The organism is Streptomyces sp. NRRL S-87 (assembly GCF_000719335.1).
Taxonomy (GTDB): Bacteria; Actinomycetota; Actinomycetes; order Streptomycetales; family Streptomycetaceae; genus Streptomyces.
In genome coordinates this window covers 57672-103279 of the sequence record NZ_JOGB01000022.1, presented here as the reverse complement: position 1 = coordinate 103279, position 45608 = coordinate 57672, and the positions used below count along the sequence as shown (strand labels likewise).

The 45608-nt window shown below is 72.6% G+C and carries 35 protein-coding genes (1 of these 35 only partly in view); 17 read left to right on the top strand and 18 right to left on the bottom strand.

Features of this window, described 5'->3' with window-relative positions; all coding sequences use genetic code 11:
- Positions 1–153: 153 nt before the first annotated feature.
- The gene (locus tag IF43_RS0116595; protein WP_051795438.1) at positions 154–1173 is read right to left on the bottom strand and encodes a DUF5937 family protein; all 1020 of its coding nucleotides are present in this window, start codon (positions 1171–1173) and stop codon (positions 154–156) included.
- A gap of 70 nt (positions 1174–1243) precedes the next feature.
- On the opposite strand from IF43_RS0116595, the gene IF43_RS0116590 reads away from it, so the two are divergent.
- The 4 genes from IF43_RS0116590 (at position 1244) to IF43_RS0116575 (ending at position 5217) form a co-directional block, all read left to right on the top strand.
- Positions 1244–2503 (top strand): MFS transporter, encoded by a 1260-nt coding sequence (locus IF43_RS0116590; RefSeq protein ID WP_234332204.1) that lies wholly within the window; start codon positions 1244–1246, stop codon positions 2501–2503.
- 20 nt (positions 2504–2523) lie between these two features.
- Complete coding sequence (locus tag IF43_RS0116585; protein ID WP_030200593.1) at positions 2524–3033, top strand: MarR family winged helix-turn-helix transcriptional regulator; 510 nt, start codon at positions 2524–2526, stop codon at positions 3031–3033.
- A 53-nt stretch (positions 3034–3086) separates the two neighbouring features.
- Positions 3087–3419, top strand: a complete 333-nt coding sequence (locus IF43_RS0116580) for a DUF3817 domain-containing protein (protein ID WP_030200590.1) — start codon at positions 3087–3089, stop codon at positions 3417–3419.
- 97 nt (positions 3420–3516) lie between these two features.
- The gene (locus IF43_RS0116575) at positions 3517–5217 is read left to right on the top strand and encodes a methylmalonyl-CoA mutase (RefSeq protein WP_030200588.1); all 1701 of its coding nucleotides are present in this window, start codon (positions 3517–3519) and stop codon (positions 5215–5217) included.
- Between the two features lie 178 nt (positions 5218–5395).
- Here the strand turns inward: IF43_RS0116575 and IF43_RS0116570 are convergent, their stop codons facing one another.
- A complete protein-coding gene (locus tag IF43_RS0116570; RefSeq protein ID WP_234332203.1) occupies positions 5396–6187 on the bottom strand; it encodes a TetR/AcrR family transcriptional regulator in 792 nt (263 codons plus the stop codon).
- Between the two features lie 287 nt (positions 6188–6474).
- On the opposite strand from IF43_RS0116570, the gene IF43_RS43495 reads away from it, so the two are divergent.
- From IF43_RS43495 to IF43_RS0116545, 5 genes are all read left to right on the top strand, one after another.
- Complete coding sequence (locus tag IF43_RS43495) at positions 6475–7449, top strand: tetratricopeptide repeat protein (RefSeq protein ID WP_030200585.1); 975 nt, start codon at positions 6475–6477, stop codon at positions 7447–7449.
- Positions 7450–8037: 588 nt separating this feature from the next.
- Positions 8038–8667: a DUF6230 family protein gene (locus IF43_RS0116560; protein WP_030200570.1), complete on the top strand. Its 630-nt coding sequence runs from the start codon at positions 8038–8040 to the stop codon at positions 8665–8667.
- A 146-nt stretch (positions 8668–8813) separates the two neighbouring features.
- On the top strand, positions 8814–9431 hold the full coding sequence (locus tag IF43_RS0116555) for a DUF6114 domain-containing protein (RefSeq protein ID WP_030200567.1): 618 nt from the start codon (positions 8814–8816) through the stop codon (positions 9429–9431).
- The gene (locus tag IF43_RS0116550) at positions 9421–10701 is read left to right on the top strand and encodes a hypothetical protein (protein ID WP_030200566.1); all 1281 of its coding nucleotides are present in this window, start codon (positions 9421–9423) and stop codon (positions 10699–10701) included. The genes IF43_RS0116555 and IF43_RS0116550 overlap by 11 nt, the downstream gene beginning before the upstream one ends.
- 126 nt (positions 10702–10827) lie before the next feature.
- On the top strand, positions 10828–11187 hold the full coding sequence (locus IF43_RS0116545) for a DUF6086 family protein (RefSeq protein WP_030200562.1): 360 nt from the start codon (positions 10828–10830) through the stop codon (positions 11185–11187).
- Between the two features lie 168 nt (positions 11188–11355).
- Here IF43_RS0116545 and pyk read toward each other — a convergent pair whose 3' ends face one another.
- The 3 genes from pyk to pta form a co-directional block, all read right to left on the bottom strand.
- The gene (gene pyk, locus IF43_RS0116540) at positions 11356–12786 is read right to left on the bottom strand and encodes a pyruvate kinase (protein ID WP_030200558.1); all 1431 of its coding nucleotides are present in this window, start codon (positions 12784–12786) and stop codon (positions 11356–11358) included.
- A gap of 63 nt (positions 12787–12849) precedes the next feature.
- Positions 12850–14052 carry an acetate kinase gene (locus tag IF43_RS0116535; RefSeq protein WP_030200555.1) on the bottom strand — a complete coding sequence of 401 codons (1203 nt, stop codon included), beginning with the start codon at positions 14050–14052 and terminating at the stop codon, positions 12850–12852.
- Positions 14053–14098: 46 nt separating this feature from the next.
- Positions 14099–16213 carry a phosphate acetyltransferase gene (gene pta / locus IF43_RS0116530; RefSeq protein WP_030200554.1) on the bottom strand — a complete coding sequence of 705 codons (2115 nt, stop codon included), beginning with the start codon at positions 16211–16213 and terminating at the stop codon, positions 14099–14101.
- A 261-nt stretch (positions 16214–16474) separates the two neighbouring features.
- Here pta and IF43_RS0116525 point away from each other — a divergent pair, with 261 nt between their 5' ends.
- Positions 16475–17500, top strand: a complete 1026-nt coding sequence (locus tag IF43_RS0116525; protein WP_030200551.1) for an ATP-dependent 6-phosphofructokinase — start codon at positions 16475–16477, stop codon at positions 17498–17500.
- A 33-nt stretch (positions 17501–17533) separates the two neighbouring features.
- On the opposite strand, the gene IF43_RS0116520 is transcribed toward IF43_RS0116525, so the two are convergent.
- The 4 genes from IF43_RS0116520 to IF43_RS0116505 form a co-directional block, all read right to left on the bottom strand.
- Positions 17534–18226, bottom strand: a complete 693-nt coding sequence (locus tag IF43_RS0116520) for a helix-turn-helix transcriptional regulator (RefSeq protein ID WP_030200550.1) — start codon at positions 18224–18226, stop codon at positions 17534–17536.
- 278 nt (positions 18227–18504) lie between these two features.
- Positions 18505–20061: a hypothetical protein gene (locus tag IF43_RS38075; RefSeq protein ID WP_051795434.1), complete on the bottom strand. Its 1557-nt coding sequence runs from the start codon at positions 20059–20061 to the stop codon at positions 18505–18507.
- Between the two features lie 202 nt (positions 20062–20263).
- Positions 20264–21166, bottom strand: coding sequence for an NAD-dependent epimerase/dehydratase family protein (locus IF43_RS0116510; RefSeq protein WP_030200546.1), 903 nt, complete (start codon positions 21164–21166; stop codon positions 20264–20266).
- A 35-nt stretch (positions 21167–21201) separates the two neighbouring features.
- On the bottom strand, positions 21202–21783 hold the full coding sequence (locus IF43_RS0116505) for an MBL fold metallo-hydrolase (RefSeq protein WP_037888822.1): 582 nt from the start codon (positions 21781–21783) through the stop codon (positions 21202–21204).
- A gap of 91 nt (positions 21784–21874) precedes the next feature.
- On the opposite strand from IF43_RS0116505, the gene IF43_RS0116500 reads away from it, so the two are divergent.
- From IF43_RS0116500 to trxA, 3 genes are read left to right on the top strand one after another with little or no spacing between them, the layout of a single operon-like run.
- The gene (locus tag IF43_RS0116500; RefSeq protein WP_234332202.1) at positions 21875–22930 is read left to right on the top strand and encodes a GlxA family transcriptional regulator; all 1056 of its coding nucleotides are present in this window, start codon (positions 21875–21877) and stop codon (positions 22928–22930) included.
- A gap of 29 nt (positions 22931–22959) precedes the next feature.
- On the top strand, positions 22960–23379 hold the full coding sequence (locus tag IF43_RS0116495) for a MerR family transcriptional regulator (protein ID WP_030200536.1): 420 nt from the start codon (positions 22960–22962) through the stop codon (positions 23377–23379).
- An 11-nt stretch (positions 23380–23390) separates the two neighbouring features.
- A complete protein-coding gene (gene trxA / locus IF43_RS0116490; protein ID WP_030200534.1) occupies positions 23391–23729 on the top strand; it encodes a thioredoxin in 339 nt (112 codons plus the stop codon).
- 22 nt (positions 23730–23751) lie between these two features.
- Here the strand turns inward: trxA and glgB are convergent, their stop codons facing one another.
- The 4 genes from glgB to IF43_RS0116470 all read right to left on the bottom strand — a co-directional run bounded on the left by glgB (position 23752) and on the right by IF43_RS0116470 (position 31649).
- Positions 23752–26190 (bottom strand): 1,4-alpha-glucan branching enzyme, encoded by a 2439-nt coding sequence (gene glgB / locus IF43_RS0116485; RefSeq protein ID WP_107048502.1) that lies wholly within the window; start codon positions 26188–26190, stop codon positions 23752–23754.
- A 41-nt stretch (positions 26191–26231) separates the two neighbouring features.
- The gene (locus tag IF43_RS0116480) at positions 26232–27737 is read right to left on the bottom strand and encodes a hypothetical protein (RefSeq protein WP_063753343.1); all 1506 of its coding nucleotides are present in this window, start codon (positions 27735–27737) and stop codon (positions 26232–26234) included.
- A 184-nt stretch (positions 27738–27921) separates the two neighbouring features.
- The gene (treS, locus tag IF43_RS0116475; protein WP_030200525.1) at positions 27922–29640 is read right to left on the bottom strand and encodes a maltose alpha-D-glucosyltransferase; all 1719 of its coding nucleotides are present in this window, start codon (positions 29638–29640) and stop codon (positions 27922–27924) included.
- Positions 29637–31649, bottom strand: coding sequence for an alpha-1,4-glucan--maltose-1-phosphate maltosyltransferase (locus tag IF43_RS0116470; RefSeq protein WP_030200523.1), 2013 nt, complete (start codon positions 31647–31649; stop codon positions 29637–29639). The genes treS and IF43_RS0116470 overlap by 4 nt, the downstream gene beginning before the upstream one ends.
- Positions 31650–32512: 863 nt before the next feature.
- Between IF43_RS0116470 and glgP the strand changes: the two genes are divergently transcribed.
- Complete coding sequence (gene glgP / locus IF43_RS0116465; protein WP_030200521.1) at positions 32513–35173, top strand: alpha-glucan family phosphorylase; 2661 nt, start codon at positions 32513–32515, stop codon at positions 35171–35173.
- Positions 35174–35416: 243 nt separating this feature from the next.
- On the opposite strand, the gene IF43_RS0116460 is transcribed toward glgP, so the two are convergent.
- Positions 35417–36826 (bottom strand): hypothetical protein, encoded by a 1410-nt coding sequence (locus IF43_RS0116460; RefSeq protein WP_037888838.1) that lies wholly within the window; start codon positions 36824–36826, stop codon positions 35417–35419.
- A gap of 262 nt (positions 36827–37088) precedes the next feature.
- Between IF43_RS0116460 and IF43_RS0116455 the strand changes: the two genes are divergently transcribed.
- A complete protein-coding gene (locus tag IF43_RS0116455) occupies positions 37089–37628 on the top strand; it encodes a WcaF family extracellular polysaccharide biosynthesis acetyltransferase (RefSeq protein ID WP_030200517.1) in 540 nt (179 codons plus the stop codon).
- 10 nt (positions 37629–37638) lie between these two features.
- Positions 37639–38760: a glycosyltransferase gene (locus tag IF43_RS0116450; RefSeq protein WP_030200514.1), complete on the top strand. Its 1122-nt coding sequence runs from the start codon at positions 37639–37641 to the stop codon at positions 38758–38760.
- A 131-nt stretch (positions 38761–38891) separates the two neighbouring features.
- Here IF43_RS0116450 and IF43_RS0116445 read toward each other — a convergent pair whose 3' ends face one another.
- The 3 genes from IF43_RS0116445 to gmd form a co-directional block, all read right to left on the bottom strand.
- Complete coding sequence (locus IF43_RS0116445) at positions 38892–39560, bottom strand: hypothetical protein (RefSeq protein WP_030200512.1); 669 nt, start codon at positions 39558–39560, stop codon at positions 38892–38894.
- A 108-nt stretch (positions 39561–39668) separates the two neighbouring features.
- Entirely contained in the window at positions 39669–42458 is a 2790-nt protein-coding gene (locus IF43_RS0116440) for a DNRLRE domain-containing protein (RefSeq protein ID WP_030200509.1), read from the bottom strand.
- A gap of 235 nt (positions 42459–42693) precedes the next feature.
- Entirely contained in the window at positions 42694–43707 is a 1014-nt protein-coding gene (gmd, locus tag IF43_RS0116435) for a GDP-mannose 4,6-dehydratase (RefSeq protein ID WP_030200507.1), read from the bottom strand.
- Between the two features lie 95 nt (positions 43708–43802).
- Here gmd and IF43_RS0116430 point away from each other — a divergent pair, with 95 nt between their 5' ends.
- Positions 43803–44744: a GDP-L-fucose synthase gene (locus IF43_RS0116430; RefSeq protein ID WP_030200505.1), complete on the top strand. Its 942-nt coding sequence runs from the start codon at positions 43803–43805 to the stop codon at positions 44742–44744.
- Between the two features lie 104 nt (positions 44745–44848).
- Here the strand turns inward: IF43_RS0116430 and IF43_RS0116425 are convergent, their stop codons facing one another.
- Positions 44849–45608, bottom strand: partial view of a sugar transferase gene (locus IF43_RS0116425; RefSeq protein WP_030200502.1) — the 3' portion only. 713 nt of this gene lie beyond the right edge of the window; 760 of the gene's 1473 nt are visible here — the last part of the coding sequence; its start codon lies beyond the right edge, outside the window; it ends in the stop codon at positions 44849–44851.

The following is a 45608-nucleotide window of genomic DNA, read 5'->3' as shown; positions in this document are numbered from 1 at the left end:
GCCCCAAAGCCCCAGGGGTGGGCCTGCCGCAGGGCCTGCAGGCCATGACGGGTCAAGAGGCGAGGGGACCCACACACCACGGGACGGCCCCACGAAGCGGGCCCACACACCACGGACGTGCCCCACGAAGCGAGAGTCCACCGCCCCGGCTGGTCAGGGCTGTCCGATCGTCCCGGTCGCCCCGATCGTCCCGGTTGCCCCGGTCGCCAGGGTGATGCCGAGCGGCGTGCGCTCGTACAGCACCCGGTGGCCGTGCCGGTGCGCGAGCAGCAGTCCGGCCCCGCGCAGCGCGGACAGGTGCTCCGAGACGGTGGACGGGGCGAGTCCGAGGCGCCGGGCCAGGTCGGTGGTGGCCGCCGGCTCCTCCAGCGCGCACAGCACGTCCGCCCGGGCCCGGCCCAGCAGCCGGGCGAGCGCTGCGGGCGTACGGGCGGCGGGTCCGCCCCACAGCCCGGCGATGCCCCGCGCCGGGTAGACCACGGTGGGCTGCCAGGGCGGGTCGAACCCGCTGACCACCTCCGGCCAGCCGAACGCACTCGGCATCAGGACCAGCCCCTGGCCGTCGAGTTCGCGCACGTGCTGCCCGGGGCGGTCGATGACCAGCGTGCCGTCCCGCCAGGTCAGCGTCGGGTGCAGGCCGTTGAAGAGGGCCTCCAGGCCGCCCTCCGCCAACCGCCGCGAGTGGAAGACCAGGTCCGCCTCCAGCAGCGCCCGCAGCCGGGGCCAGTGCGGCTCCACCAGCACCCGCCAGGCCGCCTCGGTGAGGTCGGCGAGCTCCCGTACCGCGCGCGCCGGATCGGCCAGCATCGCCCGGCCGAGCGGGCTCCCGTACGCCCCCGGCGTGTCCCGCAGGGCGCGCCCGATCTCCGCCCGGGCCGTGGCCGGGTCGGTCGCCCGCACCGCCGCCATCTCCTCCTCGAAGCCGGTCGCCGGACCGAGCGGCGGCGGGCCGAGGAAGTCGGGGGTGTAGCCGCGCACCGGCATCAGCAGCCACAGCGGGCGCAGGTCCAGCTCCGCCGCGGCCGCCCTGATGCCGCGCAACCACGGCAGGTGGTAGCCGTGCCGGCCGGGGCGCTGCAGCGTGCGGACGGCCTCCTGGGTCTCCCAGCGGGGGGAGAGGGCGAACCGGCAGCGCAGCAGGTCGCCCTCGCCGAAGCGGAGTTCGAAGGGCATGGCACCGCCTCTGATTCGGGTGGGCCCGAATCTATACCGGGCGGCCCCCGGCCCCGCCAGGGTGGGCGGCATGACCACCGCCGTCCCCCGGGCGGGGGGCGCCGGCTACCGCGCCGCCTTCGCCGTGCGCGAGTTCCGGCCCGTGTTCGCCGCCCACCTCGTCTCCGTCATCGGCCTCGTCGTCGCGGAGCTCGCCCTCACCGTCCTCGTCTACCGCCTCACCGGCTCGCCCCTGATGAGCGCGCTCACGTTCGCGCTCGGCTTCCTGCCGTACGTCCTCGGCGGCACCCTGCTCGCCGGCCTCGCCGACCGCCACCCCGCCCGACGCGTCCTGGTCGCCTGCGACCTGGTGTGCGCCGCCTGCGCCGCCGCCATGGTGCTGCCGGGCGCCCCGGTGGCCGCCCTCCTCGTGCTGCGCTGCGCGATGGCCTTCGTCGCCCCCCTCTTCCAGGGCACCCGCAACGCCTCCCTCGCCGACATCCTCGGCTCCGGCCCGGTGTTCGTGCTGGGCCGCTCGCTGCTGCGCGTGGTCGCCCAGAGCGCGCAGCTGGTCGGCTTCGGGCTGGGCGGGCTGCTGCTCACCGTCCTCGCCCCGCGCGCGGCGCTCGCCCTCACCGCCGCCGCCTTCCTCGGCTCGGCCGCACTGCTGCGCTTCGGGACCCGCGACAGGCCCGCCCGGGCCGCCGGGGACCGCACCTCGCCGCTGGCGGGGGCGCGGGCGGTGCTGGGGGACCGGCGGCTGCGGGCGCTCACCCTGATGTTCTGGGTGCCGTCCTTCTTCCTGATCGCCGCCGAGGCGCTGATGGTCCCGTACGCCGAGCGCGTCGGGGCCGGCACGGTGGCGCTCGGGCTGCTGATGTGCGCGATGCCGGTGGGGGCCGTCGCGGGGGAGCTGTGGGCCGGTTCCGCGCTCGGCCCGGCCGCCCGCTCCAGGATCGCCCGGCCGCTCGCGGCCGTCAGCCTGCTGCCGCTGCTCGCGTACGCCGGCCGGCCGGGGGTGCCGGTGCTGCTTGGCGTACTGCTCGTGGCCGGCCTGGCGCACGCGTACACCCTGGGACTGGACCAGTGGTACGTGGCCGCCGTCCCGGAGGACCTGCGGGGACGGGCCATGACCCTGCTGAGCAGCGGGCTGATGACCCTCCAGGGGGCCGGCATGGCGGTGGCCGGGCTGGCGGCGGAGTACCTGCCGGTGCACGCGGTGGTGGCCGGCGCGGGGGCACTCGGCACGCTGAGCGTGCTGGTCCTGCTCGGGGAGCTGCGCCGCACGGGGGCGGACGCCGCCACCCGGGAGCGCGGACCAAAGGGCGAGACGGGGCTGACCACCATATGACCGGCCGGTAAGGTCGGAGCGTGCCCAAGCCGCTCAGCCTCCCCTTCGACCCCATCGCCCGCGCCGACGAACTGTGGCAGCGCCGCTGGGGCCCGGTGCCCTCGATGGCCGCCATCACCTCGATCATGCGGGCCCACCAGATCCTGCTCGGCGAGGTGGACTCGGTCGTCAAGCCGTACGGGCTGACCTTCGCCCGCTACGAGGCGCTGGTGCTGCTGACCTTCTCGAAGTCGGGCGAGCTGCCGATGTCGAAGATCGGCGAGCGTCTGATGGTGCACCCGACCTCGGTCACCAACACCGTCGACCGGCTGGTGAGGTCCGGGCTGGTCGCCAAGCGCCCCAACCCGAACGACGGCCGCGGCACCCTCGCCTCCATCACCGACAAGGGCCGCGAGGTCGTCGAGGCAGCCACCCGGGACCTGATGGCGATGGACTTCGGCATGGGCGCCTACGACGCCGAGGAGTGCGCGGAGATCTTCGCGATGCTGCGTCCGCTGCGGATCTCCTCCGGCGACTTCGAGGAGAAGTAGCCCGCGGCGCCCCCCGTCAAGATCGCACCATTCGGGCGGTTACGCTCGAGGGCATGAAAAAGAGCGTGCTGACCAGGTACCGGGTGATGGCCTTCGCCACCGCCGTCATGCTGCTGGTGCTGTGCACCTGCATGATCTTCAAGTACGGCTTCGACAAGGGCGCGGACCTGACCTTCGTGGTCTCCCAGATCCACGGCGTCCTGTTCATGATCTACCTGGTCTTCGCCTTCGACCTCAGCTCCAAGGCCAAGTGGCCGTTCGGCAAGATGCTGTGGGTCATGGTCAGCGGCACCATCCCGCTGGCCGCCTTCTTCGTCGAGCGCAAGGTCCGCGAGGAGGTCGAGCCGCTGGTGCTCGACGCCGTCCCCGCGCCCGCGAAGGCCTGAGTCCTGCCCCCGTACGGGGGAAGCGTCCGGACCCCCGGGGATGTCCCCGGGGGTTTGCCATCGACATTTAGTAGGACGTCCTAGTAAATTCGAAGGCATGGACGCTGACGCCATCGAGCAGGGCCGCCACCGCTGGCAGGCCCGTTACGACAAGGCCCGCAAGCGGGACGCCGACTTCACGACCCTCTCCGGCGATTCCGTCGAGCCCGTGTACGGGCCGCGGCCCGGCGACACGTACGAGGGCTTCGACCGCATCGGCTGGCCGGGGGAGTACCCCTTCACCCGCGGCCTGCACCCCACCGGCTACCGCGGCCGCACGTGGACCATCCGCCAGTTCGCCGGCTTCGGCAACGCCGAGCAGACGAACGAGCGGTACAAGATGATCCTCGCCGCGGGCGGCGGCGGCCTCTCGGTCGCCTTCGACATGCCCACCCTCATGGGCCGCGACTCGGACGACCCGCGCTCCCTGGGCGAGGTCGGCCACTGCGGCGTGGCCATCGACTCGGCCGCCGACATGGAGGTCCTCTTCAAGGACATCCCGCTCGGCGACGTCACGACGTCGATGACCATCTCCGGCCCCGCCGTCCCCGCCTTCTGCATGTACCTGGTCGCCGCCGAGCGCCAGGGTGTCGACCCGGGCGTGCTCAACGGCACGCTCCAGACCGACATCTTCAAGGAGTACATCGCGCAGAAGGAGTGGATCTTCGGACCGGAGCCCCACCTGCGCCTCATCGGCGACCTCATGGAGTACTGCGCCGAGGGCATCCCGGCGTACAAGCCCCTGTCGGTCTCCGGCTACCACATCCGCGAGGCCGGGGCCACGGCCGCGCAGGAGCTCGCGTACACGCTCGCCGACGGCTTCGGCTACGTCGAGCTCGGCCTGTCCCGCGGCCTGGACGTCAACGTCTTCGCGCCCGGCCTGTCCTTCTTCTTCGACGCGCACGTGGACTTCTTCGAGGAGATCGCGAAGTTCCGCGCAGCCCGCCGCATCTGGGCCCGCTGGATGAAGGAGGTGTACGGCGCCACCTCCGAGAAGGCCCAGTGGCTGCGCTTCCACACCCAGACCGCCGGCGTCTCCCTCACCGCCCAGCAGCCGTACAACAACGTGGTCCGCACCGCCGTCGAGGCGCTCGCGGCCGTGCTCGGCGGCACCAACTCGCTGCACACCAACGCCCTCGACGAGACCCTCGCGCTGCCCAGCGAGCAGGCCGCCGAGATCGCCCTGCGCACGCAGCAGGTGCTGATGGAGGAGACCGGCGTCGCCAACGTGGCCGACCCGCTGGGCGGCTCCTGGTACGTCGAGCAGCTCACCGACCGCATCGAGGCGGACGCGGAGAAGATCTTCGAACAGATCAAGGAGCGCGGCCTGCGCGCCCACCCGGACGGCAAGCACCCGATCGGGCCGATCACCTCCGGCATCCTGCGCGGCATCGAGGACGGCTGGTTCACCGGCGAGATCGCCGAGTCGGCCTTCCAGTACCAGCGCTCGCTGGAGAAGGGCGACAAGCGGGTCGTCGGCGTCAACTGCCACGACGGCTCCGTCACCGGCGACCTCGAGATCCTGCGGGTCAGCCACGAGGTCGAGTGGGAGCAGGTGCGTCTGCTCGGCGAGCGCAAGGAGCGCCGCGACGACGCGAAGGTCAAGTCCTCGCTGGAGGCCATGCTGACGGCCGCGCGCGACGGATCGAACATGATCCCCGCGATGCTGGACGCCGTCCGCGCGGAGGCCACGCTCGGCGAGATCTGCAACGTGCTCCGCGACGAGTGGGGCACGTACACGGAGCCGGCCGGCTTCTGAGCCGCGGCACCCGGACCCGCGGGCCACTGGCCGCCCGCGAAGCGCCGAAGGGCGCGGCCCTCTGCCCTGGGGTCGCGCCCTTCGGCGTACCCGGGGACCCGCACACCACGGGACGGCCCCACGAAGCGGGAGCCCACCCCGACACCGATGCGCCGGCGCGGCCCCGGCCCTCGGGACGCTACGAGGCCGCGCCCTTCAGTCCGTGCATCAGCAGGGTGGTGAACATGGCCACCCACGTCCCGTCGACCGGCTCGGCGCTGACCAGCGCCCGGTGCACCACGGTGCCGGCGATCACGTCGAAGATCAGGTCGGTGGTGCCGCCCGCGAGGGTGTCGTCCTCCTCGGCGGGGAGCTCCCCGCGCGCCTGGGCCCGCTGCCTGCCCAGCACCACCAGGTGCTTCTGGCGGTCCACGATCGCCGACCGGATCCGGTCGCGCAGCGCGGCGTCCCGGGTGGACTCGGCGACCACGGCCATCAGGGCGGTCTTCGCCTCCGGGCGGTGCAGCAGCTCCGCGAACTGCAGCACCACGTACTCGATGTCGGCCTCCAGCGAGCCGCGGTCGGGCAGCTCCAGCGCGTCGAAGAGCTCGGCCACGGCGTCCACGACCAGCTCGTTCTTACCCGCCCAGCGCCGGTAGAGGGTGGTCTTGGCGACCCCCGCGCGGGCCGAGACGTCGCCCATGGTCAGCTTCGACCAGCCCAGCTCGACCAGCGCGTCCCGGGTGGCCGCGAGGATCGCGGCGTCCGCGGCCGCACTGCGGGGCCGGCCGGTACGCCCCGACGCCTTGCCGGAGCCGGAGCCGGAGCCGGCCGCGGACCCGGAGCCGGCCGCGGACCCGGGGCCGGAGCTTGCCGCGGGGCCCGACCCGGGCGCGGCGCCCGCCCCGGAGCCGGAACCGGAACCGGCGCCCGAGCCGGAGCTCCGCCCGGAGTCGCGGGCGGGTTCGGAAGCGGAACAGCGGATGCGCATCCCGCGACGATACCCGTCAGTAGGAAAACTGCCGTGACCCACATCACGGGGCGCCGCGCCCCGGTTCCAGTTACGCTACGACTCGTAGCGTAAGAGCGACAGCCACTGGCGCCAGGTGGGGACCCGGCGCCGCATACGTTCACCGGCCCGTGCAGACGGGCCACCGACCCGCACGTCCGGGTCGCCGGCCCCCGCCCGGGGGCCGGAATCAGGGCACGCGAAGGCGTGCCGGGGGTGTTTTCAGCCGGTCTTTTCGCGGCCGCGCGCACAGGGGGGAGGATGTACGCATGCAGCCCAGAAACATGTCCATGAGCGGCGTGGTCGACCTCGCCGCTGTGAAGGCGGCCGGCGAGGCCAAGGCCAAGGCCGAGCAGGCGCGCGCGGAGGCCGCCCGGCACGGCGGCGCCGCCGCGGTTTCCCCTTCCGCCCTGGTCATCGACGTCGACGAGGCCGGCTTCGAGCGCGACGTCATCCAGCGGTCCACCGAGGTCCCGGTCGTCATCGACTTCTGGGCCGAGTGGTGCGAGCCCTGCAAGCAGCTCGGCCCGCTGCTGGAGCGCCTGACGCTGGAGGCCAACGGGCGCTTCGTCCTGGCCAAGGTCGACGTCGACGCCAACCAGATGCTGATGCAGCAGTTCGGGATCCAGGGCATTCCGGCCGTGTTCGCCGTCGTGGCGGGCCAGGCCCTCCCGCTGTTCCAGGGCGCCGCCCCCGAGCAGCAGATCCGCGAGACCCTGGCCCAGCTGGTGCAGGTCGCCGAGCAGCGCTTCGGGCTCACCGGCCTGACGGTGGACGCGGACGCGGACCCCCGCGCGGGCGTCCCCGCCGCGGCGCCGGCCGCCGGTCCGTACGACGCCCTGCTGGACGCCGCCGTCGCCGCGCTGGACGCGGGCGACCTGGCCGGCGCGGTCCAGGCGTACAAGAACGTCCTCGCGGACGACCCGACGCACCCCGAGGCCAAGCTCGGTCTCGCACAGGCCGAACTGCTCGCCCGCGTGCGGGACATGGACCCGCAGGCCGTGCGCCAGGCGGCGGCCGCGAGCCCGAAGGACCCGGCGGCGCAGATCGCCGCGGCCGACCTGGACCTCGCGGGCGGCCATGTCGAGGATGCTTTCGGCCGACTTGTGGACACCGTGCGCGTCACCGCGGGCGACGACCGCGACGCGGTGCGGGTGCGCCTTCTGGAGCTGTTCGAGGTCGTCGGGGCCGAGGATCCGCGGGTGGCGAAGGCCCGTACGGCGCTGGCCCGCGTGCTCTTCTGAGCTGCCGCGGACGTTCCGCTTCGCCCTCCGGGGGTGCCGGCGATTTGTTGACACGGAGATAAACAGCGGCCGCACTTTACCAAAACTTGGTAATTGCGGCCGCTGTTACTCGCAGTAAATCGAACCCCGGAATCTGCCCGGTTTGTCGTTCCATATCACCTTCTGTCGTGACGGTCGGAGACACCGAGCGTCGTCGCTCGATGCCGGCCTGTCGCGTCGTGGTTATCGGGCCGTTACTAGCCAGTAACGAACCCCCTTGTGCCCCGGCCGTGAATGCACCACGATCGGCCACGCTCGGTCCATCCCCGAAGCCCTCCACACCGGGGGTGCCGGAGACGGGTCCCCACCGAGTGGGCCTGCGCACCGTCGCCGGCTCTCTGGACAGGGGGGTCTCTGCCGCCGGCAGGGCCTGTCCTCCCGGCCGCGCGGACACGCGGCCAGTGGTTGTCGCTCGGGGGTGAGGCCGGTGATTCGGACACGTATGCGTGTTTCGGTTACTTGCGCTCCTCCGAGGACGTAGCACTTCTCCCATCCCAGGCCGGGCTCGACCCGGACCGGAGATGTACGTCCGAGAAGGAGGAACGGAAAATGAATTCCCAGGTTCGTGGTGGGACCAGATGGAAGCGCTTCGCGCTCGTCATGGTGCCCAGCATCGCCGCCACCGCCGCGGTCGGTGTGGGTCTGGCGCAGGGCGCGCTCGCCGCGTCGTTCAGCGTCTCCGGCCAGGACTTCAAGGTCTCGGCCGACCAGCTGGTCGGTGACGACCTCATCCAGTACGGCGGCGTGGCCAGCGGTCACGACCTCAAGGGCAACGAGGCGCACCACCCGGTGACGATCTCGGGCTTCAGCCGTGCCGAGATCACCAACATGTGCCAGTCGCTGGTCACCCCGGTGCCCGGCCTCGGCAACATCACCCTCCAGCTCCACACGGGTAACAAGGGCACCCCCGCGGTCGCCAAGAACATCTACCTCGACGTCGCCGAGCTCGACGCCGACGCGGAGTTCACCAACCTGGACATCGGTGTCGCCGTCGGCGACCCGAGCCACAAGACGAAGCCCCAGTCGGGCACCGTCGCCAGCCCGTACGCGTTCTCGCAGCGCGCCGAGAAGGCCGTTCTGAAGAACGTCGAGCAGAAGGCGTGGGCGACCACGGCCGGCACCTTCAGCCTGCCGAACCTGAGCCTGCGTCTGCTCGCGGGCGACAAGCCCTGCTACTAGGCCTGACCACCTAGCGGACACCGGGCCCTTACCAGCCCGGCGGTCCGAGCGCTTGGGGGACGGGCGGGCGGCGCCTGCCGCTCCGCCCGCCCGTCCCGGCACTTCACGTAGTTCTCCGTACCACCGTTTCCAGGGAGCTGTTGTCCATGAACGCCGAGGCCCCGGTTTCCCCCCAGGACATGCACTGGCTCAAGCGTGGTCGGCTCACGTTCCGTCAGTGGCGGGGCACCAGGCCCTACTGGGCGGGTCTGTTCACCCTGCTCGGCGGCGTCCCGATCCTCTACTTCCCGTACGCGGACGTCCGCCTCGGGAACGTCACCATCGCCATGGCGACCACCGCCGGCTCCGGTTCGCTGATCATCGGCTTCCTGCTCATCACGCTGGGCCTCTGCCTCTGGTTCCAGCAGACCATGCGGGTCTTCGCCGGTGTGGCCGCGATCCTGCTGGCCCTGATCTCGCTCCCGGTATCCAATTTCGGCGGCTTCTTCCTGGGCTTCTTCCCCGCGCTGATCGGCGGTGCGCTGGCACTGTCCTGGGCTCCCGGGAAGGCGGAGGACGAGGCCGAGGACGGCGAGGACGGCATGGCCGAGGTGGGCGAGCAGCCGGAGCACGTCCCCGGTCCCCGCACGGAAACGGACCCGCAGGGCTTCCCGTACGAGCAGCAGCACGCGGACCACACCGCGTACGAGCAGCCGTTCGCGCAGGGGCCCGCCGCGACCGAGACGACTGCCCACGCCAACGGCGGGAGGAACAGTGCGGGGTGACGAGACGCAGCGGGCCATCGCGCCCGATGCGCAGTCCCGTGAGAGGAAGGGCCCGCGCCACGCGGCGCCGAGGAAGTCCCTGCTCACCAAGCTCCAGATACCCGTCGGCAAGACGATGGCCCTGGCCGCGATGCCCACCGCCGTCTTCGTCGGCATGGGGATGGCGCCCAAGCTGGCACTCGCCGACGACAAGGACATACCCTTCGCGCCCGGCCCGTGCGTGACGCGCTCGGACGAGCCGCCGCAGGAGTCGCCCTCGCCGAAGGCGACCGACATGCCGAGCAAGCCGAAGGACGAGAGCCCCTCGCCGAAGGCTTCGCCCTCCGCCTCCCCGTCCGCCTCTCCCGGGGCGACGAAGGAGCCCGAGCCCGAGACCTCGCCCTCGGCGGATCCGTCCTCGACGGCCGGCCCGCAGAAGGACGAGGGCCCGGCCGACACCCGGACGGCGACCCCGGACCCGTTGGACCCGCTGGGCGTGGGCGACAAGCTCAACGACCTGCTCGGCGACCTGACGAAGAAGCCCGGCGAGGAGAAGCCCGGCGAGGAGAAGCCCGGCGAGGAGAAGCCGGACGAGAAGACGCCGGCCACGGACGGGAAGCCCGCCGCGGACACCGGTCCCTCGAAGGTGGACTCCAAGACCGCGGAGGCGATCCGCGAGGCCGCCAAGCGCAGCGGCGCCAAGGTCGAGGACCTCTCGGACGACGTGAAGAAGACGGCCGAGGAGCCGAAGGACGAGACCGGCACGAAGGCCTCCGACGACGACTACGGCAAGGACAAGGACGGCAAGCAGCCGTTCCCCTGCCCGACCCACGACGCCAAGGCCCTGGCCGCGGCGGAGATGGAGGACGGCGTCCCGCTCCTGCCCGACGAGCCCTGGTACCTGGACAGCTCGCTGCTGACCCTCTCCGGCCTGGACTACCACGGCATCGTCGAGGTCAAGACGGCCGGCGGCAAGATCAAGAAGGTCCTCAAGTTCACCGCGTCCTCGGTGGACATCAAGGACCTCTACCAGCGCGTCGGCAAGTCCGGCACCGTCGCCCACCTCAAGGCCCGTGGCGGTTCGACCTCCACGATCCGGGGCGGCACGGTGACGATGTACACCGAGGAGCTCAAGGGCAACCTGTTCGGCCTGATCCCGATCACCTTCAGCCCGGACACCCCGCCCCCGCTGAACGTGCCGTTCGCCTTCTTCACCAACGCCAAGGTGACCCAGGCGGGCCAGTTCGGCGGCACGCTGACCGTCCCCGGCCTCCACAGCTGGATGGAGTAGCCCGCGACGCGGCACGCACCCGACGGCAGGGCGCCCTCCCCCTGGGGAGCGGCGCCCTGCCGTCGTCGTCGGGCGCCCGTGCGGGCCCCCTGACGCGGGCGGTCTTCGGTGCGAGGATGACCGGCCATGAGCTACCTGTTCGAGATAGACGACGACCCCGTCTTCGGGGCGTCCAACCGCGTGGCCGTGCTCTTCGTCGACATGCTGGAGGCGGCGGGGAAGGCCGTGCGGCGGCCCACGGGGCTGGAGGCCCTCGCCGGGGGCTGGTTCCGGATCGACCCCGACGCCTTCGGCGAGTTCGTCCAGGAGCTGCCGGCCGTGCGCGCCAGGAGCTCGCACCAGTTCCTGTGGCTGCTCCTCGACGGCGTCCTGCCCCTCGCCGTCACCCTCCTGGAGCGCAGCGGCCGCACCGTCGTGCCCGGTACGGACGAGGAGGGCGCCTACCTGGACGGCGTGCGCGAGCTGGGAGTGCCGCTGCCGGGCTGACGCGGGCCACGGCGCGCCCGGGCCCGGCCCCCCCGGGACGCGCTCCGGGCCCGCGCCCGCGACGCATGCCGCCCGGGACGCACCCCGCCCGGCACGCACCGAGGGCGGCACCCCCGGTCAGGGGTGCCGCCCTCGGTGGCTGTGCGGCAGCGGGTGGCGCGGCGGGCGTCAGGCCTGCTGCGCGGCGCCCAGGTGGTGGACCCGGACCATGTTGGTGGTGCCGGGGACGCCGGGGGGCGAGCCGGCCGTGATGACCATGGTGTCGCCGGCGGCGTAGCGGCCCAGCTTGAGGAGCTCGGCGTCCACGAGGTCGACCATGGCGTCCGTGTTGTCGACGTACGGCACGACGTACGACTCCACGCCCCAGCTCAGGGCGAGCTGGTTGCGGGTGCCCTCGTCGGTGGTGAAGGCCAGGATCGGCTGGGTGACGCGGTAGCGCGACAGCCGGCGGGCGGTGTCACCGGACTTGGTGAAGGCGACCAGGGCCTTGCCGTCGAGGAAGTCGGCGATCTCGCAGGCCGCGCGGGCGACGGAGCCGCCCTGGGTGCGCGGCTTCTTGCCCGGGACCAGCGGCTGCAGGCCCTTGGACAGGAGCTCCTCCTCGGCCGCCATGACGATCTTCGACATCGTCTTGACGGTCTCGATCGGGTACGCGCCCACCGAGGACTCGGCGGAGAGCATGACCGCGTCGGCGCCGTCGAGGATGGCGTTGGCGACGTCGGAGGCCTCGGCGCGGGTCGGCCGGGAGTTGGTGATCATCGACTCCATCATCTGGGTCGCGACGATCACCGGCTTGGCGTTGCGGCGGCACATCTCGATGAGCCGCTTCTGGACCATCGGGACCTGCTCGAGCGGGTACTCGACGGCGAGGTCGCCACGGGCCACCATGACCGCGTCGAAGGCCGCGACGACGTCGGCCATGTTCTCGACGGCCTGCGGCTTCTCGACCTTGGCGATGACCGGGACCCGGCGGCCCACCTCGTCCATCACCTTGTGCACGTCCTGGACGTCGTTGGCGTCGCGGACGAAGGACAGGGCGACCATGTCGCAGCCCATGCGGAGGGCGAAGCGCAGGTCGTCGACGTCCTTCTCGGACAGGGCCGGGACGTTCACGGCCGCGCCGGGCAGGTTGATGCCCTTGTGGTCCGAGATGACGCCGCCCTCGACGACGATGGTCCTGACCCGCGGGCCGTCGACCTCGATGACCCGCAGCTCGACGTTGCCGTCGTTGATCAGGACCGGGTCGCCGGCCGACACGTCACCGGGCAGGCCCTTGTACGTGGTGCCGCAGATGGACTTGTCGCCGGGGACGTCGTCGGTGGTGATGGTGAACTCGTCACCGCGCACCAGCTCGACGGGGCCCTCGGCGAAGGTCTCCAGACGGATCTTCGGTCCCTGGAGGTCGGCGAGGACGCCGACCGCCCGGCCGGTCTCCGCGGCGGCCTGCCGGACGCGGTCGTACCGCTCCTGGTGCTCTGCCTGGGAACCGTGGCTGAAATTGAATCGGGCCACGTTCATACCGGCCTCGATGAGAGCTTTCAGCTGCTCGAGCGAGTCGACGGCGGGGCCCAGCGTGCAGACGATTTTGGAACGGCGCATGGAGCGGATCCTATCCGGTTTGTTTCGTAGCGGAATATTCCGTCTGGTGGAAAGTCCAAGTGACTAGCGGGTAACCAGCTCGTAGGTCTGAGCGGCGATTTCCAGCTCCTCGTCGGTCGGGACCACGGCCACCGCCACCCGGGCGTGGTCCGGCGAGATCAGCCGCGGCTCGCGCGACCGGACGGAGTTCAGCCCGGCGTCGACCACCAGGCCCAGCTCCTCCAGCCCGCTGACGGCAGCCTCCCGCACCGGGGCCGCGTTCTCGCCGACCCCCGCCGTGAAGGCCACCGCGTCCACCCGGCCGAGCACGGCGACGTACGCGCCGATGTACTTCTTCAGCCGGTGCACGTACGCCCGGAACGCCGTGTCCGCCGCCGGGTCGCCCTCGCCGGCCCGCCGCAGCACCTCGCGCATGTCGTTGTCCCCGCACAGTCCCAGCAGGCCGCTGCGCTTGTTCAGCAGGGTGTCGATCTCGTCCACCGACAGGCCGCCCACCCGCGCCAGGTGGAAGACCACGGCCGGGTCGAGGTCGCCCGAGCGGGTGCCCATGACCAGGCCCTCCAGGGGGGTCAGGCCCATCGAGGTGTCCACGCACACCCCGCCGCGCACCGCGGAGGCCGAGGCCCCGTTGCCCAGGTGCAGGACGATGACGTTGACCTCCTCCGGCGCCCTGCCCAGCAGCGCGGCGGTGGCCCGCGAGACGTAGGCGTGCGAGGTGCCGTGGAAGCCGTACCGGCGGATGGACAGCTCGTCGGCCACCTGCGCGTCGATCGCGTACCGGGCGGCGTACTCCGGCATCGTCGCGTGGAAGGCGGTGTCGAAGACCGCCACCTGCGGGACGTCGGGGCGCAGCGCGCGGGCCACCTCGATGCCGGTGATGTTGGCCGGGTTGTGCAGCGGTGCCAGCGGAACCAGGCTGCGGACCTCCTTCAGCACCTCGTCGTCGATCACGGTCGGCGCGGTGAAGCGGGTGCCGCCGTGCACCACCCGGTGGCCCACGGCCGCCAGCTCCGGCGAGTCCAGGCCCAGGCCGTCGGCGGCCAGCTCCGCGGCCACGGCCTTCAGCGCCGCCCCGTGGTCGGCGACCGGGCCGGTCTGCTCCCGCTCGGCGGCCCCGCCGGCCGGGGCGTGCGCGATCCGGGAGGTCTCCTCGCCGATCCGCTCCACCAGGCCGGAGGCCAGCCGGGAGCCGTCGGACATGTCGAGCAGCTGGTACTTCACCGACGAGGAGCCGGAGTTGAGGACGAGTACGCGCGATGCGGTCACGGGTGCGGGGCTTTCTGTATCGGCGGGGTGGGGGTGCGGGCGGCGGTCATGCGGTGGCGGTGGGGGCCGCCGGCACCGCCCCGGTGGGGGTCCCGCCGCCCTGGGCCTGGATCGCGGTGATCGCCACGGTGGTGACGATGTCCTGCACCAGCGCCCCGCGCGAGAGGTCGTTGACCGGCTTGCGCAGGCCCTGGAGCACCGGGCCGACCGCCACGGCGCCGGCCGAGCGCTGCACGGCCTTGTACGTGTTGTTGCCGGTGTTGAGGTCGGGGAAGATCAGTACGGTCGCCCGGCCGGCCACGTCCGAGTCGGGCAGCTTCGTCGCCGCGACGCTGGGCTCGACGGCCGCGTCGTACTGGATCGGGCCCTCGATGCGCAGGTCCGGGCGGCGCTCGCGCACGAGCTCGGTCGCCTTGCGGACCTTGTCCACGTCGGCGCCCGAGCCGGAGGTGCCGGTGGAGTACGAGAGCATCGCGATCCGCGGCTCGACGCCGAACGCGGCGGCGGTGGCGGCCGACTGCACGGCGATGTCCGCCAGTTGCTCGGCATCCGGGTCCGGGTTCACCGCGCAGTCGCCGTACACCAGGACCCGGTCCGCCAGGCACATGAAGAAGACGGAGGAGACGATCGCGGCGTCCGGATTCGTCTTGATGATCTCGAAGGCGGGGCGGATGGTGGCCGCGGTGGAGTGCACCGAGCCGGAGACCATCCCGTCGGCCAGGCCCTCCTGGACCATCAGGGTGCCGAAGTAGTTGACGTCGGTGACCACGTCGTTGGCCAGCTCGACCGTCATGCCCTTGGGGGCGCGGACCTTGGCGTAGTACTCGGCGAACCGTTCCCGCAGCGGGGAGGTCAGCGGGTCGATCAGCTGGGCGGCGGAGACGTCGAGGCCCAGGTCGCCGGCCTTCTTCCGGATGGCGTCGGCGTCGCCCAGCAGCGTCAGGTCGCACACCCCGCGGCGCAGCAGCACGTCGGCGGCGCGCAGCACCCGCTCCTCGGTGCCCTCGGGGAGGACCACGCGGCGCCGCGCGGAGCGGGCCCGCTCGAGCAGTTCGTGCTCGAACATCATGGGGGTCACGCGGGTGGAGCGGGCCACCGAGAGGCGGTCGCGCAGCGCGGCGGTGTCGACGTGCCGCTCGAAGAGCCCGAGCGCGGTCTCCAGCTTGCGCGGCGTACCCGAGTTCAACCGGCTCTGCAGGGCGAAGAGTTCGGCAGCGGTGGGGAAGGAGTTGCCGGCCACCGAGACCACCGGCGTGCCCGGCGCCAGCTTCGCGGCCAGGGTCAGGACGTGCGGGGCCGGGCGCTCGTTGAGGGTGAGCAGCACGCCCGCGATCGGCGGCGTGCCCGAGGCGTGTGCGGCCAGCGCGCCGACCATCAGGTCGGAGCGGTCCCCGGGGGTGACGACGAGGCAGCCCGGAGTCAGGGCGTTCAGGAAGTTCGGCAGGTGGGCGCCGCCGAAGACGAAGTCCAGGGCGTCGCGCGCCAGTCCGGCGTCGTCGCCGAGCAGCACCTCGCCCCCCAGGGCGTGGGTGATCTGGGAGACCGTGGGCGCCGACAGGGACTTGTCGTCGGGCAGGACGTAGCAGGGCACGGGGAGGCGGGCGGCGAGCCGCTCGGCTATGTGGTCCCGGTCCTTGGCGGCCACCCGGTTGACCACCATGGCCACCACTTGGCAGCCCAGCGACTCGTACGCGCGGAAGGCGTTGCGGGCCTCGGCGCGCACCGACTCCGAGGTCTGCCTGGTGCCGCCCACCACCGGCACCACGACGGCGCCGAACTCGTTCGCGAGGCGGGCGTTGAGCGCCAGTTCGTCGGGGAGGTTGGTGTCGGCGTAGTCGGTGCCGAGCACGAGCATGACCTCGTAGTCCCGGGCCACCCGGTGGTAGCGGTCGACCAGCCGCGAGACCAGCTCGTCGGTGCCCTTCTCGGCGAGCAGGGCGGAGGCCTCGTGGTACTCCATGCCGTAGGCGGTGGCCGGGTCCTGCTCCAGCCGGTAGCGGGCCCTGAGGAGGTCGGACAGCCGGTCGGGCGCGTCGTGCAGCAGCGGCCGGAAGACCCCCACGCGGCCCGTCTGGCGGGCCAGCAGCTCCATGATGCCCAGCTCGACGACCTGGCGGCCGTCTCCCCGGTCGATTCCGGTCACGTACACGCTGCGGGTCACGCGTGCTCTCCGTCCCTGAGCCGTGGCCGGGCGGGCCTGCGGCTCCTCGTGTCGAGAATTCCCCGTTGCATGGGCTTGCCCCCTTGACAATACCTCCGCGGCTGGCTACGACGCCCGCTGGCAAAGGGTCCCTGCACAGGGGTCCGAGGGCCCGTCGAGTGGAGCACCAAGCGGCGCACCTTTGCCCCCGTACGTGGAACAATCAGACAGTCCGACCCGTACGACCGCACTTGTACGTCGAGAAGCAGGAGACGAAGCACGATGCGCATCGGAGTCCTCACCGCAGGCGGCGACTGCCCGGGTCTGAACGCCGTGATCCGGTCGGTCGTGCACCGGGCCCTCGTCGGTCACGGCGACGAGGTCATCGGCTTCGAGGACGGTTTCAAGGGGCTGCTCGACGGCCACTACCGCCCCCTCGACCTCAACGCCGTCAGCGGCATCCTCGCCCGCGGCGGCACCATCCTCGGTTCGGCCCGCATGGAGCGCGCCCGGCTGAGCGAGGCGGCCGAGAACTGCTCCGCGCTGCGCGAGCGGTACGGCCTGGACGTGCTCATCCCGATCGGCGGCGAGGGCACGCTGACCGCGGCCCGGATGCTGTCCGAGGCGGGCATGCCCGTCGTCGGCGTACCGAAGACGATCGACAACGACATCTCCGCCACGGACCGCACCTTCGGCTTCGACACCGCCGTCATGGTCGCGACCGAGGCCATCGACCGCCTCAAGACCACCGCCGAGTCCCACCAGCGCGTCATGGTCGTCGAGGTCATGGGCCGCCACGCCGGCTGGATCGCGCTGGAGTCCGGCATGGCCGGCGGCGCGCACGGCATCTGCCTGCCCGAGCGGCCGTTCCAGGTCGCCGACCTGGTGAAGATGGTGGAGGAGCGCTTCGACCGCGGCAAGAAGTTCGCCGTCGTCTGCGTCGCCGAGGGTGCGCACCCGGTCGAGGGCTCCATGCCGTACGAGAAGGGCGAGATCGACCAGTACGGCCACGAGCGCTTCGCGGGCATCGGCAACCGGCTGGCCGTCGAGCTGGAGCGGCGCCTGGGCAAGGAGGCCCGCCCCGTCATCCTGGGCCACGTCCAGCGCGGCGGCGTCCCCACCGCGTACGACCGGGTGCTCGCCACGCGCTTCGGCTGGCACGCCGTCGAGGCCGCCCACCGGGGCGACTTCGGCAACATGACCGCCCTGCGCGGCACCGACATCGTGATGGCCCCGCTGGCCTCCGCCGTCACCGAGCTCAAGCGGGTCCCCGAGAAGCGCATGTACGAGGCCGAGTCGGTCTTCTGACCCGGCTCTCCGGGCCCCGTGCCGGACCGCCGGTCACGGTCGGGCGATGCCCAGGCGTTCCCAGAAGTGGTCGGTGACGACGGAGAGGAACTCGCGGCCGGCGTCGCCGCTGGCGGCCTGGCCGCCACCGCCGCCCCAGCTGAGCGTGGCGACCATCGTCGACTGGTAGTCGTCGTAGAGCTGCCCCACCACCCGCTCCAGGTGCTCCCGGGGGACCGGCACCAGCTTCGAGAGCGGCTTGACGTACGCCTGCCAGCGCGTGGTGACGGCGTTGCGCAGCACCTCGGCCAGCTCCTCCTCCCGCCCGGTGGCGACGACGAAGTCCGGCAGACCGAGCCCGAGGACCTGGGCGAGGGCGGCGGACTGGCGCTCGTTGCCCTTCCAGCGGCCGGAGTTCTCCATCTTCTGGTACGCGCCGGCGTCCAGCCCGATGCGGCGGGCCAGCTCCTCGGGGGCGATGCCCTTGGCCATCCGGTGCTCGCGCAGGCTCCGGGGCCGGGCGAGCAGCTCGCCCGGGGAGCACCACAGGACGCCCGCGAGGGCGGTCAGCTCGGCGGAGGTCGGCGCGACCTCGCCGCGCTCCCACGCCATGACCGTCTCGGGCGTGACGAGGAGTCCGTACTGGGCGCGCAGGCCGTAGGCGACGTGGCCGGGGGCCATGCCCAGGGCGGCGCGCAGGCGGCGGGCGGCGAGGGCGTCGAAGGGTGGGCTCTGGTGCACGGCCACACCGTAGAGGTGGCCGGGACCCGACGACTACGGTCTGTTCGACCAAGGTCACAACTCGTAGGATCGTCCTAGGATCTCCGGCGCTTTCGCCCGTTTCTCCCGCGACTGTCCGGTAACCCGTCTGGGGGAAGATCCACTATGTCGCCGGTTCCGTGCGCGCGCCAGCGGTACGGAACGGTAACTTCCGGCCGCCCCCGACCGCAACGGCGCGAGCCGTCGCGGCCGGGAACCGGAGTGAAGGCGTCCGCTGGGCGGACGGCCCCCGGGGCCGGTGGGTGTCAGCGGACGTCGACGTAGTCCTCGCGGCCGGACACGGCGTAGTGGGTGGCCGGCGCGTCGACGAACCGGATCTGCCAGGTGCCGTCCCGCTCGGCCGTGAACGTACGGCTGAAGGTGCCGTCGGCCCGCGTCACGGCGGTGCCGAGCCGCTGCCAGGTGGCACCGCGGGTGGCCGCCTTGAAGTAGACGCGGACGGTCTGGCCGCCGAAGGCCCGCCACGACGTGCCCGACCGCTGGAGCAGCCCGCCCTTGGCCGTGATCCTCGCGCCCTTGCGCACCGGCTCCGGGGTCACGTCGTCGTTGAAGAGCTGCGTGGCCTTGCGGCCGAGCTTGAACGACGGGCTGATCAGGGTCGTCGTCCCGGACACCAGCCGCCAGTAGCCGGCCTTGTCCACGTCGGCCCTGCGCGTCGAGGACCGGGTGAACTGCACCCCGTACTCGGCCGTGAAGCCGCCCGCCTCCGACCAGGTGCGGCCGTCCGCCGAGTACTGGATGTGCAGGGGGAGCTTCACGCCCGGCGAGGCCGTGCCGGTCCTGGTGCCCAGCTTCCCGGTGAAGGTGACCTTGCGGTACTTGTCGACCTCGCCCTTCACCGAGGTGAAGACGGACGTCGCGGCCTGCACCTGGAACGTGTGCTTCGGGGGTGCGTTGAAGTAGAAGAACGGGTCGGGCTGGACGGTCACCGTGCCCACCGGGGCGCCGACGCTGCCCGAGAACGTGCCGTCCTTCGCGGTCAGCGGCAGCCGTCCGCCGCCGACGGAGATCCCGTGCAGGCCGACCGGCTTCTCCGTGCCGTCGTCGGCGATCCGGGTGAGCCTGCCCTTGACCGGGATGTAGCTGCCGTCCGGGGCCGTGACCGTCCCGGACGGCGTGGCCACCGCCAGCTTCAGGTCCTGCTTGTGGAACGGGATGGTGATCTGCTGCCGCGTCGTGTCCGTCTCGAAGGAGAGCGTCGGCGAGGGGGTGAACTCGGTGGCGGTGGCCCGCGCCGAGAAGTGCCCCGCACTGTCGGTCGGGAGGCCCCCGCTCACCGTGACCCCGGCGAACGGCTTGGTCTCGTGCGTGTCCGGGTCCTCGGCCAGGAGGGTGCCGTTCACCGTGACCTGCGGGGTGTCGTACGAGAGCCACGCGTGGTCGGGCGTCAGCACCATGTGCGCGTCCAGGCCGTACTGGACCTCGCCCCGGTCGCGGCGGACGCGCTCCTCGGCCGTGCCCTCCTTGACGAGGACGTCCACCGTGTAGCCGCCGAGCCCCGGGAGCGAGAGCGGGTCCGTCAGGTAGGTCGAGTCCCAGCAGTCGGAGGTGGGCGCACACTTCTCGGTGCCCTGCAGCTTCACGGAGGCGAGGACCGCGTCGGAGCCCCTGCGCCGGATGTGCAGGCTGACGTCCTCGGGACGCACGCCGTCGTCCAGCAGGTTGAAGGCGGCGAAGACCTTGCCGTCGTGCACGTCGGTCCAGACCGCCGACTTCAGCGGGGCGGCGGCCGCCTGGGCGGCCGGCACCGCCGCCAGCGTGGTGGCGCCGAGCGCGAGCGCCGTGCCCGCCGCGGCTGCCATGAACTTTCTCAAAGGGTTCCCCCATCGGGCCTGTGTGGTGTCCTGCCGCATGTGCGACACGGGAGAGGCCCCGATGGTTGTACGGACCGTGGCGGAAATCCGCCGGTCGCGAGGCTGAACCGGAACGCCCTCCCGTGCGTGATCCCTATGCGGGGCCTCCGCGCACGGGGGTCGCGGAGGCCCCGGTTCCGATCGATGCGGCTCAGCGGGCCGCGAGCGTGTCCGCCACCGCCCCGGCCAGCCAGTCCTTGGTGTGCGAGAAGGTGAATCCCAGCTCCTCGGCCCGGGCGCCCGACATCCCGTACGCCCGCGCGAACGCGAACGGCGAGGCCGCCCCGCCCGCTCCGGCCACCCGGTACTCCGGCGCCGCCCCGCCCGTCACCGCCCGCACCGCCTCCACGATGTCCCGCGTGGTCAGCGGGCCGTGCGCGAGCGCGTTCACCGGACCGGTGAAGTCCGCGCCGGCCGCCCAGGCGAGGAAGTCGGCGATCTCCTCGACGTATATGTACGTCGACGGGTGGTTCGGCTCGGTCACCACCACCGGCTCACCCGCCCGCAGCCGGTCCGCGTAGTGCTCCAGCCGCCCCGTGAAGTCGTCCGCCCCGCCCAGCACGTGGCCCACCCGCACCGTCACGTACGGGAAGGCGGGGGCGGCGGCGAACACCGCCTCCGCCTGGCGCTTGCCCTCGCCGTAGTGCTCCTCCAGGAACCCGGGGTCGCCCCACGGCAGCTCCGGACGCACCACCACCGCCGCCAGGTCGAGGGCGTCCTCGGGCACCGGGTGATCCGCGTCCTCGTGCTCGTACACCTCGATCGTCGAGGTCATCACGTACCGCCCGGTGCGGCCCTCGAAGACCCGCCGGGCGATCGCCGCCTGCACGGGCGTGTAGCAGACCTGGTCGACCACCACGTCGAACACCCGGTCCCCGAGCGCGGCCCGCAGCGCCGCCTCGTCGTTCCGGTCGGCGACCAGCTGCTCCACCCCCGCCGGCGCCGGTGCCGAGCCGCGGTTCACCACGGTCACCTCGTCGCCGCGCGCCACCAGCCGCTCGATCAGCCGCTTCCCGAAGTACCGGCTGCCCCCGATCACACACACCCTGCGCACGTGTCTCCCCCGTCTCTGCTGAAAGGTCTCACCCCCTACAAGTCGGCGGACCCCCTCCACTGTTCCGCGGGGAAGGCAGGACCGTGGCCCGGCACGATCACGTCGGCCGCGTCCAGCACCCGCTGCCGGCTCTCCCGCAGGCGCACGTGGTCCGGGGCCACCGGGTCCTCGGCCGGGCCGTCGGGCCGCCACCACAGGTCCCCCACGAAGGCCACGACGCCCTCGGCCGTGTCCGCGAGCAGCGTGATGTCCTCCGCGCTGTGCCCCGGGGTGCGGATCAGCCGCAGCCCGCGGCCGAGCTCGGCGCCCTCCGCGTCGCGGTCGGTCCACTGGTCCGCGCGGTAGACCGCCTTGTGGTCGTGCACCCGCGCCTCGCCGAACAGGCCCACGTTCATGGTGTTGTCCGGGTGGTGGTGGCTGAGCACCACGTCCGTGATGTCGTCCGGGCCCAGCCCCAGCTCCGCCAGCGGCCCCAGGATCCGGTCGCGGTGCGCCACCATGCCGGGGTCCACGATCACGTGCCGTTCGCCGTCCGTCACGTACGAGACCGTGGCGGCCACCCCGGGCCCGGTGGAGAGCGTGTAACCCGTCGTCAGGATGCGGTATTCCGTCGTCATGGCGACAAGCCTGGCCCCGCCGCGCCACCCGGCGTGAGTGGCACGGATGCCATCCATCGCGGGAATCGTGCCACCGTGCCAGGATCACCGCATGACCCCCTTCCGCACCGTCGCCGCCTACGCCCCGCCCGGCGTGGGCATGCTCGCCCTCGGCCTGGTCACCGAGGTCTTCGACGCGCGCGCCGATCCGGCCGTCCCCCGCTTCGCCCTCACCCTGTGCACCGACCGCCCCGGCCCGGTGGTCACCGACGTCGGCGTACGCGTCGACGTGCCGCACGGACTCGACGCCCTGGCCGACGCCGAGCTCGTGCTCGCCCTGCCCTGGGCGGGCTTCCGCGAGCCACCGCCGGCGCCCGCCGCCGAGGCCCTGCGCGCCGCCCACGCGCGCGGCGCGACCGTGGCCGCGCACTGCGTCGGCGGCTTCGCGCTCGCCGCGGCCGGACTCCTCGACGGCCTGCGCGCCACCACCCACTGGCGCTTCGCCGAGCTCCTCGCCGCCCGGCACCCCGCCGTCACCGTGGTGCCCGACGCCCTCTACGTGGACGAGGACCGGATCGTGACCGGCGCCGGCGCGGCCGCCGGCTTCGACCTGTGCCTGCACCTGGTGCGCCGGGCCCACGGGGCGGCCGTCGCCAACGCCGTGGCCCGCGACCTGGTCCTGCCGCCGCACCGGGACGGCGGGCAGGCCCAGTACGTGGCCGCGCCCGTCCCGCGGGACGGCGACGACGAGCGGCTCGCCGACGTGCTCGGCTGGGCCCGGGCCCACCTCGACCGCCGGCTGACCGTGGACGACCTGGCCCGCCGGGCGCTGATGAGCCGCCGCTCCTTCGTCCGCCGCTTCGGCGCGGCCACCGGAAGCACCCCGCACGCCTGGCTGCTGGCCCAGCGGCTGAACCGGGCCGAAGAGCTGCTGGAGACCAGTTCGGCACCCCTGGAGGAGATCGCCCGCAGCTGCGGCTTCTCCGGCGCGGCCGTCCTGCGCGAGCAGTTCGTGCGCCGCCGCGGCGTGCCCCCGCGCGAGTACCGGCGGGGCTTCGGCGCCCGCGGTGGGGCCGGGGCCGGGACAGGGACCGGGACCGGGACCGGGACCGGGACCGGGGCAGGGGACGGGACCGGGGCGGGGCCCCGGCACCGCCCCTTGGCTTGACGTCGGCGTCAAGGCTTACGGTCGTGGACATGCGCATCGGCGAGCTGGCCGCCAAGGCCGGGACCACCACGCGGACCCTCCGCTACTACGAGTCCCGGGGGCTGCTGCCCGCCCGCCGGGCCGTCAACGGGTACCGCGAGTACGACGAGGACGACCTGCAGCTGCTGCGGCAGATCCGCACGCTGCAGGACTTCGGCTTCGACCTGGAGGAGACCCGGCCGTTCGTGGACTGCCTCCGGGCGGGCCACCCGGCCGGCGACTCCTGTCCCGCCTCGCTCGCCGTGTACCGCCGCAAGCTCGCCGAACTCGACGGGCTGATCGACCGGTTGACGGACGTACGGCAGCAGGTGGCGCGCCAGCTGGCGACCGCGGAGCGCGCGGTGGCCGAGCTGGCCGCCGGGGCGGAGGCACCGGGAGGTCCGGAGCCCCGCTGTGAATTCGACCGATGAGGAGGAGCCCCATGCGCGCAGCCGGAGTGCCCGAGGTGACCGACACCGACTTCGAGACCGAGGTCCTTGCGGCCGAGCTGCCGGTCCTGGTCGAGTTCACCGCGGACTGGTGCGGCCCGTGCCGCCAGCTGGCCCCCGTACTGAGCGCGATCGCCGCCGAGCAGGCCGGACGGATCAAGGTCGTGCAGATCGACGTCGACAGGAACCCCGTCAGCCAGTCCCGCTACGGGGTGCTGTCCATGCCGACCCTGATGTTCTTCAAGGGGGGCGAGCCGGTCCGGCAGAGCGTCGGCGCCCGCCCCAAGCGCCTGCTCCTCCAGGAGATCGACGAGGTCCTCGCGCGGGTCTGAGACCCGCACGACCCCGCCCCCGTCAGGCGGGCCGGAACCACACCGTCGCCAGCGGCGGGAGGGTCAGCCGCAGACTGGCCCCCCGCCCCTGCGCCGGTACCGGCTCCGGCTTCACCGGCGCCGGGTTCGGCACCCCGCTGCCCCCGTAGCGGGGCGCGTCCGTGTTGAGCACCTCGCTCCAGGCCGGCACCGCGTCCGGGTCCGGCACCCCGATCCGGTAGTCGTGCCGCACCACCGGCGAGAAGTTGCTCACCGACAGCAGCGGCGCGCCCTGGGCGTCGTACCGCAGGAAAGCGAAGACGTTGTCCTCCGCGGCGTCCGCCTCGATCCACGCGAAGCCCTCGGGCACGGTGTCCCGCTCCCACAGCGCCGGCACGTCCCGGTACACCGCGTTCAGGTCCGCCACCAGCTGCCGTACGCCCCTGTGGTCGGCCGCGGCCGCGTACGCGGGGTCCAACAGCCACCAGTCCGGGCCGTGCGCCTCCGACCACTCGCCGCCCTGCGCGAACTCCTGCCCCATGAAGAGCAGCTGCTTGCCCGGATGGGCCCACATGAAGCCCAGGTACGCCCGGTGGCAGGCGCGCTGCTGCCACCAGTCGCCCGGCATCTTGGACACCAGCGACCGCTTGCCGTGCACCACCTCGTCGTGCGAGATCGGCAGCACGTAGTTCTCGCTGTACGCGTACACCATCGAGAAGGTCATCTCGTGGTGGTGGTACTTGCGGTGCACCGGCTCGTGCGCGAGGTAGCCCAGCGAGTCGTGCATCCAGCCCATGTTCCACTTCAGGCCGAAGCCCAGCCCCCCGAAGCCGGAGACCCCCACCCGGTGCGTCTCGCGGGTCACCCCGTCCCACGCGGTGGACTCCTCGGCGATCGTGACCACCCCCGGGCAGCGCCGGTAGACGGTCGCGTTCATCTCCTGCAGGAACGCCACCGCGTCGAGGTTCTCCCGCCCGCCGTGCTCGTTGGGCGTCCACTGGCCGTGCTCGCGCGAGTAGTCGAGGTAGAGCATCGAGGCCACCGCGTCCACGCGGAGCCCGTCGACGTGGAACTCCTCGCACCAGTACACCGCGTTGGCGACGAGGAAGTTGCGGACCTCCTTGCGCCCGTAGTCGAACTCCAGCGTCCCCCAGTCCGGGTGCGCCGCCCGCTGCGGGTCCTGGGGCTCGTACAGCGGCCGGCCGTCGAACTCGGCCAGTGCCCAGGCGTCGCGCGGGAAGTGCGCCGGCACCCAGTCGACGATCACCCCGATGCCCGCCCGGTGCAGGGCGTCCACCAGGAAGCGGAAGTCGTCCGGGGAGCCCATGCGCGAGGTCGGCGCGTAGAAGCCGGTGACCTGGTAGCCCCAGGAGCCGCCGAAGGGGTGCTCGGCGACCGGCATGAACTCCACGTGGGTGAAGCCCAGTTCCTTCACGTACGCGGGGAGCTGCTCGGCCAGCTGCCGGTACGTCAGGCCCGGCCGCCACGAGGCCAGGTGCACCTCGTACACGGAGAACGGCGAGGCGTGCGCCGGCCGCTCGGCCCGCGCGGCCATCCACTCCGCGTCGCCCCACTCGTGGTGCGCGGCGGTCACCACCGAGGCGGTCGCCGGCGGCACCTCGGCGCGCCGGGCCATCGGGTCCGCGCGCAGCGTGTGGCTGCCGTCCGGGCGCGTGATGTCGAATTTGTACAGCGTCCCCTCGGCCACGCCGGGCAGGAACAGCTCCCACACCCCGCTGCCGCCGAGCGAGCGCATCGGGTACGCGGTCCCGTCCCAGCACGAGAAGTCGCCCGTGACCCGCACGCCCTGGGCGTTGGGGGCCCAGACCGTGAACCGGGTGCCGGCCGTGCCCTGGTGGACCATCGGCTCGGCGCCCAGGGCCCGCCACAGCTGCTCGTGCCGGCCCTCGCCGATCAGGTGCAGGTCCAGCTCGCCGAGGGCGGGCAGGAAGCGGTACGGGTCCGCCACCTCCACCTCGTCGCTGTCGTACGTGACCACCAGCCGGTACTCGGGCACCTCGGCCAGCGGCAGCAGCCCCGAGAACAGCCCGTCGCCGTCGTCCCGCAGCGGTGCCCGCAACCCCTTGGCGACCACGGTCACCGCCTTGGCGTACGGGCGCAGCGCGCGGAAGGCCAGCCCGCCGCGGCACGGGTGGGCGCCGAGCACCGCGTGCGGGTCGTGGTGCCGCCCGGACAGCAGCCGGTCCCGCTCCTCGCCCGGCAGGGCGGGCGCGGGGCGGACGCTGCGGGCGGCCGGGGCCCGGCGGGCCCGCGGCGTGGTCGGCTTCGCCGCCTTGGCCGGGGCCTTCGCCGCCGTCCTGGCGGGGGCCTTCACCGGGGCCTTCGCCGTTCTCGCCGCCCGGGCCGGTTTGGCGGTGGTCTCGACGGCGGGCGGCTCCGCGGGCGCGGGCGGCACGGCGGGGGCTCCGGCGGGGGCTCCGGCGGGGGCCGGGCCGGCGTCCTGGGCGCGGGCGGGCGCCACTTCGGCGTCGGCGACGGGCGGCGACGACTGGCGGGCGGGGGTCACGTGTGCGGCCTCCTCGGGGGCTGCGGGCGGTGTGGGGTGGGGAGGGAGCTCTGGGTGGGCATGGGGTTCGACGCCGGGCGGGCCGGGCCCGGGGCGCCCGTGCGCCGCGGCGGCCGGTCGCTCGGGGCGCGCGAGGTGACCGGGTTGACGGCCGCCTCGCCGCCCGCCGCCAGTCGCCGGATCGCCGCCATCGGCACGTGCAGCCAGTCGGGCCGGTGCCGGTACTCGTAGCGGGCCTCGTACACGGCCTTGTCCGTCTCGAAGGCCCGCAGCAGCACCGGGTCCTCCCGCGGGTCCCGGCCGGTGGTCGCCGCGTACCCGGCGCAGAACGCGCCGCGGCAGGCCTCCGCCCAGGCCGGGGACCACGGCTCGTGCGAGCGGGCCGCGTAGTCGAAGGAGCGCAGCATGCCCGCCACGTCCTTCACCGCCGGCTCCGGGCTGCGCCGGTCGGCCAGGGGCCGGGCCGGCTCGCCCTCGAAGTCGATCAGCCGCCAGGTGCCGTCCACCGCCCGCAGGGTCTGCCCCAGGTGCAGGTCGCCGTGGATCCGCTGGGCCCGCCCGCCGCGCCCGCTCGGCCCGCCCGGGGCCATCGCGAGCGCGTCGAACGCGGCCCGCAGCCCGGCCTCGTACGGGCGCAGCGCGGGCACCTCGCGCACGGTGGCCGCCAGCCGCTGCGTCATCGCCGCCGCCAGCCGGGCCGTCTCGGCCGGCCCGAGCCGTACCGTGGGCAGGGCCTCGGCCAGCGCGCTGTGCACCTCGGCGGTGGCCCGGCCGAGCGCGTACGCCTCGTCGCTGAACGGCAGCCCGGAGCCCAGCCGGCGCAGCGCGAGCTGCCAGCCGTCGTCCGAGCCGCGCAGGTACGGCTGGAGCACGCCCAGCGTGAGCGGTTCGGCGACGCCCGGCAGCTCCGCCTCGTACCAGGCGACCGGCGCCGGCACCCTGGTGCAGCCCGCGCCGGCCAGTGCTCTGGGCAGTTCGAGGTCCGGGTTGGTGCCGGGCCCCACCCGCCGGAAGACCTTCAGGATGTACGCGTCCCCGTAGATCAGGGACGAGTTGGACTGCTCGCCCGACAGCGGCCGGGCCGTCAGCCCGGCCGGGATCGCCGCGCCCGGGTCGTGCCCGAAGCGCAGCGGTCCGAGCGCGCCCGGCGTGCGCAGCCGCTCCAGCAGCAGGCCCGCCAGCCGCGGGTCGCCCAGCCCCTCGTACACCGTCAGCCCGGCGTACGGGCCCGGGTCCGCGTCCGGGCCGACCCGCCCGATGAGGGCGGGCGCGAGGGCGGGGGGCAGGGTGGCGCGCAGGCCCAGGAGCAGTTGGTAGGTGTCCCCGTCGACGTCCACCAGCAGGTGCAGCAGCCGCGGGGAGACCCCCGGCGGCAGCAGGTCCGCTGCCGAGACCACCTCGATCCGCGTGAGCGGCCTGCCCTTGCCGGCGAACCACCGCTGGCGCGGCAGCCAGCCGCGCAGCAGCGGGATCAGCGCCCGGGCGGATGCAGCCTCCGACATGGCTTCGCGTCCTTTCCCCGGGGCGGCCTCGGAATGCGCAGAGTGTCCCGGATCACGGCAGTTGCTGTCCGGTCGTGTGCGAGTGTCGGGTCAGGATGGTCCTACAGGGACGGCGATTGACCCATTCGCCGCGCACCGTCGCGCACTTGGTGAGGTCGGCCGCGGGCGGCGGCCGACCCCTCGGTCACGCCTCTCGCGGTTCGGGCCGGGGTTCCGGGCGCAGTCGGAACCAGTAGAAGCCGTGCCCCGCCAGCGTCAGCAGGTACGGCCACTCGCCGATCGGCGGGAACCGGATCTCACCCGTCAGCTCCATCGGCACCCGGCCGTTGAAGGCCCTGAGGTCCAGCTCGGTCGGCTGCGCGAAGCGCGAGAAGTTGTGCACGCACAGGACCAGGTCGTCCCCGTACTCGCGGAGGAAGGCGATCACCGCCGGGTTCGACGACGGCAGTTCGGTGTACGAGCCGAGCCCGAAGGCGGGGTTCTGCCTGCGGATCTCGATCAGCCGGCGCGTCCAGTGCAGGAGTGACGACGGGGAGGACATCGCGGCCTCGACGTTGGTCACCGTGTACCCGTAGACGGGGTCCATGATGACCGGCAGGTTGAGCCTGCCCGGGTCGCAGGAGGAGAAACCCGCGTTGCGGTCCGGGGTCCACTGCATCGGGGTGCGCACCCCGTCCCGGTCGCCGAGCCAGATGTTGTCGCCCATCCCGATCTCGTCGCCGTAGTACAGGACGGGCGACCCGGGCAGCGACAGCAGCAGGGCGGTGAACAGCTCCATCTGCTTGCGGTCGTTGTCCAGCAGCGGGGCCAGCCGGCGGCGGATGCCGATGTTGGCCCGCATCCGCGGGTCCTTGGCGTACTCCGCGTACATGTAGTCGCGCTCTTCGTCCGTCACCATCTCGAGGGTCAGCTCGTCGTGGTTGCGCAGGAAGATGCCCCACTGGCAGCTGGAGGGGATGGCCGGCGTCTTGGCCAGGATCTCCGAGACCGGGTACCGCGACTCGCGCCGCACCGCCATGAAGATGCGCGGCATGACGGGGAAGTGGAACGCCATGTGGCACTCGTCGCCGCCCTTGGCGAAGTCCCCGAAGTAGTCGACCACGTCCTCCGGCCACTGGTTGGCCTCGGCCAGCAGCACCGTGTCCGGGTAGTGGGCGTCGATCTCCTCCCGCACCTTCTTGAGGAAGGTGTGGGTACGGGGCAGGTTCTCGCAGTTCGTCCCCTCCTCCGCGTACAGGTAGGGGACCGCGTCCAACCGGAACCCGTCGATGCCGAGGTCCAGCCAGAAGCGCAGGGCGGCCAGGATCTCCTCCTGGACGGCCGGGTTCTCGTAGTTGAGGTCCGGCTGGTGCGAGAAGAAGCGGTGCCAGTAGTACTGCTTGCGTACGGGGTCGTACGTCCAGTTCGAGGTCTCGGTGTCGATGAAGATGATCCGGGCGTCCTGGTACTGCTTGTCGTTGTCGGCCCACATGTAGTAGTCGCCGTACGGGCCGTCCGGGTCCGTGCGGGACTGCTGGAACCACTCGTGCTGGTCGCTCGTGTGGTTCATGACGAAGTCGATGATCACCCGCATCCCGCGCTGGTGGGCGGCGTCCACGAACTCCACGAAGTCCGCCAGGTCCCCGAACTCCGGCAGCACCGAGGTGTAGTCCGAGACGTCGTAACCACCGTCCCGCAGGGGCGACTTGAAGAACGGCGGCAGCCAGAGGCAGTCGATGCCCAGCCACTGGAGGTAGTCCAGCTTGGCCGTCAGCCCCTTGAGGTCCCCGACGCCGTCCCCGTTGCTGTCGTGGAACGAGCGGACGAGGACCTCGTAGAACACCGCCCGCTTGAACCAGTCCGGGTCGCGGTCCTTGGCAGGGGTGTCCTCGAACGTGTCGTGGACGGGATCGTTGATCATCATGAGGTGGGTGACCCTCCGATCGGCGGGGACGGTCGCAGGGCCGTCAGTACGTGCGCGGGCGTCCGGCCCGGTTCGAGCCGCACGTAGTTCGCCCTGCCCCAGTAGTAGGTGTCGCCGGTGAGCTCGTCGCGCACCGCGAGGGACCCGTGCCAGTCGAGGCCGAGTACCGGCATGTCCAACGAGACGGTCGCCTCCTGGGTGTGGTGCGGGTCCAGGTTGACGACGACCAGCACGGTGTTGCGGCCGGACGGGGTCTGCGCGGTCTTCGAGTAGGCGATCACCTGGTCGTTGTCGGTGCTGTGGAAATGCAGGTCGCGCAACTGCTGCAGGGCCGGATTGCGCCGCCGCAGCCGGTTCAGCGAGGTGATCAGGGGAGCGATCGTACGCCCCTCCCGGTCGGCCGCCGCCCAGTCGCGCGGACGCAGCTGGTACTTCTCGGAGTCCAGGTACTCCTCGCTGCCCTCCTTGACCGGTGTGTTCTCGCACAGCTCGTAGCCGGCGTAGACGCCCCAGGTGGGCGAGAGCGTCGCGGCCAGCACCGCGCGCACCTCGAAGGCCGGACGGCCGCCCTGCTGGAGGTAGGCGTGCAGGATGTCAGGGGTGTTCACGAAGAGGTTGGGCCGCATCACGGGCGCCGACTCCTCGCCCGCCAGCTCGGTCAGGTACTCGGTCAGCTCCGCCTTCGAGTTGCGCCAGGTGAAGTACGTGTACGACTGCTGGAAGCCCACCGAGGCCAGTGCGCGCATCATCGCGGGGCGGGTGAAGGCCTCCGCCAGGAAGATGACGTCCGGATCGCTCGTGTTGACTTCCGCGATGACCCGTTCCCAGAACACCACCGGCTTCGTGTGCGGATTGTCCACCCGGAAGATGCGCACCCCGTGGTCCATCCAGTACCGCAGGATCCGTACCGTCTCCTCGACCAGGCCGTCCATGTCCCGGTCGAAGTCGATCGGATAGATGTCCTGGTACTTCTTCGGCGGATTCTCCGCGTACGCGATCGTCCCGTCCGGCCGTTGCCGGAACCACTCCGGGTGCTTCTCCACCCACGGGTGGTCCGGCGAGCACTGCAGCGCGAAGTCCAGCGCGATCTCCAGCCGCAGCTCCGCGGCCCGCGCCACGAACCGGTCGAAGTCCTCGATCGTCCCCAGGTCCGGGTGCACCGCGTCGTGCCCGCCCTCCGGCGAGCCGATCGCCCACGGCACGCCCACGTCCCAGCGGCTCGCCTTCAGCGCGTTGTTGGGACCCTTGCGGAAGGTGGTGCCGATGGGGTGGATGGGCGGCAGGTAGACGACGTCGAAGCCCATCGCCGCGACGGCGGGCAGCCGCTCCGCCGCCGTCCTGAACGTCCCGCTCCTCGGCTTCCGCCGGTTGCCCGTGGGCAGCACCGCCCCCTCCGAGCGCGGGAACATCTCGTACCACGAGCCGAACAGCGCCCGCTTGCGCTCCACCAGCAACGGCAGTGCCTTGGACGCCGACACCAGCTCCCGCACCGGGTAGCGCGCCAGCACCGCCAGCACCGCCGGCTCCAGCGCCGCCGCCAGCCGCTCCCCGGCGGCCCGGTCCTCGGCCCGCAGCGCGTCGAGCGCCGCCAGCACCAGCTCCCGCCCGTCCTTCTTCGGCACCTGGCCGGCGGCCCGCTCGTAGAGCTCGGCGCCCTCCATCAGCACCAGTTCCGTGTCCATCCCCGCCGGGATCTTGATGCCGGCCGTGTGCCGCCAGCTGGCGAGCGGATCGCTCCACGCCTCGACGGTGTACGTCCACCTGCCCTCGGCCGGCGCGGAGATCCGGGCCCCCCACCGGTCGGTGCCGGGGGCCAGCTCCCGCATCGGCACCGGCGGCTGCTCCCGCCCCGCGGGATCGCGCAGCACCAGGTGGGCCGCCACCGCCTCGTGCCCCTCGCGGAACACCGTCGCCGACACCTCGAAAACCTCGTCCACCACCGCTTTCGCGGGCCTTGCGCCGCAATCGACGGCAGGGCGGACGTCCAGCACGGGAATGCGACCGATCATGACCTCACCTGGGGGTGGTTCGGGGGACCTGGTACGGGACGCGGCCGGGCCACGAACTCCGGCACGCGCTCTGTTCGCTCTGTTTCTAGCCGCTCGGCCGACGGCTGAAGTGCGGGCATGGCCGCTCCTGTCCGCGTTCACTCGGGTGGCGGGAAGTGGGGGGCGGGTGAGCCGTGCGCCGACTGTCTCGCGCCGTACGCGGTCAGCCCTTCCCCAATCCGCGCGGAGCAATCCGGTCTTCGGGTCAACTACTCGTACGTACTGGGATTGCCGGAGGTTCGACGCGGATACCGTCGAAGGGTCAACCTCTCGTCCCGACCGGACACTTGGGGGGCCAGGTCCTTTGCGCTACAGGTCCGTCGACGGGGTCCCGGGCCGGGCGGTGGCCGGACCGCCGGGAAGACGGCGCGGGCCGCCCTGCGTTTCGCCCGCCCCGTCCCGCCGCCCGTCTGCTTGGCTGGAGCCCTGCATGCCCACTGGCCTGCCGGCGCCGGTCCCGCCCGAGACGGCGGCCCCAGGAATTCCCCCCGTCCGACGGAGTAGCGAGGTTGACGATGCCGGTCGCCGTGCCGGGTGCGGGTGCCCTTCCCGCCCCAGCCGCCCGCCGCCGCGCAGCCGCGCGCCGCCGAATAGTCGTCTGACGCGGCCCCGCGGGGCCGCCCCGCGCGCTGCCGCCCTTCCGGGTGACGGCAGGAGCCTCCACACCCGCCGGACCTCACCGGTCCAGCTGCATTCCTCGCCACTGACAATCGCCGACAACGCAGGTCAGGCCATATGCACGAGAAATCCCGCCGTTTGACGGCGCCGCTTCACGGTCCTGTTCCTCCCCGGCCTGACGGCCGCGGTCTCCTGGGAGAAATCCGATGAAGGCCATCCGTCGATTCACCGTCCGCCCCGTCCTTCCGGAACCCCTCCGGCCACTGCACGGCCTCGCGCGCAACCTGCGCTGGTCCTGGCACGCGGAGACCCGGGAGCTCTTCCAGTCCGTCGACCCCGAGGGCTGGCGCGCCGCGGGCGGCGACCCCGTCCGCCTCCTCGGCAGCGTGTCCCCCGGCCGGCTCGCCGAGCTGGCGCGGGACCGCCGCTTCGTGCGCCGGCTCACCGCCGCCGCCGCCGACCTCGACGACTACCTGCGCAGCGACCGCTGGTACCAGACCCACGAACGGGCCGCGGAACTCCCCGCCGCCGTCGCCTACTTCTCGCCCGAGTTCGGCATCACCGCGGCCCTGCCCCAGTACTCCGGCGGCCTGGGCATCCTCGCCGGGGACCACCTCAAGGCCGCCAGCGACCTCGGCGTCCCGCTGGTCGGCGTCGGTCTGCTCTACCGGCACGGGTACTTCCGGCAGTCCCTGTCCCGGGACGGCTGGCAGCAGGAGCACTACCCCGTCCTCGACCCCGACGAGCTGCCCCTGAGCCTGCTGCGCGGACCCGACGGCGAACCCTGCCGCATCGACCTCCAGCTGCCCGGCGGCCGCACCCTGCACGCCCACGTCTGGCAGGCCCGGGTCGGCCGGGTCCCGCTGCTCCTCCTCGACTCCCAGGTCGAGGAGAACGACACCGCCGCCCGCGAGGTGACCGACCGCCTCTACGGAGGCGGCGGCGAACACCGGCTGCTCCAGGAGATGCTGCTCGGCATCGGCGGGGTGCGGGCGGTCCGGGCGTACTGCGCCCTGACCGGCCACCCCGAGCCCGAGGTGTTCCACACCAACGAGGGGCACGCCGGGTTCCTGGGCCTGGAGCGCATAAGGGAACTGGCCGGGCAGGGGCTGGGCTTCGACGCCGCCCTGGAGGCGGTCCGGGCGGGCACCGTCTTCACCACCCACACCCCCGTCCCCGCCGGCATCGACCGCTTCGACCGGGCGCTGGTGGCCCGGCACTTCGGCGACGACGGCGAGCTCGCCGGGATCCCGGTGGACCGGATCCTGGAGCTCGGCCTGGAGACGTACGGGGGCGGCGACCCGGGCGTCTTCAACATGGCGGTGATGGGACTGCGGCTGGCCCAGCGCGCCAACGGCGTCTCCACCCTCCACGGGGCCGTCAGCCGGGAGATGTTCGCCGGGCTGTGGCCCGGGTTCGACCCGGCGGACGTCCCCATCACCTCCGTCACCAACGGGGTGCACGCACCGACCTGGGTCGCCCCCGAGGTGATGCGGCTGGGCGCCCGGCAGGTCGGCGCCGGACGCGCGGAGGACGCGCTCACCGTCGGCGGCAGCGAGCGCTGGGACGCGGTGGCCGACATCCCGGACGGACAGATCTGGGACCTGCGCCGGGTGCTGCGCGAACAACTGGTGCAGGAGGTACGGGAGCGACTGCGCGCCTCCTGGCGCCAGCGCGGCGCCGGCGCGGCCGAACTCGGCTGGATCGACACGGTCCTCGACCCCGACGTGCTCACCATCGGGTTCGCTCGCCGGGTGCCGTCGTACAAGCGGCTGACGCTGATGCTGCGCGACCCGGAGCGGCTGCGCCGGCTGCTGCTGGACCCCGACCGCCCGGTGCAGATCGTGGTGGCCGGCAAGGCGCACCCGGCCGACGACGGGGGCAAGCGGCTGGTGCAGGAGCTGGTGCGGTTCGCGGACGACCCGCGGGTGCGGCACCGGATCGTGTTCCTGCCGGACTACGGCATGGCCATGGCCCAGAAGCTGTACCCCGGCTGCGACGTGTGGCTGAACAACCCGCTGCGCCCGCTGGAGGCCTGCGGCACGTCCGGCATGAAGGCGGCGCTCAACGGCTGCCTGAACCTCTCGGTCCTGGACGGCTGGTGGGACGAGTGGTACGAGCCGGACTTCGGCTGGGCCATCCCCACCGCCGACGGCGCCGGCACGGACGAGGACCGCCGCGACGACCTGGAGGCGGCGGCCCTCTACGAGCTGGTCGAGAAGCGGGTGGCGCCCCGGTTCTACGACCGCACGGCCGGTGGACCGGGGGCGGCCGGGGGCCTGCCCGGGCGGTGGATCGAGATGGTGCGGCGCACCCTGGTCTCACTGGGACCGAAGGTGCTCGCGGGGCGCATGGTGCGGGAGTACGTGGAGCGGTTGTACGAGCCCGCAGCCCGCGCGCACCGGGCCCTCGGCCCGGAGCCGGCCCGCGAACTGGCCGAGTGGAAGCGGCGTGTCCGGGCGGCCTGGCCCGGGGTCGCCGTGGGCCACGTCGAGGCCCTGGCCGCGGCCCCGGTCAACGGCACGGCCGAACTCGGGGCGACCCTGACCCTGCGCGTCCGGGTGAGCCTGGGCGACCTCGGCACGGACGAGGTCGAGGTGCAGGCCCTGGCCGGCCGGGTCGACTCCGAGGACGTCATCTCGGACGCGCGGGCCTTCCCGCTCAAGCCCGCGGGCGGGCCGGACCTGGAGGGACGGCTGCTGTACGAGGGGCCGCTCGCCCTCGACCGCACCGGGCCGTTCGGGTACACGGTCCGGATCCTGCCGGCCCATCCTCTGCTGGCCACCCCGGCGGAGCTGGGGCTGGTGGCGTCCCCGCCGGAAGCGGCGTCGGACCGGGGGACGGGGACGGGGATGACGTTGCGCTGAGGGGTCGGGCGGGGCGGGGCTCCTCCGGGGGGCTCGCCCCGCCCCGGCTCTCCGGTCCTGGTCGTCCGGCTCGTGGGGTGGGGGTTCTGATCCGTGCCGGCCCCCGCTTCGGGGTCCGTCCGTCCCGTGGTGTGTGGGTCCGCCTCCCCCACACACCACGGGACCCACCTCCGAAGCCAGCCCACCGAAGCCCCCGGCCACCACACTCAGGCGGGCCTGACCGCCAGCCCCCACCCCCACCGCCTACCGCAGCGTCCGCTTGTCCGTCCGGTGGGTCATGACCAGCCACAGGCACAGCCCCGCGATGGCGACGCGGCCGGAGGCCTGCAGGAGGGGGCCGCGGAGCAGGATGAAGGAGTAGCCCGCCACCAGGGGGACCACCACCGAGATGAGGCTGCCGGGCGGGGCGCGGCGGGTGGCGCGGCGGGCGTAGCGACGGTCCACGCGGGCCGCCGCGTAGCCCATGCCGAGCAGGCCCGCACCCATGCCGACCGGGCCGAAGTCCAGCCACAGCTCGGCCCAGATGGGGGAGGAGAGGTTGGTGTTGACCGCACCCATCCACTGGCCCACCATCACGCCGGTGTCGCGCGGCTTGCCCGGCCACACCGAGCGCGGCACCGCGAAGAAGACCGATCCGGCGAGCTGGCGGCCGTAGAAGAACCCGGGTCCGGACCGCGAGAAGGTGATGGTGTTGGCGAACATGCCGACCTGGTCGTAGTCCTTGAGCGCCATGGGCTCCAGGAACGAGGTCGTCTCGACGGGCTTGTAGTTCTTCTCGTCGTACCGGAAGCGGTCGGCGAACGGGAAGATCAGCAGCGCCGCGATGACGCCCATGCTGAGCGCCACCCGGTACATCGCCGCGCTCACCGGGAAGACGGTGAACAGCAGCGAGAACATGACCGTCATGAACCAGTAGCGCGGGTTCGAGATCGGGTTGTTGACGACCAGGTTGAGCGCGGCCAGCGCGGCCGTGGTGGCGATCACCGAGGGCATCCGGCGCGCCCGGGTCGAGGTGACCAGCCAGCGGACGTACATGAGCAGGGCGAGCAGCGCCGGCACGGTGCCGAAGCCGCGCAGGAACGCCTGGCCGGCCTGGCCGTCGTTGGCGGAGACGCCCGCCTCCTCGATGCCGGCGATGATCTCCTGGCGGCTGCTGAAGAAGACGGCCGGGCCGCCGAGTTTGAGGACGAAGACCCCGGAGAAGCCGAAGGCGAGGACGGTCAGCAGCTGCAGCCGCCGCCGGTGCACCATCACCGGCTCCGACGGCTCCTCCTGCGCACGCCGGTCGGGCCGGTGCCTGGCCAGCAGGGCGCCCACGTCGAAGGCGATGCAGCCCAGCAGGATGAGCGAGATGGCCGCGGACAGGTCCGAGCGCGGCCCGACCACGGGGGTCGGCACCTGGCCGAGGACCGCCTGGGCCAGCGGGGCCACGCCCAGGGCCATGTAGACGAACAGCCAGAAGGAGCCCTGCAGCAGCTTGCGCCGGCTGGTGAGGATCATGGCCGAGAGCCGGGCGCCCGCGTACATGCAGAGCGCGAGCTGGAGGTAGAAGGCCGCGTCGCGGACGCCGGCGCCGTGCTGGGAGGCGACGACGAGCGGCAGGAAGACGGTGAAGCCCAGCGCGAGCGGGACCGACAGGGCCCGCGAGAGCAGCGTCCGCGGGGTGGTGACCCGGCCCCACTGCGCGTCGTCCGGGACCTCGCGGTGGCGGGGTGGTACGGGCGGCCGCGGGCCGGAGCCCCACGGAGTGCCCGACGTGGGCCCCTGAATGTCCGTCGCCACCGTGCCCCCGCCCCGCCCTCGTGCAATTGCGCAGAGTCTAGCCAGCCCGGTCCACAGCGGCGATGGGCGGGCCGATGAACCGATAATGTGAACGCCCGGTGCCTGGGGAGGTACCAGTGGGGGGACGAACTCGATGCGCAATCTTCCGGCCTTCACGCTGGCCGGCTACGACAAGGGCCGCGGCAAGCTCACGCAGGCCCTGTGGTTCGCCGTGATGAACACCGTCTTCATGGCCTGGTTCACCCCCGCCCGGCTGCGCGTGGCGCTGCTGCGCGCCTTCGGGGCGGACATCGGTACCGGCGTGCTGATCCGGCACCGCGTCCGTGTCCTGTGGCCGTGGAAGCTCACCGTCGGCGACCACACCTGGATCGGCGAGGGCGCCTGGCTGCTCAACCTGGAGCCCATCACCATCGGGGCGAACGTCTGCGTCTCCCAGGAGGCGTTGCTGTGCACCGGCAGCCACGACCACCGGGCCGCCGACTTCCGCTACCGCAACGCCCCCATCGCCGTCGAGGACGGCGCCTGGGTCGCGGCCCGCGCCACGGTCCTGGCCGGCGTCACGGTCGGCCGGCACGCGGTGGCCGCGGCGGGCTCCGTGGTCCACAAGGACCTGCCCGAACTGACCCTGCAGACCATGGACGGGCGGCGCCGCCCCGTCGACGAGCCCAAGTGAGGCCGCCCCAGTGAGAGTTCTGCACGCCGTCACGCTGCACTCGCCGACCCACGCCTTCGGCGGCCCCGTCCGGGTCGCGCTGAACCTGTCCAAGGGGCTGCGGGCCCGCGGCCACGAGGCCGCGCTCGTCGCCCTCGGCGAGGGTTTCGACGAGCCCTGGCCCATCGACGTCGAGGGGGTCCCGGCCCGCCTCTACCCGGCCCGCCGGCTGCTGCCGCTGGGCTTCTCCGGCATGACCTCGCCCGCCCTGCTGGCCCGCGCCGGCCGGCTGGTGCGCGACGCCGACGTGGTCCACGTGCACCTGGCGCGCGACCTGGTGACCCTGCCGGTCGCGTTGGCCGCGCTGCGGGCCGGCAAGCCGCTGGTGCTCCAGACCCACGGCATGGTCGACCCCAGCGGCAAACTGCTGGCCAAGGTGCTCGACGCGGTGGCGGTACGCCGCCTCCTGCGCGGCGCCGGCGCGGTGCTGTACCTGACCCCGCACGAGCGCGAGGCCCTCGACGCGGTGGTGGGCGGCGCGGGGCTGACGAACACGGTCCGCCTCGTCAACGGCGTACCGGCGCAGGAGGAGCGGCCCGCCCTGCAGGGCCCGCCGCGCGTGCTCTACTCGGCACGCCTGCAGGCCCGCAAGCGGCCGGTGGACTTCGTCCGGGCCGCCGCCCTGGTCCGCGAGCGGCACCCGGACGCCGAGTACGTGGTGGCCGGGCCCGACGAGGGCGAGGCGGGCGCGGTGCGGCACGAGGTCGACGCGCTGCGGCTGGCCGACCGCACGACCGTGCCCGGGGCGCTGACCAGCGCGCAGGTGCTGGAGGAGCTGCGCCGGGCGCACGTGTACGTGCTGCCGTCGGTCGAGGAGCCGTTCCCGATGTCCGTGCTGGAGGCGATGGCCGTGGGCGTGCCGGTGGTGGTCACCCACTCCAACGGGCTGGCCCGGGACATCGCGGCCGCCGGTGCGGGCCGGGCCGTCGAGCCGGGCCCGGAGGGCGTGGCCGCGGCGGTGCTGGAGCTGCTGGACGAGAAGGCGAACCAGGAGGCGTCCGCGGCCGCCCGCGAGCTGGCCGCCGGGTCGTACTCGATGGACGCGGTGCTGGACACCCTGCTCGACGTCTACGGACGGATCACGGGCGCCTGACGGAGCAGCACCAGGAGCAGGAGGGGGCGGGGCCGTGACGGCCCCGCCCCCTCTCATCCCGGGATCGAACCGATCGAACCGATCGAACCGATCGAACCGGTCGAACCGGTCGAGCCGGTCGAGCCGGTCGGTCAGGCCGGGATCCAGGCGTAGCAGCCGGTCGAGACGAACTCGACCGTGCCGGCCGGGATCTTGGCCGTGACCTTGTCCCCGGCCTTGAAGCCGAGGTCCGGGCCGGCCGCCAGGCTCTTGCCGCCGCGGCCCTTGGCCTGCCAGACGCAGGACGGCGTCGGGCTGGGCGCGCGGTACGTGCCGGGCGTCGGGTTCTTGAGCGTGCCGTCACCGAAGCCGTTCTCGGCCGCGGCCAGGATCGGCTTCTGCTCCGGGCACAGGTACGGGATGGCTTCCTCGGCGTTCGGGATCTCGCCCGCGACGAGGGCCGCGACCGCCGCGTCCTTGTCGTGCTTGGCGGTCCGGGCGACCCGCTGGCAGGCCTCCTGGCCGGTCTGCAGGACGGCCGCCGGGTCCGTCTTCTCCGGCACCCGGCCGCTCAGGTACTTCTTCTCCTGCTTGGTGAAGGACCCGGTGGCCGGCTTGAGCGCGTCGTCGGAGATCACCGGGCCGGTCGGCTTGGCGGCCGGCGGGGCGGTGGTCGGGTCGAGCGTCGGCTCGGGTGCGGAGGAGGAGGCCGGGGGCTTGGGCTCGGCTTCGGTCGTGTCGCCGCCCGAGCTGCAGGCGGTGAGCGTGAGGGCGGCGGACAGCAGGACCGCGGCCGCGGCGCGTCGGTTCAGGGGACGCATGGTGTGGCTCCAGAGGGTGTCGATGCAGGCGCGGGGCCCGGCCGGTGCGGCCGGACCCCGCTGCCCTTGGTGCGTACGGCCGCACGGGGCGGCGTACCCGCTCGGCCGTTACGGCTGGCCGAAGGTGAGGACCAGCTGCGGCGTGCCCTCGCTCGCGGTGGACTCGGCCGACCAGAGCCACAGCGGGTCGCTGCCGTTGCTGGTCAGCGCCAGGCTGTACGAGCCGCCGAGCACGGCCGTGAGGGCCGACTTGTCCAGGTCGATGCTGTGCAGCGCCGACCCGTCCGGGATGCCCTCGAGGGTGCCGAGGACCGTGGCGCCGAGCGCCGGCTTGGTGGTGTACGAGGTGCTCGCCCCGCTCCAGGTGCCGGTGACCGGGACCACGGAGACCTTGTCGGCCGTACCGGCACCGGTCTGCGTGCTGGTCTTGATCTGCAGCGAGGCGGCCTTCAGGACCTGGCCGGCCGGGGCGGCCGGCAGGTTGAAGCGCAGGTACGTCTCGTACAGCGAGCCGCTGCCGCGGACGGCGAGCGAGGTGGCGGAGCCGTACGAGGCGCTCGGCGCGCCCTGGTTGACGTAGGTGTCCTCGGTCGCCGAGACCTCGGTGACCGTGTCGGACGCGGCCTTGGCCAGGTTGTAGTGGTTCGTGACCTGGGCCTGGGACAGGACCGTCGGGTAGACGGCGGTCTCGTCGATCTGGCCGGCGAAGAAGTTGCTCGTCGGGCGGTTCGGCCAGCTGGACAGGTTGTCGCCGCCGACGTGCCAGAAGCCCTCGTAGGCCTGGTTCGTGGTGACGTTCAGGGTGTCCTTGAGCTTGCCGTCCACGTACATCGCCATGCCCGACGGGCCCTGGGTGGCGACCACGTGGTGCCACTTGTTGTCGTTGAACGTGTCGAACAGACCGGTGGTGATCGTCCGGGTCGATCCGTTGTAGACACCGAAGACCAGGCGGCCGGTGTTGGTCATGTAGATCTGCTTGTCGTAGCTGCCGCTGCTGCGGGTCGTGTTGTTGCCGAACCCGATCAGCTTGCCGCCGCGCGTGGTGCCCGTCTTGAACCACGTCTCCAGCGAGTAGGAGCTGCCCACCGTCTGGCGGTGGTCGCTGTAGACCTGCTGGTCGGTGCCGTTGAACGCGATCGCTGTGCTCGGGCCGGTGAGGGCACCGGGCGCCTGGCGCAGGGTCGGGCCGTTGACGTGCAGACCGCTGGTGTTGCCGCCGTCCGAGGAGTCGGCGACGTAGGGGGTGACGGTGTCGTCGTAGCGCCAGTACAGGCTGGCGCCGTCGGTGCGGACCTGGTTCGGGTACGCCTGGACGGAGGCCGGGACGGTCACGCTGGAGGTGGCCGACAGGGCGCTGGTGTTGCCGGCGGCGTCGGTCGCGGTCACGCGGTAGGTGTACGACTGGCCCGCCTTGACCGTGCTGTCGGTCCAGGAGGCCTGCGGGCGCTCCCACTCCAGGGACTCCGCGTTCACCGTGGCGATCGGGGTGCCCGAGCCGTTGCGGTAGATGCGGTAGGTCAGCTTGCTGTCGTCCTGGTCGTAGCTGGTGCGCCAGCGGACCTGGACCTCACCGGGCTTGACGGACGAGGCGCTGGCGACCGGGGTGGTGGGCGCGCCGACGTCACCGGTGGAGGCGAAGCGGGTCAGGCCCATCTGCGGCTTGCCGTTGATCTGGGTGAACTCACCGCCCACCCACATGTACTTGACGCCGTCCTTCTCCGCGATGGTCATCACGCGCGGGCCGATGCCCTCGCCGATGCCGTCGTTCGCGGTGGGGTGCCAGCCGAGCTTGCGCGGGCTGCGCACGTAGCCGCCCACGGGCGCGGGGGCGGCGCCCTCGTGGTTGGTCAGCTGGGCGTTGAAGAAGTTGCGCTTGCCGTCGGGGAACTGGCCCTCGAGCGAGCAGTCGTGCGCGTGCGAGGAGCTGTAGAGCACGCCCTGGTAGGGCAGCACGTACTGGGTCGCGCCCAGGCAGCGGTCGCGCCACTTCTCGGTGAAGTCGCTCAGCCGCAGGCCGATGCGGCCGTCGAAGACGCCGCCGCCGGAGCCCTCGTTGCCGGTGTAGAAGCCGCCCTCGTCGTCGGTGGCGATGTCCTTCACGACCGAGGTCGTGGGGATGTACCCGCTGGGGTACGTCTTGGTGTTCGCACCGGTGGTGGCGTCGACCACGGCCAGCGCGTGGCTGTTGGCGCCGTTGACGTAGAAGAAGTCGCCGCCGAGGATCACGTTCTTGCCGTCGGGGGTGACCTCGACGGCGCGGCCCGGCTCGTCGGCGTTGGCCGTGAACGGCTTCAGGGCGCCGGAGGAGGCGTCGACCGCGGCGAACCGCTCACGGGTCTGGCCCTCGACGGTGCCGAAGTCGCCACCGGCGTACAGGGTGTCGTCGGTGACGGCGAGCGCGCGCACGGTCGCCGGGAACGACGGGTGGAACGACGCCTTGGGGGTGCAGCTCGCGATGTCGATCGCGGCGACGCTGGCGACCGGGACGCCGTTGACGGCGCCGAAGTAGCCGGCGGCGTACAGGGTCTCCTCGTCCTTGGAGACGGCCAGCGCCCGGACGGTGGCCGAGCCCTCGCCGACGGTGAAGGACAGCTTGCAGTCGGTCGGCGCGCCCGTGGCGGCGTCGAACGCCGCGAAGTTCACGGCCTCCTGCTCGGTGCCGGCCGCGCCCTCGGGCGGCGTGACCGCCGAGAACGTGCCGCCCGCGAAGACGGTGCCCTTGGCCTGCGCCATCGCGAAGACGATGCCGTTGGTCTGCCAGGTCGGCAGGTCGTCGGCCGTGAAGGCGACCGGCGAGGTGATGGCCGATGCCGACGGCATCATCACGAATCCGACGCCGGCGCCGGCGCCGACGATGGACAGGACGAGGGCTGTGGTCAGCCCTCTTGATCTACGCATGAGCCCCCCAGGGCGATCGCCCGGTCTTGAATGGCTGGATTTATCCGAACAGCCATATGTACTGGCGCAGATTAGGGCTTAAGTGGAGGCCCGGTCACGCCACTTGACCCATTGGATACCAATCGATATCAACGGGCGCAGGAGAAACGGTGCACTGCGGACATACGGCGTCAGGTCCCGGTCGGCGCTGGTGCGTGCCGACCGGGACGTGTGAACTCTCAGTGACGGGCGGCGCTCAGCGGTCGATGCGGACCGTGGCCCCGGCGAGCTGGTCCTCGACCTGGCGGAGGTCGGCGTCCACCATGATCCGCGCGAGTTCCTCGACCAGGACCGTCGGCTTCCAGCCAAGCAGCTCCTCGGCCTTGCTCGCGTCACCGATCAGCGCGTCGACCTCGCTGGGGCGCTCGTACTTGGGGTCGTAGCGCACGTGCTCGTTCCAGTCGAGGCCGGCGTGCGCGAAGGAGGACTCCACGAACTGACGGACCGTCGCCGCCACGCCGGTGGCCACCACGTAGTCGGTGGCCTCGTCCTGCTGGAGCATGCGCCACATGGCCTCGACGTACTCCGGCGCGTAGCCCCAGTCGCGGACCGCGTCGAGGTTGCCGAGGTAGAGCTTGTCCTGCAGGCCGTGCTTGATGCGGGCCACCGCGCGGGTGATCTTGCGGGTCACGAAGGTCTCGCCGCGGCGCGGGGACTCGTGGTTGAACAGGATGCCGTTCACCGCGAACATGTCGTAGGCCTCGCGGTAGTTCACCGTCGCCCAGTACGCGAAGACCTTGGCGGCACCGTACGGGCTGCGCGGGTGGAACGGGGTCTGCTCGTTCTGCGGGGGCGGGGTGGAGCCGAACATCTCCGAGGACGAGGCCTGGTAGATGCGGGTGTCCACGCCCGACGCCCGGATGGCCTCCAGCAGCCGCAGCGCGCCCAGGCCGGTCACGTCGCCGGTGTAGAGCGGGGCGTCGAAGGAGACGCGGACGTGCGACTGCGCTCCGAGGTTGTAGACCTCGTCGGGCTGGATGTCGCGCAGCAGGTTCACCAGGGCGACGCCGTCCGAGAGGTCGGCGTGGTGCAGCACCAGGGACCGGTTGGCCGTCTGCGGGTCCTGGTAGATGTGGTCGATGCGCTCCGTGTTGAAGCTGGACGAGCGCCGCACGAGCCCGTGCACCGTGTAGCCCTTGGAGAGCAGGAGCTCGGCCAGGTAGGAGCCGTCCTGGCCGGTGACTCCGGTGATCAGTGCTGTCTTGCTCATGCGGGATCCCCCAGGGTGAGAGTGTCGTTCATGGTTCGTACTGAAATGCGGGGTTGGTCCCCTGCGGGTGAACCGGGTTTGGCATTATCCGATGCATGACTGCATCGCCGTACCTGCCCGACCGTGCCCGCGTCTTCGTCGCGGGCCACCGCGGCCTCGTGGGATCCGCCGTGGCCCGGCGGCTGACCGCCGACGGCCACGAGGTGATCACCCGCGGCCGCGAGGACCTCGACCTCCGCGACGCGGCGGCGACCGAGGCCTTCCTCAAAGACGTCCGCCCCGACGCGGTCGTCCTGGCCGCCGCCAAGGTGGGCGGCATCATGGCCAACAGCACCTATCCGGTGCAGTTCCTGGAGGACAACCTCAGGATCCAGCTCAGCGTGATCGCCGGGGCGCACGCGGCCGGCACGGGCCGGCTGCTGTTCCTGGGCTCCTCCTGCATCTACCCGAAGCTGGCGCCGCAGCCGATCACCGAGGACGCCCTGCTGACCGGCCCGCTGGAGCCGACGAACGAGGCGTACGCGCTGGCCAAGATCGCCGGCATCGTGCAGGTCCAGTCGTACCGGAAGCAGTACGGGGCCTCCTTCGTCTCGGCGATGCCGACGAACCTCTACGGTCCGGGCGACAACTTCGACCTGGAGACCTCGCACGTGCTGCCGGCCCTGATCCGCCGCTTCCACGAGGCGGCCGAGCAGGGGCGCGACGAGGTCGTGCTGTGGGGCTCGGGCACGCCGCGCCGCGAGTTCCTGCACGTGGACGACCTCGCCGCGGCCTGCGCGGTGCTGCTGTCCTCGTACGACGGGGACGAGCCGGTCAACATCGGGTGCGGCGAGGACCTGACCATCAAGGAGCTGGCCGAGACCGTCGCCGACGTGACCGGCTTCACCGGGCGCCTGGTGTGGGACACGGCGAAGCCGGACGGCACGCCCCGCAAGCTGCTGGACGTGCGCCGGCTTACCTCTCTGGGCTGGAAGCCGCAGATCGCGCTGCGCGACGGCATCGCGAGCACCTACCGCTGGTGGCGCGAGCAGGGCTGACGCGGTGCGGGGGGCCGGTCCCGGGTGCGGGGCCGGCCCCTCCTGCGCGGCCGGCAGGACCGCCGTCCGCGCGAACGGGGTGGAACGGGTCACGTACGGGCCTCTCAGTACGCCCCGCGGCCGTCGACCACGGCCCGGAAGGTCCGGGCGACCAGGTCGACGTCGCTGGTGAAGGACCAGTTGTCCACGTACTGCAGGTCCAGGGCGATCGTCTCGTCCCAGGACAGGTCCGACCGGCCGCTGATCTGCCACAGGCCGGTCATGCCCGGGCGGACCGACAGCCGGCGCAGCTCGACCTCGTCGTACTCGGCCACCTCCTCGGGCAGCGGAGGCCGCGGCCCGACGAGGGACATCTGACCCGTCAGCACGTTGAAGAGCTGCGGCAGCTCGTCGAGCGAGGTGCGGCGCAGCAGCCGGCCGACCCGCGTGACCCGGGGGTCGCGGCGCATCTTGAACATGTGGCCGTCGTTCTCGTTGGAGCCGGCGAGCTCCGCCTTGAGCCGGTCGGCGTCCACGACCATGGTGCGGAACTTCCACATGGTGAACGGCTCGCCGTCGCGCCCGATCCGGCGCTGCGTGTAGAAGGCGGGCCCGGGCGAGCCGAGTCGGATCGCGGCGACGAGGCCGAGGAAGACCGGGGCCAGGACCAGCAGCCCGAGGGCCGCGCCGACGCGGTCGAGCGCCGACTTCAGGACGGGCTGGATGCCGCGGCTCACCGGGGGCGCGACGCGGAGCACGGCCAGACCGCCCGCGGAGAGGGTCTCCAGGCGCTTGACGGATATCTCGACCAGGCCCGGGAAGACGGCGAGTTCGAGGCCGGCGTCGTGCAGCGCCCACGCGATGCGGCGCAGCCGCTCGCCGGCG

Excerpts from the sequence above, each read along its gene's own strand:
- IF43_RS0116595 (WP_051795438.1), bottom strand. The coding sequence starts at position 1,173 with ATGCCCTTCGAACTCCGCTTCGGCGAGGGCGACCTGCTGCGCTGCCGG.
- IF43_RS0116590 (WP_234332204.1), top strand. The coding sequence starts at position 1,244 with ATGACCACCGCCGTCCCCCGGGCGGGGGGCGCCGGCTACCGCGCCGCC.
- IF43_RS0116580 (WP_030200590.1), top strand. The coding sequence starts at position 3,087 with ATGAAAAAGAGCGTGCTGACCAGGTACCGGGTGATGGCCTTCGCCACC.
- IF43_RS0116575 (WP_030200588.1), top strand. The coding sequence starts at position 3,517 with ATGGACGCTGACGCCATCGAGCAGGGCCGCCACCGCTGGCAGGCCCGT.
- IF43_RS0116570 (WP_234332203.1), bottom strand. The coding sequence starts at position 6,187 with ATGCGCATCCGCTGTTCCGCTTCCGAACCCGCCCGCGACTCCGGGCGG.
- IF43_RS43495 (WP_030200585.1), top strand. The coding sequence starts at position 6,475 with ATGCAGCCCAGAAACATGTCCATGAGCGGCGTGGTCGACCTCGCCGCT.
- IF43_RS0116560 (WP_030200570.1), top strand. The coding sequence starts at position 8,038 with ATGAATTCCCAGGTTCGTGGTGGGACCAGATGGAAGCGCTTCGCGCTC.
- IF43_RS0116555 (WP_030200567.1), top strand. The coding sequence starts at position 8,814 with ATGAACGCCGAGGCCCCGGTTTCCCCCCAGGACATGCACTGGCTCAAG.
- IF43_RS0116545 (WP_030200562.1), top strand. The coding sequence starts at position 10,828 with ATGAGCTACCTGTTCGAGATAGACGACGACCCCGTCTTCGGGGCGTCC.
- pyk (WP_030200558.1), bottom strand. The coding sequence starts at position 12,786 with ATGCGCCGTTCCAAAATCGTCTGCACGCTGGGCCCCGCCGTCGACTCG.
- IF43_RS0116525 (WP_030200551.1), top strand. The coding sequence starts at position 16,475 with ATGCGCATCGGAGTCCTCACCGCAGGCGGCGACTGCCCGGGTCTGAAC.
- IF43_RS38075 (WP_051795434.1), bottom strand. The coding sequence starts at position 20,061 with ATGGCAGCCGCGGCGGGCACGGCGCTCGCGCTCGGCGCCACCACGCTG.
- IF43_RS0116505 (WP_037888822.1), bottom strand. The coding sequence starts at position 21,783 with ATGACGACGGAATACCGCATCCTGACGACGGGTTACACGCTCTCCACC.
- IF43_RS0116500 (WP_234332202.1), top strand. The coding sequence starts at position 21,875 with ATGACCCCCTTCCGCACCGTCGCCGCCTACGCCCCGCCCGGCGTGGGC.
- IF43_RS0116495 (WP_030200536.1), top strand. The coding sequence starts at position 22,960 with ATGCGCATCGGCGAGCTGGCCGCCAAGGCCGGGACCACCACGCGGACC.
- trxA (WP_030200534.1), top strand. The coding sequence starts at position 23,391 with ATGCGCGCAGCCGGAGTGCCCGAGGTGACCGACACCGACTTCGAGACC.
- IF43_RS0116480 (WP_063753343.1), bottom strand. The coding sequence starts at position 27,737 with ATGTCGGAGGCTGCATCCGCCCGGGCGCTGATCCCGCTGCTGCGCGGC.
- treS (WP_030200525.1), bottom strand. The coding sequence starts at position 29,640 with ATGATGATCAACGATCCCGTCCACGACACGTTCGAGGACACCCCTGCC.
- IF43_RS0116470 (WP_030200523.1), bottom strand. The coding sequence starts at position 31,649 with ATGATCGGTCGCATTCCCGTGCTGGACGTCCGCCCTGCCGTCGATTGC.
- glgP (WP_030200521.1), top strand. The coding sequence starts at position 32,513 with ATGAAGGCCATCCGTCGATTCACCGTCCGCCCCGTCCTTCCGGAACCC.
- IF43_RS0116455 (WP_030200517.1), top strand. The coding sequence starts at position 37,089 with ATGCGCAATCTTCCGGCCTTCACGCTGGCCGGCTACGACAAGGGCCGC.
- IF43_RS0116445 (WP_030200512.1), bottom strand. The coding sequence starts at position 39,560 with ATGCGTCCCCTGAACCGACGCGCCGCGGCCGCGGTCCTGCTGTCCGCC.
- IF43_RS0116440 (WP_030200509.1), bottom strand. The coding sequence starts at position 42,458 with ATGCGTAGATCAAGAGGGCTGACCACAGCCCTCGTCCTGTCCATCGTC.
- gmd (WP_030200507.1), bottom strand. The coding sequence starts at position 43,707 with ATGAGCAAGACAGCACTGATCACCGGAGTCACCGGCCAGGACGGCTCC.
- IF43_RS0116430 (WP_030200505.1), top strand. The coding sequence starts at position 43,803 with ATGACTGCATCGCCGTACCTGCCCGACCGTGCCCGCGTCTTCGTCGCG.